Annotated in this window: 50 protein-coding genes, 1 tRNA gene, 1 other RNA gene and 2 pseudogenes (1 of these 54 cut by a window edge); 27 read left to right on the top strand and 27 right to left on the bottom strand. The window is 60.9% G+C overall.

Annotated elements, in window-relative coordinates; all coding sequences use genetic code 11:
* From P0N66_RS12300 to P0N66_RS12270, 8 genes and pseudogenes are all read left to right on the top strand, one after another.
* Positions 1-1,624 carry the 3' portion of an RHS repeat domain-containing protein gene (locus tag P0N66_RS12300; RefSeq protein ID WP_275805845.1) on the top strand. Its footprint begins 155 nt before the window's first position, so 1,624 of the gene's 1,779 nt are visible here — the last part of the coding sequence; its start codon lies beyond the left edge, outside the window; the stop codon is at positions 1,622-1,624.
* 26 nt (positions 1,625-1,650) lie between these two features.
* Positions 1,651-1,902, top strand: coding sequence for a hypothetical protein (locus tag P0N66_RS12295; protein WP_275805843.1), 252 nt, complete (start codon positions 1,651-1,653; stop codon positions 1,900-1,902).
* Between the two features lie 505 nt (positions 1,903-2,407).
* A pseudogene (locus P0N66_RS12985) lies at positions 2,408-2,707 on the top strand (RHS repeat domain-containing protein); the annotation flags it as partial.
* A 222-nt stretch (positions 2,708-2,929) separates the two neighbouring features.
* Positions 2,930-4,645, top strand: coding sequence for an IS1634 family transposase (locus tag P0N66_RS12290; RefSeq protein ID WP_431190049.1), 1,716 nt, complete (start codon positions 2,930-2,932; stop codon positions 4,643-4,645).
* 73 nt (positions 4,646-4,718) lie between these two features.
* Positions 4,719-4,799 (top strand): annotated as a pseudogene (locus P0N66_RS12285) (topoisomerase DNA-binding C4 zinc finger domain-containing protein); the annotation flags it as partial.
* 21 nt (positions 4,800-4,820) lie between these two features.
* Positions 4,821-5,066 (top strand): DNA topoisomerase family protein, encoded by a 246-nt coding sequence (locus tag P0N66_RS12280; protein ID WP_275805857.1) that lies wholly within the window; start codon positions 4,821-4,823, stop codon positions 5,064-5,066.
* 197 nt (positions 5,067-5,263) lie between these two features.
* On the top strand, positions 5,264-6,478 hold the full coding sequence (locus P0N66_RS12275; RefSeq protein WP_275805839.1) for a hypothetical protein: 1,215 nt from the start codon (positions 5,264-5,266) through the stop codon (positions 6,476-6,478).
* A 114-nt stretch (positions 6,479-6,592) separates the two neighbouring features.
* Positions 6,593-6,949: a flagellar basal body rod C-terminal domain-containing protein gene (locus tag P0N66_RS12270; RefSeq protein WP_275805837.1), complete on the top strand. Its 357-nt coding sequence runs from the start codon at positions 6,593-6,595 to the stop codon at positions 6,947-6,949.
* Here P0N66_RS12270 and P0N66_RS12265 read toward each other — a convergent pair.
* From P0N66_RS12265 to lepB, 3 genes are read right to left on the bottom strand one after another with little or no spacing between them, the layout of a single operon-like run.
* Positions 6,939-8,252, bottom strand: a complete 1,314-nt coding sequence (locus P0N66_RS12265; RefSeq protein ID WP_275805835.1) for a dihydroorotase — start codon at positions 8,250-8,252, stop codon at positions 6,939-6,941. The two genes, P0N66_RS12270 and P0N66_RS12265, sit on opposite strands and share 11 nt — an antisense overlap.
* An 8-nt stretch (positions 8,253-8,260) precedes the next feature.
* Entirely contained in the window at positions 8,261-9,193 is a 933-nt protein-coding gene (locus P0N66_RS12260) for an aspartate carbamoyltransferase catalytic subunit (RefSeq protein WP_275805833.1), read from the bottom strand.
* Between the two features lie 2 nt (positions 9,194-9,195).
* Positions 9,196-9,825 (bottom strand): signal peptidase I, encoded by a 630-nt coding sequence (lepB, locus tag P0N66_RS12255; RefSeq protein WP_275805831.1) that lies wholly within the window; start codon positions 9,823-9,825, stop codon positions 9,196-9,198.
* A gap of 338 nt (positions 9,826-10,163) precedes the next feature.
* On the opposite strand from lepB, the gene pilM reads away from it, so the two are divergent.
* Genes pilM through P0N66_RS12220 form a run of 7 tightly spaced genes read left to right on the top strand, consistent with a single transcriptional unit; the run spans position 10,164 to position 18,255 of the window.
* Entirely contained in the window at positions 10,164-11,285 is a 1,122-nt protein-coding gene (gene pilM, locus P0N66_RS12250; RefSeq protein WP_275805829.1) for a type IV pilus assembly protein PilM, read from the top strand.
* 9 nt (positions 11,286-11,294) lie between these two features.
* Positions 11,295-11,864, top strand: coding sequence for a PilN domain-containing protein (locus P0N66_RS12245; protein ID WP_275805827.1), 570 nt, complete (start codon positions 11,295-11,297; stop codon positions 11,862-11,864).
* Entirely contained in the window at positions 11,861-12,505 is a 645-nt protein-coding gene (locus tag P0N66_RS12240; protein ID WP_275805825.1) for a type IV pilus inner membrane component PilO, read from the top strand. The genes P0N66_RS12245 and P0N66_RS12240 overlap by 4 nt, the downstream gene beginning before the upstream one ends.
* Before the next feature lie 6 nt (positions 12,506-12,511).
* On the top strand, positions 12,512-13,072 hold the full coding sequence (locus P0N66_RS12235) for a hypothetical protein (protein WP_275805823.1): 561 nt from the start codon (positions 12,512-12,514) through the stop codon (positions 13,070-13,072).
* Between the two features lie 2 nt (positions 13,073-13,074).
* Positions 13,075-14,733 (top strand): tetratricopeptide repeat protein, encoded by a 1,659-nt coding sequence (locus P0N66_RS12230; RefSeq protein ID WP_431190048.1) that lies wholly within the window; start codon positions 13,075-13,077, stop codon positions 14,731-14,733.
* 14 nt (positions 14,734-14,747) lie between these two features.
* Positions 14,748-16,343 carry a type II and III secretion system protein gene (locus tag P0N66_RS12225; RefSeq protein ID WP_275805821.1) on the top strand — a complete coding sequence of 532 codons (1,596 nt, stop codon included), beginning with the start codon at positions 14,748-14,750 and terminating at the stop codon, positions 16,341-16,343.
* A 19-nt stretch (positions 16,344-16,362) separates the two neighbouring features.
* Complete coding sequence (locus P0N66_RS12220; protein ID WP_275805819.1) at positions 16,363-18,255, top strand: Ig-like domain-containing protein; 1,893 nt, start codon at positions 16,363-16,365, stop codon at positions 18,253-18,255.
* Between the two features lie 99 nt (positions 18,256-18,354).
* On the opposite strand, the gene secB is transcribed toward P0N66_RS12220, so the two are convergent.
* From secB to P0N66_RS12135, 17 genes are all read right to left on the bottom strand, one after another.
* The gene (gene secB / locus P0N66_RS12215) at positions 18,355-18,879 is read right to left on the bottom strand and encodes a protein-export chaperone SecB (protein WP_275805817.1); all 525 of its coding nucleotides are present in this window, start codon (positions 18,877-18,879) and stop codon (positions 18,355-18,357) included.
* Positions 18,880-19,346: 467 nt separating this feature from the next.
* On the bottom strand, positions 19,347-22,184 hold the full coding sequence (gene uvrA / locus P0N66_RS12210) for an excinuclease ABC subunit UvrA (protein WP_275805815.1): 2,838 nt from the start codon (positions 22,182-22,184) through the stop codon (positions 19,347-19,349).
* 35 nt (positions 22,185-22,219) lie between these two features.
* Entirely contained in the window at positions 22,220-23,833 is a 1,614-nt protein-coding gene (locus tag P0N66_RS12205) for an RsmB/NOP family class I SAM-dependent RNA methyltransferase (RefSeq protein WP_275805813.1), read from the bottom strand.
* On the bottom strand, positions 23,830-24,561 hold the full coding sequence (gene pgeF, locus P0N66_RS12200; RefSeq protein ID WP_275805811.1) for a peptidoglycan editing factor PgeF: 732 nt from the start codon (positions 24,559-24,561) through the stop codon (positions 23,830-23,832). Before pgeF ends, P0N66_RS12205 begins: the two co-directional genes overlap by 4 nt.
* A gap of 92 nt (positions 24,562-24,653) precedes the next feature.
* A complete protein-coding gene (gene dsrP / locus P0N66_RS12195) occupies positions 24,654-25,823 on the bottom strand; it encodes a sulfate reduction electron transfer complex DsrMKJOP subunit DsrP (RefSeq protein ID WP_275805809.1) in 1,170 nt (389 codons plus the stop codon).
* Positions 25,824-25,834: 11 nt separating this feature from the next.
* Positions 25,835-26,650, bottom strand: a complete 816-nt coding sequence (dsrO, locus tag P0N66_RS12190; protein WP_275805807.1) for a sulfate reduction electron transfer complex DsrMKJOP subunit DsrO — start codon at positions 26,648-26,650, stop codon at positions 25,835-25,837.
* A 1-nt stretch (position 26,651) separates the two neighbouring features.
* Entirely contained in the window at positions 26,652-27,035 is a 384-nt protein-coding gene (gene dsrJ / locus P0N66_RS12185; protein WP_275805805.1) for a sulfate reduction electron transfer complex DsrMKJOP subunit DsrJ, read from the bottom strand.
* A gap of 3 nt (positions 27,036-27,038) precedes the next feature.
* Positions 27,039-28,685, bottom strand: coding sequence for a sulfate reduction electron transfer complex DsrMKJOP subunit DsrK (dsrK, locus tag P0N66_RS12180; protein WP_275805803.1), 1,647 nt, complete (start codon positions 28,683-28,685; stop codon positions 27,039-27,041).
* 53 nt (positions 28,686-28,738) lie between these two features.
* Positions 28,739-29,806 carry a sulfate reduction electron transfer complex DsrMKJOP subunit DsrM gene (gene dsrM, locus P0N66_RS12175; RefSeq protein WP_275805801.1) on the bottom strand — a complete coding sequence of 356 codons (1,068 nt, stop codon included), beginning with the start codon at positions 29,804-29,806 and terminating at the stop codon, positions 28,739-28,741.
* Between the two features lie 6 nt (positions 29,807-29,812).
* Positions 29,813-30,391, bottom strand: a complete 579-nt coding sequence (locus P0N66_RS12170) for an RsbRD N-terminal domain-containing protein (protein WP_275805799.1) — start codon at positions 30,389-30,391, stop codon at positions 29,813-29,815.
* Positions 30,392-30,561: 170 nt separating this feature from the next.
* Positions 30,562-30,987 (bottom strand): hypothetical protein, encoded by a 426-nt coding sequence (locus P0N66_RS12165; protein ID WP_275805797.1) that lies wholly within the window; start codon positions 30,985-30,987, stop codon positions 30,562-30,564.
* Between the two features lie 134 nt (positions 30,988-31,121).
* Positions 31,122-32,048, bottom strand: coding sequence for an MBL fold metallo-hydrolase (locus P0N66_RS12160; RefSeq protein WP_275805795.1), 927 nt, complete (start codon positions 32,046-32,048; stop codon positions 31,122-31,124).
* A complete protein-coding gene (locus P0N66_RS12155) occupies positions 32,045-32,935 on the bottom strand; it encodes an HDOD domain-containing protein (protein ID WP_275805793.1) in 891 nt (296 codons plus the stop codon). The genes P0N66_RS12160 and P0N66_RS12155 overlap by 4 nt, the downstream gene beginning before the upstream one ends.
* Before the next feature lie 96 nt (positions 32,936-33,031).
* Positions 33,032-33,799: a phosphoribosylformimino-5-aminoimidazole carboxamide ribotide isomerase gene (gene hisA / locus P0N66_RS12150; RefSeq protein ID WP_275805791.1), complete on the bottom strand. Its 768-nt coding sequence runs from the start codon at positions 33,797-33,799 to the stop codon at positions 33,032-33,034.
* Positions 33,800-34,006: 207 nt separating this feature from the next.
* The gene (locus P0N66_RS12145) at positions 34,007-34,714 is read right to left on the bottom strand and encodes a hypothetical protein (protein WP_275805789.1); all 708 of its coding nucleotides are present in this window, start codon (positions 34,712-34,714) and stop codon (positions 34,007-34,009) included.
* A gap of 11 nt (positions 34,715-34,725) precedes the next feature.
* The gene (fusA, locus tag P0N66_RS12140) at positions 34,726-36,813 is read right to left on the bottom strand and encodes an elongation factor G (RefSeq protein WP_275805786.1); all 2,088 of its coding nucleotides are present in this window, start codon (positions 36,811-36,813) and stop codon (positions 34,726-34,728) included.
* Between the two features lie 220 nt (positions 36,814-37,033).
* Positions 37,034-37,109: transfer RNA gene (locus P0N66_RS12135), tRNA-Phe, on the bottom strand.
* Between the two features lie 334 nt (positions 37,110-37,443).
* Between P0N66_RS12135 and P0N66_RS12130 the strand changes: the two genes are divergently transcribed.
* The 3 genes from P0N66_RS12130 to P0N66_RS12120 are packed head-to-tail and all read left to right on the top strand — an operon-like array spanning position 37,444 to position 39,103.
* Entirely contained in the window at positions 37,444-37,848 is a 405-nt protein-coding gene (locus tag P0N66_RS12130; RefSeq protein ID WP_275805784.1) for a hypothetical protein, read from the top strand.
* On the top strand, positions 37,845-38,498 hold the full coding sequence (locus P0N66_RS12125; RefSeq protein WP_275805782.1) for a protein-L-isoaspartate(D-aspartate) O-methyltransferase: 654 nt from the start codon (positions 37,845-37,847) through the stop codon (positions 38,496-38,498). The genes P0N66_RS12130 and P0N66_RS12125 overlap by 4 nt, the downstream gene beginning before the upstream one ends.
* Positions 38,495-39,103 (top strand): YqaA family protein, encoded by a 609-nt coding sequence (locus P0N66_RS12120; protein ID WP_275805780.1) that lies wholly within the window; start codon positions 38,495-38,497, stop codon positions 39,101-39,103. The genes P0N66_RS12125 and P0N66_RS12120 overlap by 4 nt, the downstream gene beginning before the upstream one ends.
* Here the strand turns inward: P0N66_RS12120 and P0N66_RS12115 are convergent.
* The 5 genes from P0N66_RS12115 to P0N66_RS12095 form a co-directional block, all read right to left on the bottom strand.
* Positions 39,100-39,312: a ferredoxin gene (locus P0N66_RS12115; RefSeq protein ID WP_275805778.1), complete on the bottom strand. Its 213-nt coding sequence runs from the start codon at positions 39,310-39,312 to the stop codon at positions 39,100-39,102. The two genes, P0N66_RS12120 and P0N66_RS12115, sit on opposite strands and share 4 nt — an antisense overlap.
* A gap of 102 nt (positions 39,313-39,414) precedes the next feature.
* Positions 39,415-40,227, bottom strand: a complete 813-nt coding sequence (locus P0N66_RS12110) for a hypothetical protein (RefSeq protein ID WP_275805776.1) — start codon at positions 40,225-40,227, stop codon at positions 39,415-39,417.
* A gap of 193 nt (positions 40,228-40,420) precedes the next feature.
* Positions 40,421-41,239 (bottom strand): hypothetical protein, encoded by an 819-nt coding sequence (locus P0N66_RS12105; RefSeq protein WP_275805774.1) that lies wholly within the window; start codon positions 41,237-41,239, stop codon positions 40,421-40,423.
* Positions 41,229-41,978: an ABC transporter ATP-binding protein gene (locus P0N66_RS12100; RefSeq protein WP_275805772.1), complete on the bottom strand. Its 750-nt coding sequence runs from the start codon at positions 41,976-41,978 to the stop codon at positions 41,229-41,231. The genes P0N66_RS12105 and P0N66_RS12100 overlap by 11 nt, the downstream gene beginning before the upstream one ends.
* Before the next feature lie 249 nt (positions 41,979-42,227).
* Positions 42,228-42,842 carry a prepilin-type N-terminal cleavage/methylation domain-containing protein gene (locus P0N66_RS12095; protein ID WP_275805770.1) on the bottom strand — a complete coding sequence of 205 codons (615 nt, stop codon included), beginning with the start codon at positions 42,840-42,842 and terminating at the stop codon, positions 42,228-42,230.
* Positions 42,843-43,815: 973 nt separating this feature from the next.
* Here P0N66_RS12095 and P0N66_RS12090 point away from each other — a divergent pair.
* From P0N66_RS12090 to ssrA, 8 genes are all read left to right on the top strand, one after another.
* On the top strand, positions 43,816-44,370 hold the full coding sequence (locus P0N66_RS12090) for a GspH/FimT family pseudopilin (RefSeq protein WP_275805768.1): 555 nt from the start codon (positions 43,816-43,818) through the stop codon (positions 44,368-44,370).
* Between the two features lie 46 nt (positions 44,371-44,416).
* The gene (locus P0N66_RS12085; protein ID WP_275805766.1) at positions 44,417-45,121 is read left to right on the top strand and encodes a prepilin-type N-terminal cleavage/methylation domain-containing protein; all 705 of its coding nucleotides are present in this window, start codon (positions 44,417-44,419) and stop codon (positions 45,119-45,121) included.
* 2 nt (positions 45,122-45,123) lie between these two features.
* Positions 45,124-45,585 carry a type IV pilus modification PilV family protein gene (locus P0N66_RS12080; RefSeq protein ID WP_275805764.1) on the top strand — a complete coding sequence of 154 codons (462 nt, stop codon included), beginning with the start codon at positions 45,124-45,126 and terminating at the stop codon, positions 45,583-45,585.
* A gap of 11 nt (positions 45,586-45,596) precedes the next feature.
* On the top strand, positions 45,597-46,343 hold the full coding sequence (locus tag P0N66_RS12075; protein ID WP_275805762.1) for a PilX N-terminal domain-containing pilus assembly protein: 747 nt from the start codon (positions 45,597-45,599) through the stop codon (positions 46,341-46,343).
* Positions 46,344-46,430: 87 nt separating this feature from the next.
* A complete protein-coding gene (locus P0N66_RS12070) occupies positions 46,431-51,173 on the top strand; it encodes a pilus assembly protein (RefSeq protein WP_275805760.1) in 4,743 nt (1,580 codons plus the stop codon).
* 40 nt (positions 51,174-51,213) lie between these two features.
* The gene (locus P0N66_RS12065) at positions 51,214-53,016 is read left to right on the top strand and encodes a GspE/PulE family protein (RefSeq protein WP_275805758.1); all 1,803 of its coding nucleotides are present in this window, start codon (positions 51,214-51,216) and stop codon (positions 53,014-53,016) included.
* A 212-nt stretch (positions 53,017-53,228) separates the two neighbouring features.
* A complete protein-coding gene (gene smpB, locus P0N66_RS12060) occupies positions 53,229-53,696 on the top strand; it encodes an SsrA-binding protein SmpB (protein WP_275805755.1) in 468 nt (155 codons plus the stop codon).
* Between the two features lie 138 nt (positions 53,697-53,834).
* Positions 53,835-54,197, top strand: a transfer-messenger RNA (tmRNA) gene (gene ssrA / locus P0N66_RS12055).
* Positions 54,198-54,360: 163 nt separating this feature from the next.
* Here the strand turns inward: ssrA and P0N66_RS12050 are convergent.
* Positions 54,361-54,618, bottom strand: coding sequence for a ComEA family DNA-binding protein (locus P0N66_RS12050; RefSeq protein WP_275805753.1), 258 nt, complete (start codon positions 54,616-54,618; stop codon positions 54,361-54,363).
* Between the two features lie 206 nt (positions 54,619-54,824).
* The gene (locus tag P0N66_RS12045; RefSeq protein ID WP_275805751.1) at positions 54,825-55,352 is read right to left on the bottom strand and encodes a hypothetical protein; all 528 of its coding nucleotides are present in this window, start codon (positions 55,350-55,352) and stop codon (positions 54,825-54,827) included.
* 351 nt (positions 55,353-55,703) lie between these two features.
* Here P0N66_RS12045 and P0N66_RS12040 point away from each other — a divergent pair, with 351 nt between their 5' ends.
* Positions 55,704-56,873: a Fic family protein gene (locus P0N66_RS12040; RefSeq protein ID WP_275805748.1), complete on the top strand. Its 1,170-nt coding sequence runs from the start codon at positions 55,704-55,706 to the stop codon at positions 56,871-56,873.
* Positions 56,874-57,100: the final 227 nt, after the last annotated feature.

Here is a 57,100-nt window from a genome sequence, read left to right as displayed (position 1 = left end):
CAACTACGATGACGCCGGGCGGATCACCGGGGTCAGCGACTCCCGGGGCTGGAACCTGGAATACAGCTACGACGCCGCCGGTCGGCGCACCGGCGCCCTGACTCCCGACGGCCGATGGGTGGATTACGGTTACGATCCCGCCGGTCGGCTCGCCGAGATCAACGACAGCGGCCGCACCTTCAGTTTCCGCTATGACCCGGCTGGCCGGCGTGCCGCCCTGGTTTACCCCAACGGGGTCAAGGCAGACTACGATTACGATCCTGCCGGTCGCTTAACGGGCCTTGTCCACCGGTCAGGCACCGCCGTCATCGCCGCCGCCGTCTACGATCTCGACCCGGTCGGCAACCGCTTGCGTCTGACCGGAGCGGATCAGGAGATCGACTATCGCTACGATCGCACCCACCGGCTGCTGGAGGCCAACCCGGTCGCTCCCGGCGGCAGGCCGGCCACCCCCGGCCAGGAGGGACAGGGCCGGGGACAGGGCCGGGGGCTGGAGCAAGGCGGAGCACCCCAGGGCGGGCCGCAACAGCCGGAGTTCTACCAATACGATCCCGCCGGCAACCGCCAGGCCAGCCACCGCCACGACGAATACCGCCACGACCGGAACAACCGGTTGCTGAGCGCCGATCAGGCCCGGTACGATTACGACGCCAACAGCAACCTGATCAGCAAGGTGACCGCCGAGGGCGAGACCATTTATCGCTGGGATTTTGCCAACCGGTTGCGTGAGGTGGTGATGCCCGACGGCACCAAGGTGGAGTTTGCCTACGACCCCTTCGGCCGCCGGCTGGAAAAACGGCTTGCCGATCCCGAAGGGGCCGAGACCACCACCCGCTACGTTTACGACCACGAGGATATCGTGCTGGAGACCGACGCCAATGGCCAGATCGGCAACCGTTACCTCCACGGCCCCGGCATCGACGAACCCCTGGCCCTTTACCATGGCCGCGAGATCTATTACTATCACTCCGACGGCCTGGGCACGATCACCGCCCTCAGCGACCAGCGGGCCCGGTTGGTGCAGAGCTACCAGTACGACGCCTTCGGCAACCCCGCCCCCGGCGGCGGCAACCGGATCAAGCAGCCTTACCGCTACACCGGCCGCGAGTACGACCCCGACATCGGCCTGTACTTCTACCGCGCCCGCTACTACGATCCGGATATCGGCCGGTTCATCTCCCAAGACCCCATCGGCTTTGCGGGAGGTGATGTTAATCTGTATGGGTATGTCCTGAATAATCCGGTTAATTGGATTGATCCGTGGGGGCTGACCCGAACATTTTTAATCAAGCAATTTGTTGATAAAACAATTAGAAGCATTTCTCAAAGCTATATGCGAGATATTGATCCAGCAGGGAGAAGAATTATTAGTGCCGGTCTTGGCGGTGCTGCTGCTGGTGCAGTTGGCGGTGCAATCGTTGGTGTTCCCGCCTTGGGCATTGGGACTGTTCCTTCAGCGATAGTCGGGGGTGCTGCTGGATTCAGTGGAGGTCTACTAATTCAAACAGGGTTTGAGGTTGTAGGATTGGGACAGTCTATTGAGGAACTTACAAATGAAATAATTGACAATTTTTTTAACTCGATCATTGATGCACCAGGTGATAGCAGTACACCATGCAAATAGGATAAATCAGAGCAGGAAAAATAATCATGGCTGCAATATGCAAAATATGTAGTAATGAACTAGAGGTAAAATATTACAAAAAATATGGACTTATTGTTCTCATAAGTTGTTTGCCAATGTTTCCTTTGTTGATGTTTATTGCTTATGGCACAATAATTCCATTTTTATATATTTTATTTGCAGTTATTTCTGGAATTTTATTGCTTTTAAAAAAAGAAAGGTATTTTTACTATTGCAGTAAATGCAAACTAAAAAAGTCTCGTTCTGAAGTTGAGTGAAGTTTGACTATTCCCGATCTGGGAATAAAATGGTGCAAAATACTATTTATCTCACGGTCGGCAACTTGGTGGAACGTGTCGATCCCGACGGAGCCGTCCTCGGATCACCCGGGCTGCCAATCCCGAGATCAGCTACAGCTTCAACTACGATGACGCCGGGCGGATCGCCGGAGTCAGCGACTCCCGGGGCTGGACCCTGGAATACAGCTACGACGCCGCCGGTCGGCGCACCGGCGCCCTGACTCCCGACGGCCGATGGGTGGATTACGATTACGATCCCGCCGGTCGCTTAACGGGCCTTGTCCACCGGTCAGGCACCGCCGTCATCGCCGCCGCCGTCTACGATCTCGACCCGGTCGGCAACCGCTTGCGTCTGACCGGAGCGGATCAGGAGATCGACTATCGCTACGATCGCACCCACCGGCTGCTGGAGGCCAACCCGGCCTCTCCCGGCGGCAGGCCGGCCACCCCCGGCCAGGGCCAGAGCCGGGGACAGGGCCGGGGGATGGAGCAAGGCGGAGCACCCCAGGGCGGGCCGCAACAGCCGGAGTTCTACCAATACGATCCCGCCGGCAACCGCCAGGCCAGCCACCGCCACGACGATTACCGCCACGACCCGAACAACCGGTTGCTGAGTTCCGATCAGGACCGGTACGATTACGACGCCAACGGCAACCTGATCAGCAAGGTGACCGCCGAGGGCGAGACCAGTTACCGCTGGGATTTTGCCAACCGGTTGCGTGAGGTGGTGATGCCCGACGGCACCAGGGTGGAGTTTGCCTACGACCCCTTCGGCCGCCGGCTGGAAAAACGGCTTGTCGATCCCGAAGGGGTGGAGACCACCACCCGCTACGTCTACGACCACGAGGATATCGTGCTGGAAACCGACGCCAATGGCCATATCGGCAACCTCGCCCCCGGCGGCGGCAACCGGATCAAACAGCCCTACCGCTACACCGGCCGCGAGTACGACCCCGAAATCGGCCTGTACTTCTACCGCGCCCGTTACTATGACAGGAGTTTAACCATGGCGCACATACACAAGAAAATCAAAAAAGGCAGACCCTACTATTACCTGCGGGAGATCGCCCGAGTGGATGGCAAGCCCAAGGTGGTCAACCAGGTTTATCTCGGCAGCCCCGAGCGGTTGCTGGAGTTGGCCAAGGGTGCTGGTAGCCGGGAGGTCGAGCGCATCCAGGTGCAGGAGTTCGGCTCGTTGTGGCTGGCCGAGTTGCTGGATCGGGAGATTAACATTGCCGGCCTGGTTGATTCGGTGCTGTCGCCGGCGGAGCGAAAAGGCTCGCCTTCGGTGGGGGATTATTTCTTCTATGCCATCGCCAACCGGATGGTGGCCCCCAGGTCCAAACGGGCCTTGGCGGAATGGTATCGCACCACCGCCATCCAGCAGATCCGGCCGGTGGCCCTTGATGCCTTGAGTTCCCAGGCCTATTGGAAGCAGTGGGAGAAGATGGACAGTGCCAAGCTGGCAGCGGTGGCCGATCTCTTTTTCCGTAAGCTGGCGGAGCTGGAGCCCTCATCGGCGGACGCGGTGATGTTCGATACCACCAACTACTACACCTTCATGGCCGGCAACACCTCTTCGGAACTGGCCCAACGTGGTCGGAACAAAGAGGGGCGGCACTGGCTGCGGCAGGTCGGGGTGGCCTTACTGGTCGCCAGAGACAATCGGCTGCCGCTGTTTTACCGAGAGTATGAAGGCAATCGTCACGACTCCAAGGTTTTCCTCAAGCTGGCCCAGGAGCTGTTCAAGGTCGCCGGCCGTGGCGGCCAAGGCACCATGACCATCGTTTTCGACAAAGGGATCAACGCCGAGGCGAATATCGCCGCCATCGACGCCAATGACCGGCTCCATTTCGTCACCAGCTATTCGCCCCATTACGCCGAAGAGCTGATCCACGTGGATCGCAAGCATTTCCAGGTGGTCGATACCGCCAAGAACCGGCAGCTCAAGGCCAAAGGCCGCGATGACGACCTGTTGCTGGCCTGGCGGACCAGCCGGGAGTTGTGGGGCAGGGAGCGCAGTGTGGTGGTCACCTATAATCCCCGCACCGCCACCAAGCAGCGTTACGCTTTCGAGCAGAAAATGCTGCGTTTGGAGGAGGAAGTGCATCTGATGCGCCACAAGGTCAACGGCCAGGCAGCCCAGTGGCGTAACCTCGCAACGGTGCAGGAGCGTTATCTCAACCTCTGCCGGGAACTGCACCTGCCGGATGATCTTTACCGAGTGGAGCTGTTTAGAGACGGCAAGCGCTTACGGATGAACTGTCGCAAAAACCACTATCGGATCGGTCGCCATATCGACTACTTCGGCAAGAACATCTTGGTCACCGATCATCCCGACTGGAACACCGACGAGATCGTCCAGGCCGGCCTGGACCGCTACGTGGTGGAGCAGAGCTTCCGCCAGAGCAAGGATCACGAAATGGTTGCCATGCTGCCCCTGCGCCACTGGACCGACGGCAAGATCAGGTGCCATATCTTCACCTGCGTGGTTGCCCTGGCCTATCTGCGTCTGCTGGAAATCCGCCTGGCCCGTAACGGGCTCAGGATCTCCGCCGCCGAGGCCATGGAGAGCCTGCGCACCCTCCATTCCTGCCTGCTCTGGCCGACCGGTGCACGAAAGGCCCAACGCCGCCTGGAGGAACCCAACGAAAAACAGGCGGCAATTCTCCAGGCTTTGGGCTATAAAGTGATGAATGGGGCCTTACAGCCCGGGCAGTGACATTTTTTTGAATATGCGTTGTTTTGTCGCTCTGGTATGAGCTGAGTGGTTAAACTCCTGCGAGAGTTGCGATAAATGCGGCCGCCCCATGGTCTACAAACATGGCCGCTTCGGAAAATTTCTGGCCTGTTCGGGTTACCCGGACTGCAAAAACGTCCGGGCCATCAGCACCGGGGTGGGCTGCCCGGAAGAGGGCTGCGACGGGGAACTCGTGCAGAAGGTCTCCAAAAGGGGCAAGGTCTTCTACAGTTGCAACCGCTACCCCAAGTGCACCTTCGCCCTATGGGACAAACCAGTGGCCAAACCCTGCCCGCTGTGCAACTCCCCCTTCCTGGTAGAAAAAAGCAACAAGAAGGGCCGCCGCCTGGTCTGCCCGGACAAAGAGTGCCGCTACTCCGAGGAACTGCCGGAAGAAGAGTAAGCCGCCGCCCCCGGCCGGGCCGCCTTGACAAACATTCCCCAGCAGAACTATCTTCTAGTGTATGACAGTCCGTTGAAAAAAAGTCAGAGATGGCTTTTTCAACGGACTGATGAGTGGCGCGCCGTTTTGCGGCCGGGTCGGGAATCGTCCCGTTCTGGAGCGAAACGGTGGCTGGCCACGGCACGGGGAGTGGCAATATGAACGTGAACGGCATTACCGGCAACAACCCGCTACCGCTGGCTCTTCTCGGTACCCGGCCGGGGATGCCCTGGAATCCGCCGACCGCTCAAGAGACCGCCCCGGAATCCGGCACGGAGGCGGCGCCCACAACCGGCCAGGCTCCGGTCGGCGATATCGTCAACCCGACCCCCCCGGCGGTCGACATCAACTTCCAGCAACTTGAGGTGTTACGCCGGATCGCCTTCCCGTCCCCGCCGGCACCTTCGTCCCTGCCGCCGACCTTGGCCAACCTGCTTGAAGGCCGGGAATTGGAGCCTCCCGTGCAAAGGGAGCAGATCCTCAGCCAAGCCTTGCTCACCCTGGGAGCCCGGCCGGAGGCCGCGCAGCACCCGTTTCTGCTGCCGGATATCCCCACCACCCTGGAATTCATCGGCTTTGAGGGTGAACTACCCGCCGCCGCGCAAAGCGCTCTGCGGATCAGCGCCATGCTCCAGACACTGGCCCCCCCCACGCCAATGCCACCGGCAAGCCCACCGCCGCCCGCCATCACCCCGGTCGCCGCTTCTTCACCGCCGGCAGAACAGGTTGATCGAGCGGTTCCTCCCGCCGCCGTTACCGAACCGCCCGCACGGGAAGCCGTGCCGCCAACCGGACCGCCCCACGCAACAGCGGTTGCGCCTTCACCGGCGCCAACGCCGGCGGAACCGGTTACCCTGACGGCGGCCTTTCTGCCTCCGGACCTGACGCCGGCCACCCTGCCGGTAAGCCGCTTTCCGGATCGCACCCCCTATGTGCTGGTCGTGATACAACCCCATGACCCTTCAACTTTTCCATCCAAACCGGCCCCCATGGAGCGGCAAGTAACGCCGGTGCGGCCCATCGCCGCCTCCCGGCCGATTGGCGATGCCTTCAGCCGGCAGTTGCTGTCTCGGGGCAAAAGTGCACGCCAGGACAAGGTTGAATACGGCACCGCCACAACCACCCTTGCTCAGGCGGAAAAATCAATTCGCCACACCCTGGCCTTGGCCAATGAGGATATCAGCACCCAGGGATTACCCTTGCACCTGGTGTTTACCAGGAGTCCCGGCGGCCCGGGGGTGGATGTCTACGATTGCTCCGACTACCAGATCTGTCGGGTTTCGTACCATGCCCCGATCAGCCTGGAGAACCTGACCGAGACCCTGGACCACCTGCAGCACGAAACCGGAATCATCGTCAACCGACGATCTTGAGCCAACCGAGCTTTTCTGATGATTTTTCAGTAACTGGAAGGTATACTTGGAACGTGCTTCTCTTCGCGAAACAAGAGAGCCTTTCTTAACCTTAAACCCCAAAGGAGACAGGCGATGGTTTCCGGCATTCAATCGGCACTGTCCGGCCTTATGGCCCTGCAGAAAAAGACGGCGGCCACTGCCCATAACACCGCCAACGTCAATACCGACGGCTATAAAAAGGTTAAGGTAACCCTGTCTGAAGGCACCCCGGTGGGCACCATCGAGGCCCGGGCGGAAAAGATCGAGACCCCCGGCCCGGTGGTCCAGGAGCAGACCGCTGCGGGAACGGAAATGGTGGAGAAATCAAACGTCGACCTGGCGGAAGAGATGCCCAACCTGATGCTCAGCCGCCGCTACTTTCAGGCCAACCTCAAGGTTGTCCAGAGCGAGGATGAGCGGCTGGGGAGTCTGCTGAACATCAAAAGCTGATCTCCTGATGCGTAATGCGGCCATCCATGATGGTCAGCATGGCCTTACCCTGCATTTCCCAATCGATAAACGGTGAGTTACGGCTGCGCGACTTGAGTTCGTCGGCCCGGAAGGTGAATTTATAGTCCGGGTCGATGAGGGTCAGGTCTGCCGGCTCACCCACCGCCAGCCGGCCGCCCGGTACGCCCAGGATGCGGGCGGGGTTAGTGCTCAGCCGAGCCACCAGTTGCAAGGGGGTCAGCAGGCCGTCCCGGACCAGGGCCAGGCTTAAAGGCAGGGCGCTTTCCAGGCCGATGATGCCGTTGGCCGCCAGCTCAAACTCCAGATCCTTTTCCAGATCGCTGTGGGGGGCATGGTCGGTGGCAATCACCTCCAGGGTGCCGTCGGCCAGGGCCTCCCGGATCGCCGCCACATCGGCGGCGGTGCGCAGGGGCGGATTCATCTTGGCCCGTGTATCGTAAAGGCCCACCGCCTCTTCGGTGAGAGTGAAGTAATGGGGGGCGGTTTCCGCCGTCGCCTTCACCCCCCGCGCCTTGGCCCGCCGGATCAGGTCCACCGAACCGGCGGTGCTGACGTGGGCGATGTGGACGGGCCGACCGGTGTACTCGGCCAGGGCCAGTTCCCGGTGAACCATGATCTCCTCGGCCACCGCCGGAATCCCCCGCAGACCCAGACGGGTGGCGGTTGCCCCCTCGTTCATCGCCCCGTTGCGGCTTAAACTTTCCTCTTCGGCGTGGCTGATCACCAGCAGGTCGTGGTCACCGGCATATTCCAGGGCCCGCCGCATAAGCTGGCTGTTGACCACCGGGCGGCCGTCGTCGCTGACCGCCCGCACCCCGGCCCGGCGCATCTCGCCAAAAGGCGCCAGGGTTTCACCCTGCAGCCCGACACTGATGCTCCCCACCGGATAGACCCGGGCCGCCGCCCCGGCCGCCGCCGCCAGTATTTGCAACGTCACTGCGGCACAGTCATTGAACGGTCGGGTGTTGGGCATGCAGACCACGGCGGTGAAACCGCCGGCGGCGGCGGCCGCCGCCCCGCTGACCACCGTTTCCTTATGCTCGTCGCCAGGCTCCCGCAGGTGCACATGGAGGTCGATCAGGCCGGGGGTCAGCCAGCGACCGCCGGCATCCAGCCGCCGCAGTTCCGCCGGCAGCTCGACCCCCTCGGGCCGCCCCGCCGCCACCGCGGCGATTATGCCGTCCCGCACCAGCACGTAGCCCAGCGCATCCAAACCGCCAGCCGGGTCAAGCAGCCGGGCATTTTCCAGCAAAATCACGGATTCCAAATTATCAACAGACATAATTCTCCCTACTCGCCGCCCATGATCAAATACAGAAGCGCCATTCGGATCGCCACCCCGTTGGTCACCTGGTCCAGAATCACCGAACGGGGACCGTCGGCCAGGGCAGGATCGAGCTCGATGCCGCGGTTGATGGGACCGGGGTGCATGATGATGGCGTCGGATGCGGCATGTATCATGACTTCCGGCGTAATCCCGTAAAAAATGGCGTACTCCCGGAGCGAGGGCAGCAGGGGATCCTGCTGGCGCTCCTTCTGGATGCGCAGGGCCATCACCACATCGGCCCCGCTCACCGCCTGGCGCACCGACCGGCAGTGCTGTGCCCCCATGGCGGCAATCCCCGGGGGAATCAAGGTGGCGGGCCCGGCCACCCGAACTTCGGCCCCCATTTTAGCAAATCCGATGATATTGGAGTGGGCCACCCGGCTGTGGGTGATATCGCCGATGATCGCCACCTTCAGGCCTTCGATCCGGCCCTTGTGCTCCCGCACCGTCATCAGGTCAAGCAGGGCCTGGCTGGGGTGTTCGTGGGCGCCGTCGCCAGCGTTGATCACCGATGCGTCGATGTGGCGGGCCAGCAGCCCAGGGGAACCGGAGCAGGCATGGCGAATGATGATACAGTCGGGGTTCATGGCCGCCAGGTTACGGGCCGTATCCACCATGGTCTCCCCTTTGACCGTACTGCTGCCGGCCCCGGAGATATTAAAGGTGTCGGCGCTCATCCGCTTGGCGGCAATCTCAAAGGAGAGCCGGGTCCGGGTGGAGGGTTCCAGAAACAGGTTGATTACCGTCTTGCCCCGCAGGGTGGGAACCTTTTTGATCGAACGCTGGGATATTTCCTTGAAACTCTCGGCGGTTTTAAGAATGAAATCGATATCGGCGGCGGCCAAGTCACCAAGCCCCAGGATATGTCGATGCGGAAACAGGTAATCAGCGCTCATGGTTACTCAATCCTCTGCCCCAGTCGGTTCCAGCGCACCCCGGTTTCCTCCCGGTCCCAGGACCAGTAAAGAACGAAGGCCTTGCCTCTTAGCGCGGTGGTTTCCACCATGCCCCAGAACCGGCCGTCGTGGCTGTTGTCCCGATTGTCTCCCAAGGTGAACAGCTCATCGGGCCCCACCGTCACCGGGCCGAAGTTGTCCCGGGGCTGGCGGGAGGGCGGCAGGATGTCGTCATCGCGAAAGACCGCCCGGGGATCATCCAGCGGTTCACCGTCGATATACACCTTTTTGTCGCGGATCTCCACCGTCTCACCCGGCAACCCGATGATCCGCTTGATATAGTCCTGGCTGGGATTACGGGGATAACGAAAAACCACCACGTCATAGCGCGCCGGCTCCTGCAGACTGATCCAGACTTCCCCGTTGAAGGGGTTGCGCACCCCGTAGGTGAACTTGTTGACCAGCAGATGATCGCCGATCAACAGGGTCGGTTCCATGGAGCCGGAGGGAATTTTGAAGGCCTGCACCACAAAGGTGCGAATCAGCAGGGCCAGCACCAGGGCAACAATAATGGCCTCTGCATATTCACGAAAAACGGATTTCCGTGAAGAGTCCCGAGTTGTATCGGCCAAACTTTTTCCTCCAGCAAGATTTTTAAAAGACTCGGTTTATTTTACGGCCAGCCGCCCTGCGGTTACCGAACAGTACCGACAAAACCCTGCAACCATCAGGGTTTTTGGCCGCCGCCGGCGGCGGCCGGTAAACCTTGTTAGCTATACCGCAAAGCGCAAAAAAAGACAAGCAACCGCTTGATATTCAAGCTTTACCCTTGACATCGCGGCCCTTTTATGTCCTTAATGCGAACATCACGTTAGGGTGAAAAGCCCGGAAGTACCCGGAAGTATAAAGAAAGGCAACGGGAAGTTGCCCGATGACATAAAAAACGTGCAAGTCTGGTACAGGATCAGTAATGGCCCTAACCCTGCCTAAGATCAAAATAAGCCTGCCTTCCTTCGGGCGACTGACCCTGCCCGGTCGCGGCGGTCCCCCCTTGGCGCTGGGGCTGGACATCGGCTCCCACGCGGTCAAGGTCTGCGAACTGCACCGGCTTACCAGGGGCTACCGGCTGCTGACCCTGGGCAGCTCCCTGATGCCGCCCGATGCCACCGAGGACGGCGCCCTTACCGACGCCGAGGCCGTGGCCGGAGTCATCTCTCCTTTGCTGGCCAACCTGAAAAGCAAAAACCGCAAGGTGGCCATTTCCGTTTCCGGCTACTCAGTAATCGTAAAAAAAATCAACCTCCAGGTGATGAGCACCGAAGAGTTGGAAAAGCACATCGTCGAAGAGGCAGAACAGTACATCCCCTTCGATATCGATGATGTTTATCTGGACTTCCACGACCTGCAGACCAACCGGGAAGGCGACGAAAACACCGACGTCATGCTGGTGGCGGCCAAGAAAGAACTGGTGGACGGCTACCTGGATCTACTGGAAGGTCTGGGCCTGCAAACAGTGGTGGTGGACGTGGACGCCTTTGCCCTGGAAAATGCCTTTGCGGCTGGCGAACCCCGAGTGACAACGGAAAACGTTGCCCTGGTGGACATCGGTGCCGGCAAGATGAACATCAATCTGCTCAGCGGTGGCAGTTCGGCCCTGACCAGGGATGTCACCCTTGGCGGTCGGGATCTTACCATTCAACTGCAAAACGCCCTGGGGCTTTCCTTCGATGAAGCCGAGGATCTGAAGACCGGCAAAACGCCGGCACCCACGGAAGAATTGCAGCAGAAAGCGGTGGGCGTCGTACAGGACACCTGTCGGCAGTGGAGCGAGGAGATTAAACGGGCCATCGCCTTCTACATGTCCACCAACGAAGAGCACCCCATAAGCCGGATCGTAATCAGCGGCGGCAGCGCCAGAATCACCGGCCTGGCCGATTATCTCGCCCACCAGTGTGAGTTGCCCTGCTCTGTATTCAACCCCTTCGCCAGGACTGAGTACGACCCACTAAAAATCGACCCCAAGTACCTGCAGGCCGCCGCCCCGGAGATGGGCCAGGCCTTCGGTCTGGCCACCCGGTCGGTGGAGTTTTAGGGGAAGGCCATGATTAAGATCAACCTGCTGCCAATCAAAGAAATCAGGCAAAAGCTGCGCCGGCGCTACGAGTTTTTCGGGCTGTTCGGAGCCTTGGCCGCGGTACTGGTGGTTTTGGGCGGCGTCGCCATGGTCATGGCCATCCAGGCCGGGCGGCTGGAAGCGAAAATCAGTGAGCTTGAGACGGAACGGGCGTCCTATGTCGCCATCCAGCGGGAAATCGACTCCCTGAAAAGAAAGCGGGAAGAGCTGGAAGTCAAAATCGGGGCGATCAATAACTTGCGCACTGACTCCCAAATCACGGTCCGCATTCTGGACGAGCTCAGCAACCTGACCCCGAGCGCCAGAATGTGGCTCACCTCCCTGCGGCTGGCCGGCAACACCATCAATCTGGCCGGAATCGGCCTGGACAACCCCACCATCGCCCAGTACATGCAGGCCCTGGAACGCTCCCCCTATTTCGGCAGCGCCGATCTGACCAGTTCCACCCAGACCGAGGTGGGCGGCAACCGGCTCAAGTCCTTTTCCCTGGTTATCCGGGTAACCCCCCCCCCGCCGGAAACGGAGGAAGCGGAATGAACCAGAAACTCAAACCGCTGCTCAGAAAGCTGGATGTGCTGCTGGAAACCAAGACCGGCATGCTCACCGGCCTGCACAAACTGCTGATCCTGGTCGGGGTCTGCGCCCTGCCGGTGGCGATCTTCACCTTCCTGGTGTTCATCCCCAAGGCCGGCGAAATGGATCAGGCCCGCGACCGCATTCAGAATCTTGAAAGCGAGATCGCCCGGCTGGCTCGAGTGGCCCGGGAACTGGACCGGCACCGGGAAGAAACCCGGGAGGTTGAACTACGGCTGGAAGAGCTCTCCCTCCTGCTGCCGGAGGAAAAAGAGATTCCCCTGCTGCTGACCAGCATCTCCAATCTTGGTACCAACTCCGGCCTTGATTTTATGCTGTTCCGGCCCCAGAGTGAGGTGCGACAAGAGTTTTACGCCGAAATCCCGGTCAGTATCTCGGTTCGTGGGCCGTACCATAATGTCGGCGCCTTTCTCGACCGCATCAGCAAACTGCCGCGCATCGTTACCGTGCAGGATCTCAACATGACCTCACCGACCCGCACCGGCAATCGGATGTACCTGACCACCAACATCACGTTGCTGACTTACCGCTTCATCGAACCGGAAACGGCGCCGCCACCCCCGGCCCGCTCGCGGAGGCGATAGAAGACCATGCGTTACCCGGCAAGCAAAATAATTTTCCTTTCCACCCTGGCAGTGGTCATGGCTTGCAACCTTTCCTGGTCGCCGCGGGCCGTCGCGGAAGCGTTACCGGCCGGCGGCGAAATCGCGCCGGAGGCCATCCTGGAAGTCCCGGTGCCGCCGGAACTGACCGGCACACCAGGGTTGCAGCCGGGACAGGACAGCGCTTTCGTCTATCGCCTGGTGGGGCGTCCGGACCCTTTCATGCCCTTTGTGGAAACCGCTCCCGTCCCGGCACCGGGCGAGCCCGTAGAAGACGGGGAAGAAGAAGTTCTCACCGGCCTGCGCCGTTTAGAGCCCGGCCAGTTGAGCCTGACCGCCATCTTCGTGAGCGACCGGGAGACCATGGCCATGGCCGAAGATTCCACCGGGCGCGGCTATTTCCTCCGGCCCGGTGATTTGATCGGACGCAAGGGGCGGGTGGAAAGCATCACCCCCGGCCGGGTCATCATTAAAGAGTCCACGATGACCCCGGCGGGCGAAACGGAATACCGCACCATCGAAATGTTTCTAACCCAAGAGGGAGATTGACCGTGATGACACCCATCCCCCGACATATCAAGGCTATTGCGCTGGCGCTGCTGCTGGGCGGGCTGCTGGGCGGCCACCAGAATGTCGCCGCCGCCCCGGCTGCCGACTATCTGGTGGATGCCATTACCCTGGAGCAAAAAGACGATGCCATGTTGCTGCGAATCTCCGGCAGTTCGTCGCCGACCTTTACCAGCTACCTGCTGTTCGACCCGCCCCGAGTGGTGGTCGACATTGCCGACGCCGGCTGGGCCGAAGATCTTGCCACCCCGCCGGGCTTACCCCGGGGTGAGCTGCAGGAACTCCGCCGCCGCACCCTGACGCAACAGAACATCATCCGGCTGGAGGCGATCCTGACCAGCACCCTGGATTACCGCACCACGGCGGAAAACCACGACATCCTGGTGACCCTGGCCACCCCGCCGCGGGTCATGACCGCCGGCAAGGCCAAACCAGGGCCGGTCCGGGAGGAAGAGGTCAGCAAGACCATCCCCGCCCCCAAGACCAAGCAGCCGCCGGCGCCAAAGCCCGATGATCCTGCCGCCGCCATCCTGGCCGACCTGAAAAAGGCCCAGCCGCCGTTGGCAACGGCCGAGCCGGTGGTGCCCAAGATTCCGCCCCTGGAATTCCACACTCGCCCCCGCCAGGAACCGGAAACCCCGGCCTATGATCTCTCCGACGCCGCCGTAACCGAAGCGGAGCCGGAGCCACCGACCATGGTGGCCGAAGTGATCGAGGCCGAGGAAGAGAGCCCCATGCGGGTTAATGTGGAGTTTTTTAAAACCGACCTGCATAACGTCTTTCGCTTTTTTGCCATGGCCACCGGCCGCAACGTGGTGGTAGACGAAGGGGTGCGGGGGCAACTGACCCTGACCCTTAAGGATGTGCCATGGGATTTCGCCCTGAACATCATCCTCAACCTCAAGGATCTGCAAAAGGAAGAACGTCACAACACCATTGTCATCTCTCCCCGGGCCAAGGAGTTTGTCTGGCCGGAGAGGGAGGAAACCGTCGAGCAGCAGCAACTGCAGGTGCGGGCCGCCGCCCCGCAGATTGCGGTGCGCCAGCGGATGGAACTGCCGCCGGAACATGTCCGGGCCCGGGAGTTGATCCGCCAGGGGACTGAACTGGAAGAAACGGGCAACCATGCCGGAGCCCTGACCGTTTATGAAAAGGCTCTGGAGTTGTGGCCGGAAAATTCCCGGCTGGCGGAGCGAATTGCCACCATCTACCTGGTGGAACTGGGCAACAATGCTCGGGCCCTGCATTTTGGCCGGACGACGCTGCGGCATGACGAAACCAACGACCACGTCGCCCTGCTGGCCGCCATCGCCGCCGCCAATATGCAGCGGGGCGCCGAGGCCAAGGAGTTGTTCGACCAGTCGATCAGCCAGCCTCAACCCGCGGCCGAGGCCCTGATCAGCTACGCCGCTTTCGCTGAAGAACACGACAGCCCCAAAGGAGCCCTGGCTTTGCTGCAACGCTACAGCCAGCTGTTCGGCGATGACCTGGAAACCATGATCGCCAAAGCCCGACTTTTTGACCGCACCGGTGCCGTGCAACAGGCCCGAGAGCAATACCGCGCCATTCTGCATTCCGGTTACGAGCTGCCCCAGGATCTGCGGCTCTTTATCCGGAAGCGAATCGCCGAGACCGGAGAGTAGAGGAGACCAGGACCATGCGAGTACTAAACAGCCTGAAAAAATTACCGGCCTTACTGGGAATCATCGCCCTGACTTTTGGTCTGGCCGCTTGCTCCCCTGCCCCCCCCGACCCCGTGGAACGTGAAGCCCCGGCCGTTGAGCAGGAAACCGCCGCCGAATTGCCGGCGCGCTTCCAGCGCCCGGCTTATGCCCTCCGCACCCAGGATGCCCGGCGGCAGTTGGATGTGGGGGATGAACCCGAGGTCCGGGTGCCAGTGGGGGCCGACATTTCCTCCACCGTCGGGCCGGTACCGCTGCGGGAGATCCTGCGTAAACTGGCCAACCTGAAAGGGATGAACATCAGCTGGGCCAGCGATGTTGATCAGCACGTACCGGTGGATGTGGACATCCGGGCCGAGGATGATTTTTACCAGGCCATCAACAACCTCCTGCGCCAGGTTGACTATTTCCATGAGATGGAACGCAACACCATCGTGGTCAGGTACCAGGAAACCCGGGCCTTTCACGTGGCCATGCCCTTTATGCGCTCCACCTACAGCACCGGGGTGGGCGGCGATGTGCTGGGCGCCGGCGGCATTGGCGGCGGCTCCGGGGCCCTGGTGGGCAATATCCAACTGACCAGTGACGGCAACGAATTCGACATCTGGGACAACATCCGCCAAAACCTGGACCAGCTCCTGGAGATCTGGGATGAAACGGTGCAGACCAGCCCGGCCCCGGGCACCAACGGCGAGGTGACCACCACCCGGCGGCGGGATGTCAAGGGCGGCAAGGGTTATTACGCCATCGACAAGCCTATCGGCCTGATCACCGTCACCGCCCCCCGGCCACTGGTCAACAAAATTGAAGAGTATCTGGACAACCTGAAAAGCCGCCTGTTCCGCCAGATCTCCATCGAGGCCAAGATCGTCGAGGTCAACCTGGACGAACAGCACAAGAGCGGTATTGACTGGCGCGGGGTGTTAAGCGGCAAGCATCTCAACTTCGAACTGTTCGGCCCCCAGGGCATAATTTATCCCTGGGACGCCGCCGGCGGCGGGGTGACCCAGGCCACCATCGGTCCCAACCCTTTTCAGATACTGCTCGACGCCATTGAGTCACAAGGCTCCGCCGATGTTCTGGCCAACCCCAAGATCAGCGTCATGAACGGCCAACCGGCAATGATCACGGTGGGTGAAACCTTCCGCTACATCTCCCAGGTGGAAACCACCACCGACACCGGCGGCGGCGTCTCGACCAGCGTCACCACCGACACCGTGATGTCCGGCCTGGGGCTGGCGGTGCTGCCCACCATCACCGACGAAGATGAAATCGTCCTGAGCCTCACCCCGGTGACTTCGAGCCTGACCCAACCCATGCAGGAGCGGTCCTTCCAGGGCATGATCGTCCAACTGCCCCAGATCAACATCCGCGAACTCAACAGCGTGGTAAAGATCCGGAATGGCGACACCCTGATGATCGGCGGCCTGATCGACAACGTGCAGGACACCACCAGTAACCAGGTGCCGATTCTGGGCAATATTCCCATTTTAGGAAAACTGTTCAGCCACGAAACCAAGACCTCCCGCAAACGGGAGCTGGTCATTCTGCTGCAGCCCACCATTATTTGATGCCGGAGGGGGAACATCAATGCTTAAAGCAGCAAAAATAGCTGGCCACGGAGCCCTGCTGCTCCTGCTTCTGTTCATGTTCAGCGCCTGCGCGGAAAACAAGAACGGCGACGATGACGACAACGACATCGACATCGACAATGGTGAATTTGCCGATGTCGGCAGCATTACCCTGCTGGCCAGCAGCCCCCAGTTGCCTTCCGCCGACACCGAACCGGTAACCCTGGACGCCATCGTTTATGATACCGGTAACGTCCTGATGGAAGGAGTCAATGTCAGTTTTGCCATCGTTGATGGCTACAGCGGCAGTTTAGCCGTGGTCAATGCTACCACCGATGAGGCCGGCCGGGCCCAGGCCCGCCTTTCCACCCCCGGCGACAAAAGCAACCGGGAAATCCAGGTCAGGGCCAGCGCCGGGACCGTAAGCGATACGGTCAGTGTCATGGTCACCGGCACAGAGCTATCACTGCTTACTGCTCCCAGTACCGCTACCTTTGACAGCACCCTCCAACTGGAGGTGGCCCTGCGGGACTCGGCCGGGGCCGGGATTCAAGGCGTCACTCTAACCGCCGAATCGGCGGCGGAAAACAACATCGCGGAAGTGCCTCCCACCAACACCGACGGCCGGACTACCATCACCATCGAAGTAACCAGCGATGATGACGACATCATTACCATCAGTGGTGCCGGTACCGCCATCACCCACTCTTTCCAGGTTACTCCGGATATCTTTGTTTTTATTGCACCAACAGCAGACGACGGCGAAGAATGGCCGGAGCTGGATTTGGGCGAGTCCTATGAGGTAACCCTACAATGGACCGATGCCGGCAACCCGGTGACGGGGGCAGAGATCGTTTTCCACACCGCTCGCGGCACCCTTTCGTCAACCACCGCCACCACCGACGCCGAGGGTAAGGCCACCGTCACTCTCACCGCCACCGGGGCCGACGGAGCCGGTTTGGCTAAAATCATCGCCGATTATACTGAAACCGGAATGAAGGCCGAAACCGAGGTGCTGTTTGTTGCCACCATCGCCGACTCCATGACCCTCCAGGCCGATCCGGCCATTATTGCCCCCGGGGAACAGAGTGAAATCATCGCCACGGTACGTGATCCGCAGAACAACCTGGTTAAAAACAAAACCGTCAACTTCAGCCTGGCCGATAACACCAGCGGTGTGATCGACCCTGTTTCGGCGGTTACCGACCGCTATGGCCGGGCCAGAACCATTTACTATGCCGGCGATTCCTCAAGCGCTCTGGATGAAGCCGTGGAGATCACCGCCCAGGTGGCCGACACCTCGGCGATTACCAAAACCGTTACCATTACCGTTGGCGGCTCGGCGCTGTTTATTACCTTGGGCACCAGCAACGTCATTGAAGAATATAACTTGCTGACCTACGCCCTGCCCTACGGGGTACTGGTAACCGACTCGGCCGGCGGCCCGGTGGCCGGCGCCAAGGTAACCCTGAGCATCTGGCCCACCCACTATTACAAAGGTTCCTACACCTGGGGCGGGACCTACTGGACGCCAACCACCACCGCCACATGCGACAATGAAGATGTCAACCGAGACGGTATACTGGACGCCGGGGAAGATCAGAACAACAGCGGCAACCTGACCCCTGGCAACGTGGTGACCCTGTCCAATGAGGCGGGCACTTCAACCACCGTCGAAGCCATCACCGGCGATGACGGCTTTGCCCACTTCGACCTTCGTTATTTCCGGGAACTTGGTCACTGGATCCGGGTTGAACTGACCGCCAGGGCCATGGTGGGCGGCAGTGAAGGCAAAAGAACCCGCTATTTCCGCCTCCCCATGCTGGCCGATGACCTGAGCGACAGCGGCATCAACCCGCCGGGTAATCCCAGTCCTTTTGGTGAGTCCGGCAGTTGTTCTGACACGTTATAGTTATAGGCCCGTCTCTCCCGCCGGCTGAGATAAGACCAAAGGCCGTGAACCTACACCCCGGTTCACGGCCTTTTACCTTTGATTTCTGCCGATTTTTCCCTACTGCTGGGGAGCGGCGGCACCCTCCTGCTGCTGTTGCTGCTGCTTGCGGGAGTTTTCATACAGGGCCAGGAAGTTGACCGGGTCCATCAGGAAGGGCATGAAGCCGCCGTCGGCGGTGGTCTGGCTGATGATCTGGCGGGTGAAGGGGAACAGGGTGGCCGGGCATTCCACCGCCAGCACCGCTGGCATGTGCTCGGGCGGAATGTTCTGGAGCAGGAAGACCGCCCCGTGCTCCACCTCGACGATGAACATGTTTTTGCCGGTTTTGTTGTTGGTCACCGTGGCGGTGATCTTGATTGTCACCTCGTACTGATCGGCACTGTCCAGCTTGCGGTTTTCCAGCTTCAACTGCACGTCGGCCTTGGGGTCAACCCCCTGCTCGGTGAAGATCTCCGGGGCGGTGGGGCTTTCAAAGGAAAGATCCTTGAGGTACATCTTCTGCAGCCGAAATACCGGGGCCGCGGCCTGCTGCTGCCCCTGGCCCTGACCTGCCGCCGCACTACCTTTTTGTTCCTCGCTCATTGCTCATCTCCTTGCTCAGTCGGTTATTTTTTCATGATCCCCGCAGGGTTAAGTCATCATATATGACGATGTCGCAAAAAGTCCGTCCATGGACTTTTTGCTCCCCGGAAAGCGAAAACGCGGTTTCCGCTTTCCTTACAAATCAATAGCTTACCCCGCAAGCTATTGATTTGCGCGCCCATCCATGGGCGCGTTGATGACTTCTTGCGAAGTCATCATATATAGCGAATATCACCCCGAATGCCAAGCCTTACCTGTCAGCCCACCGGGCAACGTCAAAGTCATCTTGCGCTTGGACGGGTGCCGATAAAACCGGTAGCGGCGGGTTCGGCGGCGGCCGAGCGCATGGACGCGCAGGAGGCCGCCGCCGCCTCGGAGGCGGGCAGGGATGCCCGCCGAGAATGAGCCGCTACCGGTTTTATCGGCACCCACCCCCTACCCACAACCAATGACCTGGTCAACCCGGCTCAACCCAGCAGTGGCTTGAGGTACTTGCCGGTGTGGGACTCGGGGCAGGCCGCCACCTTTTCCGGGGGACCGGCGGCCACCACCCGGCCGCCGCCCTCGCCGCCTTCCGGCCCCAGGTCAATGAGGTAGTCGGCGGTCTTGATCACATCCAGGTTGTGCTCGATCACCACCACCGTGTTGCCGCCATCCACCAGGCGGTTCAAGACATGCAGCAGATGCTCGATGTCAGCGGGGTGCAGGCCGGTGGTGGGTTCATCGAGGATGTAGAGGGTACGGCCGGTCTGGCGTTTGCTCAACTCCCGGGACAGCTTGATCCGCTGGGCCTCGCCGCCGGACAGGGTCACCGAGGACTGCCCCAGGGGCAGATAACCCAAGCCCACCTCAAACAGGGTCTCCAGCTTGTTGCGGATGGCCGGCACGGCGCTGAAAAAATCCCGCCCTTCCTCCACCGTCATCGCCAGCACCTCGGCAATATTTTTATCTTTGTAACGGATATCCAGGGTCTCTTCGTTGTAGCGCTTGCCGTTACAGGCCTCGCAGGTCACATACAGGTCGGGCAGAAAGTGCATGGCGATCTTGATCACCCCGTCGCCCTCGCAAGCCTCGCAGCGCCCTCCCTTGAGGTTGAAGCTGAAGCGGCCGGGCTTGTAGCCCCGGGTGCGGGCCTCCGGCAGGCGGGCAAAGAGTTCCCGTGCCGGGGTCAGCACCCCGGTGTAGGTGGCGGGATTGGAGCGCGGGGTGCGGCCGATGGGGCTTTGATCGATATCGATGACCTTGTCGATCTGCTCCAGACCGCTGATTTTTTTATACTCCCCCGGTGTGTCCCGGGAGCCGTAAAGGTGACGGGCCGCCGCCTTGAACAGGGTCTCGATGACCAGCGAGGACTTGCCCGAGCCCGACACCCCGGTGACACAGGTAAAAAGCCCCAACGGCAGGGCCACTTCCAGATTCTGCAGGTTGTTGGCCGCCGCCCCGCTGAGCTTTATCCAGGCACTTTTTTTACCCGGCCGGCGGCGCTTGGCCGGCACCGCAATGGCCAGCCGGCCGGCAAGATAGCCACCGGTTAGCGACTGCTCCGCCGCCAGCAGCCCCGGAACATCGCCGTTATAAACCACCCGGCCGCCGTGCACCCCGGCGCCGGGGCCCATGTCCAGCACATGGTCGGCGGCGCGGATGGTATCTTCGTCGTGTTCCACCACGATCACCGTGTTGCCCAGATCCCGCAGCCGCAGCAGGGTGTTGATCAGCCGGCGGTTGTCGCGCTGGTGCAGGCCGATACTGGGCTCATCGAGGATATAAAGCACTCCGGCCAGCCGCGCCCCGATCTGGGAGGCCAGCCGAATCCGTTGGGCCTCGCCGCCGGAAAGGGTGGAAGCCCGCCGGGCCAGGGTAATGTACCCCAGGCCCACGTCGTGGAGGAAGGTCAGCCGGTCGTGAATCTCCTTGATGATCCGGGCGGCCACCGGCGCCCGGGCCGGGGCGAACTCCAGGGCCGGCAGGGCGGCCAGCAGCTCTTCGATACTTAAGGCACACAGCCGGGCGATGGAATAGCCGCCGACCATCACCGCCAGGGCCTCGGGCCGCAGGCGGGCGCCGTGGCAGGCCGGGCAGGGCTGCTCGTTCATGTACTGCTCCAGTTCTTCCCGCACCGCCGCCGATTCGGTTTCCAGATACCGGCGGGTAAGCTGCGACAGCAGGCCCTCAAAGGGCTTGCTGTGGGTGCGGCGGCGGCGGAAACGGGTGTAGCTGAAGGTAATCGCCTCATCGCCGCTGCCGTTAAAAATAAGCTCTTTGGCTGCCTGGGGCAGCCGGCCAAAGGGGCGGTCGGGATCGAAACCGTAACGTTCGGCCAGGGCCTTGATCAGGTTGCGGACATAGGAGCCGGAGCTGCGTCCGCTCCAGGGCAGCAGCGCCCCCTGGTTGAGGCTGAGCTGGGGGTCGGCCACCACCCGATCCGGGTCGAAGACCTGCTTGACGCCCAAGCCGCCACATTCGGCACAGGCACCCTTGGGGTTATTGAAGGAAAAAAGCTGGGGCGAGAGTTCCGGCAGGCTGCGGCCGCAACTGATGCAGGCGGCCAGTTCGCTGAACAGCCGTTCCTGTTCCCCTCCCGCCAGGTCGGGGAAATGGGCCAGCAACTTGCCCTCGGCCAGGCGCAGGGCGGTTCCCACCGAATCGGCCAGGCGCCGGGCCACCCCCTCCTTGATGATCAGCCGATCCACCACCGCCTCAATGGTGTGCTTTTTGGTCTTGGCCAGGTTGATCTCCTGGTCGAGACCAACTATTTCACCATCGATCCGGGCCCGAACAAAGCCGTCGCGACGGAGTTTTTGTAAGACCCCCTGGTGTTCGCCCTTTTTATCATCGATCAACGGGGCCAGCAGGATCAGCTTGCTGCCTGCGGGATAGTCCAGCAGGGTTTTGACCATGTCCTGCAAAGACTGGGGCTGGATGGCCTCGCCGCAATGGGGGCAGTGGGCCTGGCCCACCCGGGCGAAAAGCAGCCGCAGGTGATCGTATATTTCGGTGATGGTGCCCACGGTGGAGCGGGGATTGCGGCTGGTGGTGCGCTGCTCGATGGAAACAGCCGGCGACAGGCCCTCCAGCAGATCAACCTCGGGTTTGTCCATCTGGCCGAGAAACTGGCGGGCATAGGTGGAGAGAGACTCCACATAACGCCGCTGCCCTTCGGCATAAAGGGTATCAAAGGCCAGCGACGACTTGCCGGATCCCGACAGGCCGCTGAAGACCACCAGTCGGTTGCGAGGCAGGTCGACATCAATATTTTGCAGATTATGCATCCGGGCACCCCGGATGCGGAGATATTGCGGTTCCATCAAGCAGTTACCAGCAACGGGCGGTTGGCCCGATTTTAAGCATCATTTGCGACCAGGGTCAGGCGGGCGGCAAAAAAACCGTCCAGACCGGTTTCCGGCCCGCAGCGGAAGAAACCTTCCCGGTCCACCAGCGCGGCGGCGGCCGGCGGCAGCAAGGCCCGGGGATCGGTGATGGCAAGGCCCGGCACGCGGCGCATAACCGCATCAATCACCTCCCGGTTTTCCTCCGGCTCATTGCTGCAGACCACGTACACCACCATGCCGCCGGGGGCCAGCAGTTCGACGGCCTTTTGCAGCAGGGCGATCTGCTGCTGCTGATAGCGCCGCAGATCTTCGGGCCGGCGATTCCAGCGGATATCGGGATGCCGCCGCACCACCCCCAGGCCGGAACAGGGAGCATCCAGCAGTATACCCTGAAAGGGACGAGTAACGGAAGCCGAATCAAGCAGGGCGGCAAAGCTTTCCAGGGTTTGCCGGCCAAGCATTACCGGGTGCTGGTGGGCAGCCGAAGTCGGCAACCGGCGGGCCAATTCTTCCGACGCGACATGGGGCGGCAACTGAGCAAACTTAATACCCAGGCGGTGCAGGTTATCGCCCAGCAGGGCAAAACGACCGGCGTGGGGCTCCAGGGCCACCAGCCCGGCGCCAAGGGGCAGCAGCTCGGCCAGGTGGGCGGTCTTGCCGCCCAGCCCGGCGCAGGCGTCAAGGTACAACGACGTTGTATTTAGCGGCGTTGCCGACTGGTCGGCGGAGGGAGCGCCAGCCAGCAGCATGGTCACCAGTTGCGCCGCCTCGTCCTGCACCGCCAACCAGCCGTCGGCAAAGCCCGGCAGCTCCTCCACCCGGCCATGGTAAGTCGGTAAGCGTAACGCCGCCGGGGTCAGATATCCTTCTTCCACCTCGAGACCGGCGGCCCGCAGGCGGGCAGCCAGCTCCGGGGGCTGGATTTTGACAGGATTGACCCGCAGCACCAGAGGCGGTGCCTGGTTTTCCGCCTGGCTGCGGCGGCGGGCCAACTCCGGCCCAAGTTGTTGTTCCCGCCGTTGCCGCAGCCAGGGAGGAACGCTGAGCCAGTCAGCCTGCTGGGCAGCCTGGCCCAGCAAATCCTCACGCTCGCGTGCCGTATTGCGCAACAGCCCGTTGACAAAGCCGGTGAGCCAGCGGGGCTGATGGGCCGCCTTCAAGGCGCGGATGGTTTCATCAATGGCCGCCGCCGGCGGCAGGCGTTCAAAAAAGAGCAGTTGCGCCAACCCCAGGCGCAGGGCCGCCAGGGTAAGAGGTTTCATTTTGGCCAGCGGGTGTTTGGCGTAACGGGCCAGCACCTGATCGAGAAAACCGCGGCGGCGCAGCACTTCGTACACCAGGGCCCGTACCAGTTGCCGGTCACGCCGGTCGACCGGCCAACGCCCGGGCGGATATTCAGCCAGCACCTGATCGAGCGGCCGGCCCTGCTGTTCCTGTTGCACCAGCAGCTCCAGCGCCACCTGCCGGGGACTAAGACGTAAGCGATCCCGGGGCACCGCCGAAAGCGGCGATCGGGCCGGCTCACGTACGGTGGTACGCTTCGCCGTTCCGCTTGCTGCTTTCGGCGGCCCCCCGGAACCGCTTACCCTGTGATCAGTTGCTTTACCCTTGCCGGTTTGCTTCATGCCGCAATCACCGAGCCGTTACGACCACCGGCGCGATCGCGGCGATAGGAAAAAAAGTCCTCATCGCAGCGGGTGCAGATCCCGGCCGGTTCGATATTTTTCGGCGCCAGGCCGGCGCCTTGCAGTTGATCCCGGCTAATGGCCCAGAAATCAAAATAGTTCTCCCGTACCTGGTAGGCTTGAAAGCCTGGCGGCAACTCGCGGCGGTAATTAATAAACTCGGCGCAGCAGGGGCCCAGCGAAGGACTGACGGCAGCCCGCAACTGGCCGGGAGCGCAGCCAAAAGTATCAACCATCACCTTAACAGTGGCGGCGATAATGTTCAAAGCACTGCCCCGCCACCCGGCATGGATATTGGCCACCACCCGTTGCCGGGGGTCATAGAGCATTACCGCCTGGCAATCGGCCTGACAGATCAGCAACCCCACCCCGGGATGGGCACAGACCAGGGCGTCGCAAGCGGCAAGCTCCAGGTCCGTATCCGGCACCCGCTCCACCACCGCCACCCGGTCGCCATGAACCTGCTTGGCCGCAACCAGCACCGACAAGCCCAAAGCCTCCCGCACCCGCCGGCGATTCGCCGCCACCCGGGTCGGCTCATCGCCCACTCCGAACCCGACATTCAACTCGGCCAGCGCCCCGCTGCTGACCCCACCCCAGCGGCCAAAAGAACCATGCACCGGAGCCGGGCTCAGATCAGTAAAATTACGGTAGCGGATAATTTTCATCAGTACAAATCCAAAAAAAATGAAGCAGGTAGGAGCTGCTTAGCTCCTACCTGCTTCATAAGGGGGGTACGGTTTTGGTGCAAGCGTTTTTTCTACAGCTCCTTCTCCAGCTTGACGCTAATGGCCACCTTATAGAGGAGGGTCACCACCAGGAAGCCGGTGGCCCACACGGCGGCGGTAATCCCAAGCTCCTGAATGGATGGATAGTACTGGGTTACCTGCCCCATGGGGTTGGGGACAAAACCGCCCAGCACCATGCCCAGGCCCTTGTCGATCCACAGTGACAAAAAGATCAGGGCGCAGGAGATACCCAGCAGGATATCGGACTTGCGGGAACGGGCGTAGAAGATCATGGCAATACCGATGACCCCGATCACCACCGAGGCCTGCATGTAGGGCACCAGGTTGTTGAAGATATTACCGTCCTTCTCCAGCCCGAAGAAGAGGTAGTCTTTGGTGTACATCTTGCTCGGGTACTGGCTGTAGTAAGCGCTGAAGAACTCGCAGGCCAGGAAGAAGAAGTTGATGATGGCGGCATAAGAGATAATGGTCACCAGCTTGTCCTTGGCCACCTGCCCCACCCTAAACAGGGTGTTGCGCTCGATGATCAGGGCGATGATCAGCAGCAGGGCCGGCCCGGCGGCAAAGGCCGAGGCCAGAAAGCGCGGCGCCAGGATGGCGGTGAGCCAGTAATCCCGCCCGGGCAGACCGGCATAGAGAAAAGCGGTGACGGTATGGATACTGATGGCCCAGGGAATGGAGAGATAGATAAAGGGCTTGACCCAGTTGGCGTACTTCACCCCTTTGTACTCGGAATGGAGAATGGCCCAGCCGCAGACCAGGTTCAGGGCCAGGTAGCCGTTGAGCACCACCATGTCCCAGAACAGCATGGACTGCGGGGTCGGATACAGCAGCACGTTAAGCGCCCGCATCGGCTGACCAAGGTCGGCGATGATGAACATCAGGCACATGATGATGGCGGCAATGGCCATGAATTCGCCAAGGATGGTGATCCGTCCGAATTCCTTGTAATTATGCAGATAATAGGGCAACACCAGCATCAGGCCGCCGGCGGCGACCCCGACCAGGAAGGTAAACTGGGAAATGTAAAGCCCCCAGGATACGTCCCGGCTCATCCCGGTGACTCCCAAACCGTAGTTCCACTGCTGCACGTAGAACATGCCCCCGATGGCGATAACCGCCAGCAGACAAGCTATCCACGTCCAGTATCCTTTGCTCCCCTGTAACGCTTTTTCAATCATGACGGCTCACCTTAAATGATATAGAAGACGGATGGATAGGTTCCCAGGGACGGTCGCCGCTGAATGGTGAACTTCTCCCGCAGCACCCGGCTGACTTCGGAGTCGGGATCGTTAAGATCACCAAAAAACATGGCCTCGGCCGCCGCCGCTTCCTCGACACAGGCGGGAATCTTGCCCACCGCCAGCCGCTCGGTGCAAAAATTGCACTTTTCCACCACCCCCATGGTCCGGGCCGGATACTCGGGGTTGATCTCACTGATGAAGGAGCGGCCATGCTCATCCATGCCCCGCGGATCACGCCAGTTGAAGCTCCGGGCGCCGTAGGGGCAGGCCGCCATGCAAAAGCGGCAGCCGATGCAGCGATGGTAGTCCATCCCCACCACCCCGTCGTCCTTCTTGAAGGTCGCCTTGGTGGGGCAGGCCCGCACACAGGGCGGGTTATCGCAGTGGTTGCAGAGGCTCAGCACCGGCATGCCCTGCAGATGCTGGGCCTGGCGATAGTGGGTGTCCTTGACAAAGACATGTTCGAACCTGTCGGTCCACAGCCACTTGATCTCATCTTTGGGGTTGCCGAAATCCGGCACGTTGTGAATCTGATGGCAGACCCGGATGCAGCGTTGGGCCAGGTCGCGGTTATCGATGAACTTCTGGATATCGATCACCATCCCCAGGCGGGTGCCACTCTTGTCCTTCTTGGTGCCGGCCCTTTTCAGGCCGGCGGCCTCGGCCTCGCCGCGCAGCAGCGAGTGAAAGGCGGTGGATGAGCCAACCCCGGCGACCGCCGCACAGCCCGCAAGTTTAAGAAAATCTCGCCTGTCCTTCTTCATCTTAGATGGCCTCCTTGGTCGGTTCGAGATGACAAGCCCAGCAGTCGGGGACCACGGCGGTGTAATCGTGGCACTGGTCGCAGAAGTTTTTCTTATCGTAGTGACAGCTCATGCAACCCTTCTGCAGACTGCGCTCATACTGCATGCCGCTGGCGGTCACCCCGGAGCGAGGGCCGCTTTTCCGGAGAATGTCGTCGCGCCATTCGTGCAGCAGCACCATGTGGCTCTCGCGCATGAATTGGGTGTCGCGCACACATTCACTGTACTCGCTGGGCAGCACCAACTCCGGCGGCTGCTGGGCCTTGCCGGCGTTGTACCAGATGGGAAAGGTCATCAGGCCGACAAAGATGATCAATGCTGGAATGATTCGTCCGCTTCCGTACATGTTTTAACCCTCCATTCCCGGCAGGGGTTCGCCCCGCAGGTCCGTTTCCCGCTCTTTTTCTCCCTCCATGATGAGGGCGTTGCCGACCAGTTCCGAAACGCCGCAAACCTGCACTTCCGGGTTCCAGTATTGATTGAGGGCCAGCAGGGTAGCCCGGTCAATGGCGCAGACACAGGAGAGCATGTTGACCCCGTGGCGCTCGGCCACGTACTTGACCGCGTTGGCCCGGGGCAGCCCGGCGCGCATCCGCAGGTCCATGATCTCGCCGGTATTGAGGCCGGTGCCACTGCCGCAGCAGAAGGTCTTATCCCGGATGGTGTTCTCCGGCATCTCATGGAAGTTGTTGCAGACACTGTTCAAGATATAGCGCGGTTCCTCCATCAACCCCATGCCGCGGGCAGTGTTGCAGGAATCGTGGAAGGTCACGATCTGGTTGTCGTTGCGGCTCTTGTCGATTTTGAGCTTGCCGTGGTGGATCAGATCGGCGGTGAATTCGCTGATATGCACCATCTTGGTGGCGGCGGCATTATCAAACACCGTGCCGGTGATGGGGCTCTTGGGCATCTCCAGGAAATCCGCCGGGCCGTTCATGGTGTTCATGTACTGGTGAATGACCCGCCACATGTGGCCGCACTCACCGCCCAGGATCCATTTCACGCCCAAACGCTTGGCCTCGGCATACATCTTGGCGTTGAGCTTCTTCATCAGACTGTTGTGGGTAAACAGCCCGAAGTTCCCCCCCTCCGAGGCGTAGGTGCTGATGGTGTAATCCAGGCCAATATGCTCGAAAAGCATGATGTAGCCCATGAAGGTGAAGATGCCGGGGTCGGCAAAAACATCCGCCGAGGGGATGATAAAAAGCACCTCGGCCCCTTTGCGGTTGAAGTTGAGATTCTGCAACCGCACCCCGGTGGCATCCTCGATATCATCAATTAGGAACTCGGCGTTTTCCTTGAAGGTATGGGGCTGCAGGCCCAGATGGTTGCCGGTGCGGTTGGAGTTGGCCGCCGGCTCGAGAATCCAGTTGGTGTTGACCCCCACCAGATGCAGCAACTCCCGGCCCATCATGGTCACCTCAGCGGTGTCGATGCCGTAGGGGCAGAACACGGAACAGCGGCGACACTCGGTGCACTGGTAGAAATACATGAACCACTCTTTCAGCACCTTGAAGGTCATGGGCCGGGCCCCGGCGATCTCGCCCAGAATCCGGCCGGCGGTGGTGAAGTCGTTACGGTAGACCGAGCGGAAGAGTTCGGCCCGCAACACCGGCATGTTCTTGGGGTCACCGGTGCCCAGGAAGAAGTGGCACTTGTCGGCACAGGCGCCGCAGCGGACACAGCAGTCCATGAATATCTTCAACGAACGGAACTTGTCCAGCCGCTCCTTGATGCCGTTGATGATGATCTCCTTCCAGTTCTCCGGAAGCTGCCAGTCATCACTTTCAATTTCCCAGTCGCGCGGCTCGCCGAACAGGCCGGGGAGATTCTTGCCGTGATATTCAGCGATACTCTTTTTGGCCGGATAGCAGTAATTGCCCGGCTTAAAGATCGCCTCCACATCCCACCAGTCGCGGGTGGGGACGGCGCCGGTCATCAGCGACGGCTCCTTGACCACCTTAACCTTCATTTCTGCTGCTTTGGTATCTGCCATTGTCGTCGTTCCTTATCTGAAGATTTTATGCACTGTTGGCAAGGCCGACCCCGTCACGCCTTGGGCTTTTCCTCGGCGTCGGCCGGAGCGGCTTCTTCAACTTCCGGCTCGGCGGGTGCGGGTTCCGGCTCTTTCTCCACCGGCAGACCGGCATCGACCATGAACTCGCGGAACTCATCTTCGTAAGCCGCATAGGAGTGCGGCTTGATGTTGGGATCGTTCCACGGATTCTCGTGGCGTACCATGCGGCTGTTGTTGGCCATGTTGCGGGTGGGGCTCATGAAGACCCCGCCCAGGTGCATCAACTTGCTGAAGGGGAAGTAGGCCAGCAGCACACAGACCAGGAAAAGGTGAACAAAGAAGATGGCGCCGATCTGCCCCTCAATGGAGGGTGAAAAGGTCACCAGCCCCATGGTCAGCTCCTTGACGGAAACGATGTCGACCCGAAAGACGTGGCGCATCAGGATACCGCTTACGCCGATGCCGAAGATCAGCAGCAGCGGAAAGTAATCGGCGGGCAGCGAGATGTAGCGCAGGTAGGGCCGCAACACCCGGCGCAGGAAGAGGAAGGTCACCGCCGCCAGCAGAATAAAGCTGCTCTGATAGATGGTGGTGGCACCCACTTCCAGGAAGCCGTCGCCAAACTCCAACATGGGCACGAAGCCGGCGATGGGGTCGGTGAACAGTCGCATGTGGCGCAGGATAATCACCAGAAAGCTGTAATGAAAGAGGATGGCGAAGAGCCACAGCCACTTATTGGAGCCGTAAGCCAGCTTCGGACCGTCGTGGATGGAGGCCCGGGTGTTACGGAACAGGGAGCGGAACAGCAGCACCTCCAGCAGCATCCGGCCCACTACCTGGGTCTTGGTGGTGGGGCAGTCCAGCTTATTCTGCTTGATGAAGGACAGCGAACTTTCCTGCCCGCAAGTGGTGGGAATGCGAAAGGGCACCGGTGATTTGGCCCAATACATCACCCTGTAGATAAAGCCGCCCAGGAAAATGGCAAATGCCAGGTAGGGCAGCACTATCCCGAGCAGGCTTTGCCCGCCAGGCACCTGGGCCACCACCAGGGCGACCAGGACCAGTGCCACGACCGCGATAAAGGCTTTCAGAACTCTCATTGACCATTACCTCGCTTCGTTGCTTTGAGTGTGAAGAGGTTTAACATCCGCCATTAACTGCGTGGTTTTATCCGCCAGCCCGGCCGATGGACAGCCGTGCTTGGTAAGCATATGATTCATCGTTTTAATTTCGTTCAGATGGGCCTGAAAGAGGCGCTCCCGGCTGGCCATGTAGAGGTCGAAAACCACCAGGGCCAACTGGTCCAGGGTGTCGTGGAAGTTGGCCCACTCTTCCGAGCTGACTTTCAGATCACGCTGCTTGCCGACGGCCTTGCGGACCACGGCTTTCAGGTCGTAGATGAACCCCACCGCCGAGGCGGGGGTAAAGGTCTGCACCGCCCGGATTTTGATAAAGGTCTCAAGTTCGTCCTTGAGCCGCTTGAAATCCACTTCCGGCTGATCAAAAAGCAGGGAATAGATGGCGGTGAGAGTGTGGCGGGTGTTGTAACCCACCGGGTTGGCAAAACGATCCTGCTCACCCTTGAAAATGGTGGCGGCGTCTTCGGCATAGCTATCCAGAACCCGGTTGACCCAGCGATCCTGCAGCTCCCCCTTGTTTTCAGCTAGAAATTGCTCCAGCGTCATCCCCCGAGTTCCTCCCTCTCCCTCTTTTATTCCGCCCGCCATTACAGATAAAGACAAGGCGAAAGCGGTGATTCTGAATACCGATTCAGAAATTAAGAGGCATTGGTAGCACGTTCGACCGGGGATTTCAAGACAAAAAAAGAGGAAGGGAACACAAAAAAGCGGGGCTATCAAGTACGGGTGTCCACCAGCAACCCCGCCTCTTCTTCCAGGTTGCGGAGCAGCATGGGCAGCTCATCGAGGGTGATGACCAGATCGGCCGCCAGATGACACATTGTATCATCGGTGCAGTCGTAGACATCAAGGTGGAAACCATCCTCCTGCCGGCTCAACACCAGGCGCAGTAAAATACCCTGTTCCTCAAGCTTACCATTGGCGTAGCGGAGCTGCCGACGCACCTCCCGCTCCTGTTCCGCATTAAGGCTCCGGGGCCGTGGCGACTGCCGCTGCTCACCCCGGCGGCGATTCCACTCCTGCTTGAAGGCGCCGATGCGGGCCACCGGCGGCACCGGATCGACTTCCTCGACCCGGCGGCGCTTGCGGAAGGAATCCACCGGCAGTACCCGGGGAAATTTGAACTCGTCGGAGATAACCATACCGTCACCGGTGTTGCCCGGAAACATAACCGGCCCAGGGCCGGAGTTCGGCTGCCGGCCATCGCCGGTCAGCCCCTGCACTGCTTATCTTTTCGGCAATAACTCCTGGTTTGTCCAGTCTTTTTTTTAACGGTTCAGATCTCCACCTCCATACCCTCCCGGGCCATGAAAATATCCGGGCCTTCCTGGCCACCGCAGTAGTCGGCGGCCAGTTGATCCAACTGGTCGTCGGTGCGTTCGGGATCGTGATGAAAAAGGGCCAGGCGCTTTACTTCGGCCCGACGCGCCACGGCAATGGCGTGCTCGAAGCTGGAATGACCCCAGCCCAGCTTGCCGACCCGGTACTCCTTTTCGGTGTACTGGCTGTCGTGAATCAACAGATCGGCCCCGGCAAAAAAATCTTGCTGGAGCCGGTTCTGATCCGCCGCCACCTCTTCCCCCTCCCTGGCCATTTCGGCATCGTAGCCGGGGTCGGCGGGATCGGTCACAAAGAGGTTGCGGTAGGGTTCGGTATCATAAGCGGTGCACAGCACCCGGCCGCCGAACTCGATGCGGTACCCCAGACAGAGCACGGGGTGATTGAGATATCTGGTCACCAGCGTGATCCCGTCACCCAGGTCCAGTCGCCCTTCCTTCAGTTCCACATAATTGATATCGGCGGCCAGTTCCGCCTCCCGCACTGGAAAGTAGCGGTAGGTTAACTGCCCACCGACAATGCCCTGCAGGGTATCTTCCTCGTAGCTCACCGGCCCGTAAATGGTGAGCTTGTTGCCCGGCACGTAGATGGGCACGAAAAAAGGAAAGCCCATGATGTGGTCCCAGTGGGTGTGGGTGAGGAAGATGGAGGCGTCAATGGGGCCCTGCACAAAATCCTTGGCCATCATCTGGTTGCCCAGACTGCGCAGGCCGCTGCCGGCGTCGATGATCAGCAGGCGATCATCCAGTTCGGGAAAGCGGATCTCCAGGCAGGCGGTATTACCGCCGTAGCGCACGGTTTCCGCCCCCGGACAGGGCACCGACCCCCGCACCCCCCAGAATTTTAACTTGATCTTCTTATTCATAAGCTCTCCTTGCTCTGGGCCACCGTCAGAAAAACCTGCGCCTTTTCGATTTCCGCCTCCACCTCGGGCAGCAGTCCGGCCAGGGCCCGCCAGTTTATTTTTTCTTGCTGCAGCAGGGCCTTAAGATTTTCCTTGTCGGGGTAATAATTGCCTGCGGCCCCGGGCCCCCGCAGGTTGATGAAGGCATCGGCCACCGCCACCAGGGCCGCCAGGGCACGAACATCTTCCCGCACCTCGGCCGAGGCGCGATGGTGGCCAGCCAGCAGTTCCACCAGGTCGGAGTTGAGTTGCCATTTCTCGCCGATCATCCGCCCCACCCGGCCATGGTCCAGCCCCAGCACCGCCGCCTCGGCCCGGTCCAGCGGCAGACGCCGGACAGCGGCCAGCTCCTGCACCTTCCGGTACTCCTGAGGGAAACAGGCGTTGAGAGGGATTTTTCCCAGGTCGTGCAGCAACCCGGCCACAAAATATTCCTCTTGCTGCTGCCGCAGCCCCCCCCGCCGGCCGGCCAGCATCTTGGCGGTCACCCCCACTCCCAGAGAGTGAGTCCAGAACTTATCCATATCCAGGGATTGAAAAGAGTCTTCACGGCCGATCCCGCCCAGCACCGCAGTGCTCAGAGCCAGGTTCTTGATGGTGTTGACCCCCAGCAGGATGATGGCCCGGGTCAACGAACCGATCTGATTAGGCAGGGAATAATAGGCGGAGTTGATCAGTTTGAGCACCTGGCCGGTGAGCACCGGGTCCAGGGCGATCACCCGGTTGAGATCGTTGGCCGAGGTAGTGGGCTGATTGCAGACATCCAGCACCTTGGTAACGGTGGTGGAAAGGCTGGGCATACGCTCGATGAAGCGGCGAATCTTTTTTTCCTGGTCCGCGTTGCTCACTCGCCCTCCCCTCTGCAACAGGCATAAACGCTCAACCGCATCACTTCTTATCGGCGGCGGATAAACGCGGGCCCACTCCAGGCTGAGCCTCCGGGATCACTGGCCCTCTTGGTTGAAAGCCACCGCATCCCGATACATTACCCCGTTTCCACCAAAAATGTCCAGTGCGCTGCCGATGGTGGCGTCCAGGCGATCACGGCCCAGTTCCCTGATCCGGTGAAGGTCGGCCAAGGTGGCTACGCCGCCGGCGTAAGTTGTGGGCAGGGGCGTGGCGGCGGCCAGCAGTTCCAGCAGATCTTCCGCCACCCCGGCGCATTTGCCCTCCACATCCACCGCATGGATAAGAAATTCGTTGCAGAAGCGGGAAAAGTAATCAAGCGAGGCGGCGTCCACCGCCATGGAGGTAAATTTTTGCCAGCGGTCGGTGACCACCAGGTAGCGGCCATCGCGTTGGCGGCAGCTGAGGTCCAGCACCAGCCGCTCCCGCCCCACGGCCTTGACCAGGTGGCGCAAACGCTCTTCCAGCACCTGGCCGTCGCGGAAGACATAAGAGGTGACGATAACCGCCGCCGCACCCCGATCGAGCCATCGGCCGGCGTTGGCGGCGTTGATCCCGCCGCCCAGCTGCAAGCCGCCGGGCCAGGCGGCCAGGGCATCGGTCGCCGCCGCCTCGTTACCCGGCCCCAGCATGATCACATGTCCGCCGGTGAGCTTATCGCGCCGATAGAGCTCGGCATAGTAGGAGGGGGGCTGTTCGGCGACAAAATTGGTGGCCAGGGAACCCTGGTCGGAGTCGGAAAGGGTGGAGCCGACGATCTGCTTGACCTTGCCCTCATGCAAATCAATACAAGGCCGAAACTTCATAGCACCCACCCCAAAAACATAAAGGGGGCCGGACGGCAAAACCCGCCCCCACTTGCCACAGCTAATTATGATGATGTCGCAAAAAACCGCCAAGCAGGTTGGTCGGGAATGCGAAAACAAGCAGTTACCAAGCGTGCCCAGTCGACGGCGCCGCTTTTTGCGACGCCGACAATTATCGTTCAGTGGACGGCCATGCCACCCACTGAACTAACAACCTTCTTTGACCATGAAGGTGATCGGATCCAGCTGCAGCACCCTGTCCCCGGCCTTGCCGGTGGTATCCTTGAGGATGTTGAGGTCGATGCACTCGCTGCCGGCGGCCGGCTGCAGCAACACCACGGTGTCGAACAAATCGGCCACCTCGTGACATGGCGCCGGCACCCCTCCACCCTTGGCCTCTTCATCTTCCTGGTGGCTGACTGCTGAAAACCAGACCTCCAGGTCCATGGCCCTGGCCATTTCTCCAAGGTCTTGCAGGGTTTGGTGATCGACGACGGTAAAGTCATAACCGTCCACCACCATGCAGCCAGGGCGGATCAGGTTCTGGTAAACCAGGTCGTTGAGGCGTTCTTCCAGGCGGGCCCGGCTGAAGGATGACTCCTTGAAAGTCATGATCATCCGGTTACGCATGATTTCGTCGTAAATCTCGTAGGGGCTGGCCAACTTACAGCCTTCAACGATGTCCTTGAAGATGTCATCGTACCAGATGCGGGTTTTTTCCAGGCTCTGGCCGATACTGACGTGAATCACCTGCTTGCCGTTGAGCAGCGAATCCAGGGCGATCTGCACCAGCATGGCGGTTTTGCCCAGCCCCGCCCGGGCCATGACCAGCCCCATCTGCGCGCGGGCCTGGCCTTCGGACCCGGCTTTCAGGTGACGAATCGGGTTCTTGGCAATCAATTCCTGCTTAAGCATGATGGGGTCTCCTATTTTTTATCCTGTTGTTCCTTTTCTTTCTTGGCCTTGGCGACCAGCTCTTCGGCCACGCTCTTGGGCACCGGCCGGTAGGCGGCAAACTCCATGGTAAACTCCGCCTTGCCCTGGGTCAAGGAGCGCAGATCGGTGGAGTAACCGAACATCTCGGACAGCGGCACCTCGGCCTCCACCACCGTGTAATCTTCTTCCTCGGTGGTGCCGATGATCATGCCCCGGCGCTGATTGAGACTGCCCATGATCCCGCCCTGGAACTCGGTGGGGCCTTCCACCGCCACCTTCATGATGGGCTCCATGATCACCGGCTTGGCCTTGAGATAACCGTCCCGGAAGGCCCCCAGAGCCGCCTGCTGGAAGGCCACGTCGGAGGAGTCCACGGCGTGGGATGACCCATCGTTGATCACGCAGCGGATGCCGGTGATGGGAGCACCCACCAGCGAACCCTTAGCCATGGCCTTTTGGAAACCCTTGTCACAGGAGCTGATGAACTCCCTGGGGATTACGCCGCCGACAATCTTGTCGACAAACTCGTATTCGCCCTCTTCCAGGGGCTCCAGGTAACCGGCCACCCGGCCGAACTGGCCACTGCCACCGGTCTGTTTCTTGTGGGTGTAGTTGAACTCGGCCTTCTGGGTCACGGTTTCGCGGTAGGCCACCTGGGGGGCGCCCACCTCCACTTCGGCCTTGTACTCCCGTTTCATCCGCTCGATGTATACTTCCAGGTGCAGCTCACCCATGCCGGAGATGATGGTCTCGTTGGTCTCGGTATCAACAAAAGTTTTAAAGGTGGGGTCTTCTTTGGTGAAGCGGTTGAGGGCCTTGGACATGTTGCCCTGGGCCTTGTTGTCCACCGGCCGGATGGCCAGGGAGATAACCGGAGCCGGCACGTGCATGGAGCTCATGGAGTAGTTGACGCTGCCGTCGGTGAAGGTGTCACCGGAGGCACAGTCCACCCCGAACAGGGCGACAATGTCGCCGGCGCCGGTTTCCTCGATATCCTCCATCTGGTCGGCGTGCATCCGCACCAAGCGACCCACCTTGATCTTCTTACCGGTGCGAATGTTGACGATGCTGTCGCCTTTCCTCATGGTTCCCTGGTAGGTGCGCAGGTAGGTAAGCTGACCGTAACGGCCGTCCTCCAGTTTGAAGGCCAGGGCGATGAGGGGATCCTTGGGATCGTTGGTCACCCGAAACTCGGCCTCCTCGTTGTTCAGGTCCAGGGCGTAGTTGGTGACCTCCTGGGGATTGGGCAAATAATAGGTGACGGCGTCCAGCAGCGGCTGGATGCCTTTATTTTTGTAGGCCGAACCCACCAGCACCGGGGTCAGTTCCCGGGCCAGGGTGCCCTTGCGGATGGCAGCTCGGATCATCTCTTCGTTGGGCTCGCCTTCCAGAATCGCTTCCATCAGTTCGTCGGAAAACATGGAGGCGGCGTCCAGCAGGGCCTCGCGCTTAGTTGCTACTTCCTCGCTCAGGTTGTCGGGAATTTCCGCCTCGCGGATAATCTCGCCCTGGTCACCCTCAAAGTACAGGGCCTTCATGCTCACCAAGTCCACCACTCCGGCCAGGTCGCTTTCCAGGCCGATGGGTACCTGCAGGGGCACGGCGTTGAGGTTGAGCTTGTCGCGCAACTGCTGGGTCACCCGGTCGGGATTGGCGCCGGTGCGGTCGCACTTGTTGATGAAGGCCATGCGCGGCACCCGGTAACGGGTCATCTGCCGGTTGACGGTGATACTCTGGGACTGTACCCCGCCCACCGAGCAGAGCACCAGGATGGCGCCGTCCAGCACCCGCAGGGCTCGCTCCACCTCGATGGTGAAGTCGACATGGCCGGGGGTGTCGATGATGTTAATGGTATAGTCCTTCCAGTCGCAGAAGGTGGCCGCCGAAGCGATGGTAATCCCGCGCTCCCGCTCCAGTTCCATGGAGTCCATGGTGGCGCCGACCCCGTCCTTGCCGCGAACCTCGTGGATGGCATGAATCCGCTGGGTATAAAAAAGAATACGCTCGGTCAGGGTGGTCTTGCCCGAGTCGATGTGGGCGCTGATTCCAATATTACGGGCTTTGGCCAGGTCTCTCATGGTGCTTTCCTCGTTTACTTCGTGAATATTTTCGCAGTATGCCGTATTGGCATTATGCCGTCATTGAAAGATTAAGCAGTGCCCCAGGTTGCGGCAAGCGGAACGGCGCCGCGTGCACCAGCCGGGCCAATCGCCGCAAGATGCGGTGCTGCGTATCCTTCAATGCGATCAAAGAAAGCCCGCCTTCCCGTCAGGCGGAAGGGCGGGCTTGTCTGTACCTTGGTGCCGGGACCAGGATTCGAACCAGGGACACTCGGATTTTCAGTCCGATGCTCTACCGACTGAGCTATCCCGGCAGGCTCGTTTATGGAAACGAGAAGAGTCTATTTATTGAAATGCCGACGGAATGTCAAGCTTTTTCTCGCCGGCGGCGATAATATTCACTGGGATCATGACCCTGATCGCCGGACCGCTTTATCCGGTTGCCAAAGCTTGACTATCCGACTATTTTGACGGCGGCGCTGTAGCGCCCGCGGGGCACCCCACCTTGCGGCGATCAGCCCGGCTGGCGTACTGATGTGCGCGGCACCGGGCTGCTTGTCGCAATCTGGGGCACCCCGCGGGCGCTTACTCCTCGGCGGTAGCCGGGGATACCCTGGACCCAAAACCCTTGATTATAAGGAGTAGTTGATGCCTGCTGTTTACCGCCGGACCCTGATTTTGGGCCTGATTTCACTGATTCTTCTGACCGTCGCCGCTTGCGCCGGCCGCACCCACCAGGTCCGCCATCTGGCCTCCGACATCAGCATGCTGGAGCGGGGCGACCGCGAACAGGAAGTACTGGCCATGATGGGCCCGCCGGACCACCGCCGCAGCCTGGCCGACGGCGGCGCCGAATTGCTTTACCTGGAGCATCGCCAAAGCCGGATGAAGCGCAGCCTGCTCTTTAGCTGGCTGGGCAACGAGGATTTTCACCTGGCGGTGGTCACCCTCCACGACGGGCGGGTCAGCAACCTGGCCTACCGGCTCCTGAGCGCCGAGGAGTTTCGACGTTTGCGGGATGACCCCAGGCAGATCCCGGAATTGGCCCCATGAACAACGGCTACGAGAAAACCCGGCAGCGCATGGTGGAGGAGCAACTGATCCCCCGTGGGGTTAATGACCCCGCGGTATTGGAAGCCATGGCCGCCGTCCCGCGCCATCTCTTTGTCGAGGAGGCCCTGCGGCCCCAGGCCTACGGCGATTTCCCCCTGCCCATCGGCGAGGGTCAGACCATTTCCCAGCCTTACATCGTCGCCCTGATGACCCAACTGCTGGAGCTGCAACCCCACCACCGGGTACTGGAGATCGGCACCGGCTGCGGCTACCAGGCGGCGGTACTGGCCGCCATGGGGGCCCAGGTCTACACCGTGGAGCGGATCAAAAACCTGCTGGCCCGGGCCCGTCGCACCTTCGACCGGCTGCATTTTTTCCATATCTTAAGCAAGGCCGACGACGGCACCGAAGGCTGGCCGGAACACGCCCCCTTTGACCGGATCATCGTCACCGCCAGCGGCCCCCGGGTTCCCGAACCCCTGGTGGCACAACTGGCCGACCCCGGCATCTTGGTTATTCCGGTGGGCGACCGCGACCTGCAGGCCCTGACCGTGGTCCGCAAGGAAGGCGGCGAGGTCACCAGCCGGGTGGCGGAACAGGTCCGTTTTGTCAAACTGCTGGGGGCCCACGGTTGGCAACATGACTCATGAGTGAGGAGTCAAGCCGGCGCGGCCCGTTAAGGCGCCTGTACGATTACTGCCTGTACCTGATGAGCAAACCCGGCGGCGTCTGGGTGCTGTTCTGGGTGGCGGTGGTGGAGTCTTCGGTCTTTCCCATTCCGCCGGATGTTTTTCTCATGGCCCTGGCCATCGCCGTCCCCGCCAAAGCCTTCCGCTTTGCCCTGATCTGCACGGCGGGCTCGGTACTGGGCGGCATGCTGGGCTACGGCCTGGGTTATTTTTTCATGGAGCTGATCGGCCACCAGGTCATTGCCTTTTACGGCATGGCCGACCAGTACCTGCAGGTCCAGGCCCTGTACCAGCGTTACGACGCCTGGGCGGTGGGCGCCGCCGGCTTCACCCCCCTGCCCTACAAGCTCTTCACCCTGACCGCCGGGGCCTTTGAACTCAACTTCGCCACCTTCTGCCTGGCCTCGCTGATCTCCCGCGGCGCCCGCTTTTTCATGGTGGCGGCCTTCATTTATTACTTCGGCCCGGCCATCCGCAGCTTCATCGAACGCTACTTCAACCTGCTGACCATCATCTTCCTGGTCCTGCTGATCGGCGGTTTTGTGGTCTTCAAAACCATGCTCTAGCAGGTTTCCAGCTCGATGCACTGCTGGGCGCACATTTTTACCGCCTCAGCCAGCTCCGGGGTCAACGGGCGGCAGTCGGCCTTCAGCAGTTCGGCCTTCTCCCCGGTTTCATCCATGCGAAAAACCTCCGGGCAGAGCTCGGCACAACCACCGCAACCGTTGCATTCATAGGTGTCCAGCAACACCTTGACCTTACTTGCCGCAGGCATTGTCTATCCCCATCAAGGTTTCTCCCCAAAGATGCGCCACACAGATCTGCTCCCATCTTTGCCCATCTTTATCTCGGCCGCAGACATCGCTGGCTCGCCTTGTTAGCGGCGCAGCAAGCGCAGCTCCGGCGGCTCCCAGGAAAGGCGGAAAGGCGACTCGAACTCGGGCAGACCGGCCAGGTAGTCGGGCACCAGTTCGGCCAGTTCGGCCGGCGGCCGGCCATGACGGGCGCGATATGCCTCGACGGCCTCCTGCACCGCAATCGCCCGCTGGAACATGACGATACTGTGGCGGTAACGTTCCCGCCGCAATTCATCTTCCTCCCCGGCCAGCATGGCCTCCAGCAGCAGCAGGCCACCGTAAAGATCGCCGCCCTCGCCGGACAAGGTGGCGGCCAGATGGCCAAACCAGGCCGGGGCCTTGGGGCGCCGGGCGGCCTCCTGCAGATGACTGGCGGCGGCGGCATGGTCCTGCAGGTAATAAAAGCTGTTGAAGCCGGCAAAAAAGGGCAGATCGAAACGCTCGGGCAGCGCCGTCATGCCACGCCGGTGCAGATCGTTGGCCTCCCGGGCGTACTGCTCGTTGAGCATCGGCAAAGTCGCCTGGACCAGGTAATAGGAGTCGATAAATTGCGGGTGCAGGTGCACCGCGGCCCCCAGGGTGGCGGCCAGGGGCGCCGCGTACTCCAGGGGATCGCGCTCCGGGTCCACCCCGCCGTGGAAGACGGCGGCCCGGACAAACTGCATCTCGCCCCCCAGTTGCTTAAGATACCCCAGCCCGACCTCCTGCACCAGCGGCGGCAGCGGATGACTCAACTCCACCGACGCCGACGCCAGCCCCCGCTCCTGCTGACTGAAGGCCAGCAGGTACAGGGCCAGAACACCTAAAGCCAGAAGAGGCCATACCACTTTCATGATTTCACCCGTTCAAGCTTCCACCGGGGCTTGATTACCGGCAACCATTTACCCGGGCTGGCAACCTGTTGATTTAACAGGTCGTAACCGAACAGCCGTGCCGCAAATTCGGGTAAGCAGCCAGGTGCCGCGTACCCCCTGTACGCAAGCCTGGCTGATCGCCCGAAGGTGCGGTGCGGCTGTTCGGTTACCATTATTGCAGGTCCCGCCGCTGATAGACCGCGCAGGCCAACCACAGGGCCAGGACCATGTAGGCCGTGGCCAGGCCGAAGTTGAGCAGCAGCTCACCCGCCGCCGGCAGGGGGCCGGCCACGGCGATCAGGTGCTTGTAATCCAGGTGATTATAATCGGGGAACAGCGCCGCCAACCCTTTAAGCAACCCCACCAGCACCGGCAGTTCCTCGGCCTGTCGGGCCACCGCCTGCCGCACCACCGGCAGACCGGAACAGATGGCGTAATAGGCCAGGGTCAGCAGCAGCACCGGGAAACTGCCCCGCACCAGGCCGGAAAAGAGCAGAATCACCGCCAGCAGGAGCAACTGCAGGGCAAAAAGCCCAGCCCAGGCCAACAGATAGGCAGCCAGGCTAAGCTGCGGAAAATAGCTGGCCAATACCATGCCCTTGATCAAGTACAGCGTCCCCAGCCCCATCCCGCCCAGCAGCAGGTTGAGCAGCAGCAGCAGCAGGGCCAGCCCGGCAAAAACCCCCAGCACGTACTCCCCGCGGGACAGGGGGCGGGCCAACAGGCCGTAAATCACCTTTTTTTCCTCATCCAGGGCCATCACCTGCACGGCGTGGAAGAAGAGAAAGATCAGCCCGGCAAACCAGGCCATGGAAAGCACGAAATCCGCCGCCGCCCGGCCGATATCCCGGGGGATGAAGTCGATGAAAAACAGCGCCCCCAACTGGCCGGCCACCGCCAGGATCACCAGCCCGATCAGGGCGTGGCGGCGCAGGCCATCCAGCAGCACCAGGCGGGAGAGTGCCCCGATGCGGATCAGTTTAGCGGCCATGGCTCTCCCCCTCGCTGTGCACCAGGTCGAGATAGCCGGCGGTGAAATCCCCGCCGCCCCGCTGGGCTCTCAGCTCCGCCGGGGTGCCCTCAAAGAGCTTGCGCCCCTGGTGCAGCACCAGCACCCGGTCGGCCAGCCGGTCCACGTCTTCTAAAATATGGGAGCAGAACAGAATGGAGCGCCCGTGGGCCTTGAGTTCGCCGATCAGGCCGAGCATGTCGGCCCGGCCGATGGGGTCCAGGCCGCTCATGGGTTCATCCAGGATCAGCAATTCCGGCTCATGCAGCAGGGCAAGGGCGAAGTTGGCCCGCTGCTGCATCCCCTTGGAGTAATCGCGCAGGGGGCGCTTGCGGTCCTGCCAGAGCCCCAGCCGGGAGAGCCATTTCTCCGCCCCGGCGGCGATCTGCCCCCGGTTCAGGCCGCAGGTGCGGCCACTGAAACGGAGCATGTCCAGCACCGTCAGGTTGGCCGGAAAGTTGGCGGTCTCCGGCAGGTAGCCGATGTGGCGCCGCACGGCGGGATCTTTCGGGGTCGAGCCCAGCAGGGTGATCGCGCCCCGGTCGGCCCGGATGAAGTCCAGCAGCAGCTTGATGCAGGTGGATTTACCGGCCCCGTTGGCCCCCACCAGCCCCATGGTTTCTCCGGGCGCCAACGAAAAGGAGACCCCGCGCAGGGCCTGCTTGGCCCGCTGCCCCAACTCCTTGGCATAGGTTTTATCAACACCGTTAAAGACGATCATCGTTTCAGCCGGGTCCGTTACAGGTGGTTTTTGCTGGCTGTCCAGGAAGAAGCCATATTACTGGAAAAAATAACCGCAAACAAGACGATATTACGGAGTAACGGCGGCGGACCGGGCAAAACTTCATCACCGTTGCCGGCGCCCATCGGATGCCTGCCAATGTCACCCCAGCCTGCCACAAAACAAAAAAAGCACCAGTGCCGATGGCAACTGGTGCTTTTTTGTGGTTATGCGGTTAGCCGATCAGATTTATTGGGCGGCCCAAGGGTTCGGGGCCGGAATTTCTGCAAAGTCATCCTGCTGAGCGACCGGAGCGGGAAGAAAGTCAGCGATTTGCTCTCCGACGGCGCTGTCAGAACTACCTTGACCAGGATCAAGATTTTCTTGATCACGATAAATGGCGGTTGAGTCGCTGTCGGCACCGTACATGGTGTTGCCCTGCAGATGCTTGGAAATGGCGGTGTAGGAAGCGGCGTTAGCGTCGACATCGGCTTGCATCGACACACCATTTCCGATGGCCAGCGGCAATTCTTCATGACTTGCTGTGCCGGTAACGAACTGTGCAATTACCATTGCGGCACTGCTTGGTCCATCAAGCAAGGCTCCATCTTCTGCTACCGCAGCAAGTGGGCCACCTGTATTATTATAAGTAACCGCATACCGCTGCCAGTCGGCGAAGAACGCCTCCTGGGCGGTGGTCAGGTTGCGGATGTCGCTCAGGGCCGAGGAGTTGAAGCCCCGGATGCGGTACTGGGCGAACTGCGGGATGGCGACGGCCGCCAGAATACCGATGATCGCTACGACGATCATCAGCTCCACCAGGGTAAAACCCCCTTGTCCTTTTTGATGCATGCGCTGTAACATTTTCCTTACCTCCTTAATGTTCTTTTGGCGGCAACCCTGCGGCCTGGCGCCCCACCCGGGACGGGCCGATTGCCGGAATTTAAACCGGTACCGGCAATTACCCCGACCAACGGGCCAGGGTGCCGGCTTTGTCAGTTTCATAGAGCACAACTCGTGCCAGTACGGCTTATTTTTTTAATTTTTACGTTTTTACCGACAGTTAACCAGCTTTTACCGTAAATCGGCCACCGCCCCCGAAGAGCCGGTCGCCCCATTTAGTTGACACATTTTGTCAGTGTGCTGCCAATTTGTGTCAACGGGCAGCAAAAGTTGTCGGCGGCGCAAAAAACGGCGTCGCCGACTGGGCACGCTTGGTAACTGCTTGTTGGTGCGTTACCGACCAACACTCGTGGCTGGTCTTTGCAAGGTTGTCAAGGTTGTCGGCGGCGCAAAAAACGGCGTCGCCGACTGGGTGCGATTGGTAACTGCTTGTTGGTGCGTTACCGACCAACACTCGTGGCTGGTCTTTGCAAGGTTGTCAAGGTTGTCGGCGGCGCAAATAACGGCGTCGCCGACTGGGCACGCTTGGTAACTGCTTGTTGGTGCGTTACCGACCAACACTCGTGGCGGTTTTTTGCGCGGTTATCAAAGTTGCGTAACCGCCGCCCAAAGCCTGACAATTTATGTCACCCAAAGCAACCACGACCGTCAGCAACCTCCCGCCAATTCGTGTCCTTTTCAGCGCCAATCCAAAAACTCTATTACCAACCACCAGCGGCCATGGTATAATAACCCCGCGACTCCCGGAGCATTTCCCGCCTGTCCAACGGCCCGGGCGTTGATGTCGGCAGCCAGTCCGGGACCCCGGGAACGTTTTTTGCAACATACTTTGGAATGGTTACAGGCCACGAAATCCTGTCGGCATGATTTTAACCCCACGCCGGCGAACGCTACCTCACCGATGCCCGGGCAACCCGGGGCGGGAAACCAGAGCATGCTGACCAAGCTACACAAAACAAGGCCGGGCGCCGGGGGCTTCACCCTGGTGGAGTTGATGGTGGTGGTTGCCATCCTGGGGATCCTGGGGGCGGTGGCCATTCCGGTGATCAACAACAGTCTGCCCAACTACCGCCTGCGGGCCGAGGCCCGCGAGCTGGTCAGTAATTTCAAAAAGGCCCGCCTGGAGGCGGTGAAACGCAACCGCAACGTGCTGATCGAGTTCAACCTGGCCGACAACGAGTACCGCATCTTTGTCGACATAAATGACAACAATATCTACGAAGTCGGGGTCGATGTGGAGCTGGTCAACCATACCTTGCGGCCGCAGACCGAACTGGTTAACTCCACTTTCAATACCGGCGGCTTCGACCACCTCACCGGTTACAATTCCCGCGGCCTGCCGCTAGGCTCCGTCGATCGTTCCGTCACCTTGGGCACCACCGCCGGCACTCCCCGGTGGTACACCATGTCCCTTTCGGTGGCCGGCAACATCAACCTGCAGGACGGCCAGGTTGCCGACGGCGATGATGAAGGCAACGATGAAGTGTAAGCGTGAAAAATGGAAATACAATGAACGATGAGCCGACGGCAAAATCATGAACCACGGAAACCGCTGCAGACAACAAGGCTTCACCCTGGTGGAAGTACTGATCGCCCTGGCCCTCGGCGGGGTGGTGATGGCGGCGGTGATGCTCTCCTTTCGCGGCCAGCACGCCACCTATATCGCCCAGGACCATACGGTGGAGATGCAGCAGAACATCCGGGTGGCCCTGGACATGGTGAGTCGGGAAATCCGCAGCGCCGGTTTTCCCGGCGCCGGCCAGGCGCAGCAGGGGCTGGGCTTCACCATCAGCAACAGCCCCAGCCGGCTGGTTTTTTCCCGGGTGGGTGATGACGGCAACGTGGAATGCGTCATGTACGATCAGTACGACAGCGCTTCCACCCAGTCCCCCGTCCTGGGGCGCGTCCGCTCCAATGTGGCCTGGGCCGGAGGCGACTGCAACCTGGCCTCCCTGCATGCCGGCAAATCGCCGCTGGCGGAAAACATCGAAGAAGCGGAGTTTCTTTACCTGCTGGCAGACGGCACCGCCACCACCGCCCCGGACGTCAATGATCTCGACAACATCCGGGCGGTGGTGGTCTCCCTGCTGGCCCGGGCCGGGCAGCCGGACCCGCGTTTTAACTCGGGCGGCAACGCCATTGAGTATGTAAGCGCCGGCGGCACGATGTGGCTGCGCGACGACAACACCCGCCGCCGACTGCTGATCCATACCATCCACGGCCGCAATCTGGGGTTATGAACATGAGCCGCACCCTAAAACAGCAACAAGGGTTCACCCTGATCGAAGTGTTGATCGCCATCACCATGCTGGCGGTGGGCATTCTGGCCGCCGCCTCCATGCAGATTTCGGCCCTTGGGGGCAACCACCTGGCCATGCGGATCACCACCGCCTCCTCCCTGGCCGGCTCCACCATTGAAGGAATGATGCGGCTGGAATACGACGACCCGGCCCTGGTCGCCACCCTTACCGCCCCGGCTGACTACGACCCGGCGAACGCCGCCAGCCTGAACAACGCTTTAAACGACCTGGAGCATGAGGATATCGCCACCTGGCCCACAGGGGTAGATGGCTTCGAAATTTTTTACCATGTGGCGGAAGACTACCCCCTGCCGGACAACAAGACCATCCGGGTCACCGTCCGCCGCGACGACCGGGGCGTAATGCGCACCGTGGCCATGGACTACATTAAGATGCAATTCTGATGAAGGCCGCCATGCAGAAACCAAATCATTACATACCAGCGGCCGGCGCCATAATCGCCACCGGTGGAGCAAGTCGGCGGCAAGCCGCCAAGCCCGCAAGCGACCAGGGAATGTCACCGGCGGCGGCTCGCCATCGCCGGCCCCAGGAAGGCGGCTTTGTGCTGGTGGGCGCCCTGCTGATCATGCTGGTACTGGTACTGATCGGTATTTCCGCCACCACCTCCACCAACCTGGAGCTGCAGATCGCCGGGGTGGACAAATCCCACACCGAAACCTTCTTCCACACCGACGGCGGGGTGGAAATGGCCACCATGCTGCTGGAGGAGAATATCATCTGCGCCGGTTTCGCGGCCGGCACCGGCGACACCGACCGCCAGATCGGCCCGCTTCTGGTATACTTCGATACCCTTAGCTTCTGGGAACAGGACCCGCCGGAGTTCCCCGCCGATATCCTGGCCTTTGCCGATGACCCGGTGGGGCAAGCCGATTTCATCATGAATGATTTCCCCTGGCAGACCCCGGACCCCAACCGCCGCACCAGCGTCAGGATGGGCGGGCAAAGCGTGGAGGCCTTTGGCGGCGCCCAGCAGATGGCCGCCGGCTATGTCGGGGTGGGCAAGGCGGCGGGCAGCGGCTACAGTTCGTCCCTGGTCTATGACATCTACGTCCATCACCAGGGACCGCAGAACACCGAAAAGATGTTGCAGGTACGCTGGCGCGCTTACGGTATGCTGGAAAGCGGCTGCCGGGTGGATTAATTGCAAGGTAACCGTTTACGAGACAAACTGGTGGCCCTGCATCGTCGGCCGACGGACAACAAGAGAACAAGATCGAGGGGATCAGACATGACGGCAATGTACCAAAGCATCAAGACGGCACTGACCACCGGCCTGCTGGCCCTGCTGCTCCTGCTGCCGGCCCAGGCGATAGCGGGCTACTGCTACAGCGACGACCCCGACAAGGTGCCTCCCTTCCTGACCCCGGGGGTGGACCCCAACCTGCTGATGATCATCGACAACTCGGCCAGCATGTACGACCTGGCCTACGTCCATGACCCCCGCTACTGCTACGACGAAACCTACTCGGCAACCCAGCCCTACGCCGGTTATTTCGAAATCGACGGCTGGTACCGGTACGATTTTACCGCTGAGCGCTTCGTGCCGGAAGCCACGGAAACCGGCTGTACTGCGGCCAATTACCGCAAAGGGTTGGCGGGGGCCCGCGAGATCTGCCTGGACATCGCCACCACCACCGACATCGACGGCGACCCGGTGGTCACTTTGGAGAGCTTCGCCGCCCGCGGCAACTACCTCAACTGGGCGGCGGCCTCCAAGATGGATATCGAAAAGGGCATCCTTACCGGGGGCAAGCATGAAGACGGTGCCCTGGTAATGGAATCGCGGGGCTGCCTGGAAAAGCGGTTTGTCAAGCAAACCGTGATCAGCCCGGCCGGCAATGACGGCGCCGGCACCCACCGTCTGGCGGTGGCGGTGCGCCCCCCCAGCCCCATGGAGCGGTTGCTCAATCCGGACGACCATACCACCCGCATCGAAATTTTTCCGGTTACCGACAGCGCCGGCGCCTACGATCACCAGGCCTGCCAGAACGCGGTGGAGGAACTGCGCAAAGACAGCCCCAACCTGGGCGCCCTGAAGGGTTACATCGACGACTGTTTCGATTATCGTTCCGGCACCGCCGGCGACCACGAGGTTTCTTCCCAGGCCGCCCTGAACCACGCCATCCAGACCTGCTGGTTCATCGTCAAGCACAATGACCCCGATTCCATCACGGTGGGCGATATCAACCGGACCATCAACGCCTGCGAACAGATTTACGAGGGCAACGGCCCGCCCGGCATCGACCCCAAGGACATCACCACCGACCACATGGGTTATATGTGTTTCGGAGACTATGAAGCCAAGCGACTGGGACACGGCGGCGAACACCCCTTGCACGTCAGCGGTTACGTGGGCTACTGCTGGGACCACAGCACCGTAACCTGGCGCCCCAATGACAAAATCGATAATGACGGCTGGGCCCCGAACACCTATGCCGATGTTAACGCCTGTGTGGCCGACGGCCTGCTGCGCTACTGCGGAATCATCGATGTGCCGGTGGTTACCGACCCCAGCGATCAGGTAACCGGGGTTGGCGACGACACCGGCGAGTTCTGGAACCTGCCGGCGGTACTGGTGGATTCCGGGGTACTCAGCCAGATCGGCCACCCCATTGCGGTGCTCCAGGGCCGGGTGGCGCAAACGGAGGCCCCCTCCGGCCTGCTACAGGAATTTACCAACGAGCTGCGAATCGGCGCCATGACCTTCAATCGCGACGGCGCCGCCTACGAATGCACCCTGTCGGACACCCTTTACGCCTGCGACGACGGTGTCCGCGACGGCGGCCTGATCATCCAGCCCGTCGGCCAGGGCGAGACCCACACCACCAGCCTGGTGGCGGCGGTCAACGCCATTGTCGCCGACACCTGGACGCCGCTGGCGGAATCCATGTACAACGCCATCGGCTATTTCACCCAGGGGGAGCAGGGTATTATTTCAGGCGTTGAGATGCGCCTGCACGCCGACGACTTCAACATCGGGGTGGGGCACTCCCCCATCACCGACTGGTGCCAGACCAACAACATCCTGCTGATCACCGACGGGGCACCAACCGCCGACCTCGCCCCGCAGATGGTTGATTTCGCCTCGGCGCTCAATTACAACCTGGGCAGCGGCACCTGCGACGCCCTGCACGGCAGCACCTGGCTGGATGATCTGACCCGCTACGCCTACAGCGGCCTGGCCGAGGATACCACCCTGAACTTTGCCGCCCCGGACGCCGTTGCCGAGGGCTACAACCGGCCCATCACCACCCACGTGGTGGCGGTGGGTGATTTCCGCGATGATGCCGCCGACAAGTGCAGCCCCCACAACCTGCTGGCCGAAAGCGCTAAAAGCGGCGGCACCGAGTTGTACCAGGCCACCAACCTGGCCGAGCTGGAGGGCAACCTGCGGGACGCCTTCCGTAACATTCGGGCGGGGGCGGCGGCCGGTTCCGCCGCCTCGGTAATTTCCGCCACCCGCTCCGGCGAAGGCGCGGTTTACCAGGCCATCTTCTGGCCGGATAAATTTGACAACGCCGACAATGAGATCAACTGGGCCGGCCAGGTCCAGGCCCTGCTGGTGGACACCCATGGCCGGCTCTACGAGGACACCACCCAGAGCCGCCGGCTGGAACCCTGCGCCGACCCCACCGACAACAGCGGCGACTGTGACCGGCCCGTCACCGTCTTTCACCATCCCGGCGACAGCGTCTCAAAAGCCTGCCTGGGGGTATGGAACGAAGAAACCAGCTTGTGCGAGGGTGAGGTCCGGGAAATCTCCGATGTCAAGTACCTCTGGAACGCCAACGACTGGCTGGCCTCCATCAGCGGCGGCTCCATTACCACCAACCGCAGCGATTACCTGAGCAAAACCGACCGCCGGCGCCATATCTTCACCTGGCACGACAGCAACAACGACGGCGTGGTCCAGGATGTCTTAACCGGCGGCGAAGTGCTGCCCTTTGAAGCCGCCGAGATCACCAGCCTGGGTCCCGGCGTATACCAGGACCTTGGGGTAAGCGACGAAACCGAGGCGGCGGAGGTGATCAACTGGATTCGCGGCCTGGACCAGGTTGGCCTGCGCAGCCGCGAGATCCTCAATAACGACGCCGAACTCATCACCTGGCGGCTGGGCGACGTGGTCCATTCCACCCCCACCGTGGTGGCGCGGCCGGCGGAAGGCTACCACTTCCTCTACCGTGACTCCTCCTACGCCCGCTTCGTCAACCGGCACACCAAGCGCCGGCACATGATCTACTTCGGCGGCAACGACGGCATGCTGCACGCGGTCAACGGCGGCTTCTTCGATCCGGGCCAGAACCGGTTCTGCCTGACCCCGGACTGTATCGACGAAGACGGCGCCCAGGCCCTCCCCCTGGGGGCCGAGATGTGGGCCTATGTCCCCTACAACCTCTGGCCCCACCTCAAGTGCCTCACCGATCCCGACTACGGCCACAAGTACTACGTGGATCTGGTGCCGCGCATCTTCGACGTGCAGATCTTCGAGGATCAGGACCCCGATATTTACACCGACGGCTGGGGCACCATTTTGGTGGGCGGCATGCGCTTCGGCGGCGAAAAGGTGGAACTCAACGGCAAGACCTTCTCTTCGGCCTTTTTCATCCTGGATATAACCAATCCGGAAGAGCCGCCCCGGCTGCTGGCCGAGATGACCTTCAACGAAACCGACACCATGGCCATGGGCTTTACCACCGCCGTGCCCACCGTGGTGCCCATGGTCAACGATACTCAATCGGAATGGTACCTGGTGCTGGGCAGCGGCCCCACCAATGTCAAGGGTGAAAGTAACCAGCAAGCCGGCATCGGGGTGATTTCCCTGCGGGAACTGGTTCATGACACCGACCCCGTCCCCTTCCGGATCCCCAAGACCGAACCGGGCGAAATCACCGGTAAGCAGACCGGCAGCTTCATGCTTTCCGACCCCAACACCTCGATTTCGGAACTGATCACCGCCGACTTCGGTCTCAACTACCTGGCCAACGCGGTGTACTTCGGTACCGTCAGCGGCAATTTTACGGAGGGCTGGGGGGGCAAGATGTACCGGCTGGTTACCGACAGCCGCACCTTGGACGGTCATCAGGAGGCCACCAAGCCGGACCAGTGGCCCGGTTTGCTGGATACCAGCCCCAACCCGGTGGAACTGATCGACGTTGGTCAACCGGTAACCGCGGCGGCTTCCATTTCCTTCGACTACCATAATTACTGGATCTATTTCGGCACCGGCCGGCTGTTCAACAGCAACGACTACAACGACGAAGATTTTTTTCACTATTACGGCGTCAAGGAACCCCGGGACTGCGAGGTGCCCGGCACCTTTACCTGGGGCACGGTGGCCCATAAGGATTACCTGGCCGACGTGACCACCACCGACATCGGCAACCGCGGGCTGCTGCGGGTCGACCAGATCGAGGTGCAGAGCAACCACCTGGCCAGTGCCGCCGCCCTGGAATGCAGCGACGCCAGCCTTTGCCTGCCCAGCGGGGTGGAATATTTCAAGCAACTGCAAGACTACATCGCCGGCTTCGGCTGCAGCTTTCCCGCAGATGAACAGGGGCTGGACGGCTGGTACCGCCGGTTCCACCGTGAAGGCGAGCGCAACCTGGGCCAGGCCACGGTACTGGGCGGGCTGCTGACCTATTCCGCCTACCTGCCCAACGATGATGTCTGCAACCCGGAAGGCACCTCGGACCTTTACGCCCTGTACTTCCAGACCGGCACCGCCTGGCACCGTTCGATCTTCGGCAAGCAACTGGAGGAAGGGGAATGGGTCGACTACCAGGTGCTGGTGGGGCCCGGCCTGGCCACCACCCCCAGCCTGCACGTGGGGGCCGATACCGGCGCCAAGGCCTTTTTGCAGACCAGCACCGGGGCCATCATCAGCATCGACCAGCCGGAGCTGCCCTTTGAGGATCACCGCCCCGGCCGGGCCTGGTGGCGGGAGCTGTACCGCCATATCTTAACCGATTAGCAAGGCGAGGTGAGCGGTGCTGAACAGCCGGGAAACAGGCTTGCGATATTTGCAGGATGCAGCGCTGCTGGCCGATCTGCTCTACGACCGGCGCCTGCTCAACCAGCAGCAGGTGCATCTTTTCCGGGAGCAGGTCGAAAGCCGGTTGCAAAACCTGCGCAAGGCCGGCGGCGGCCGGCAACAGCGGCCGGGGCCGGGCAACGCAGGGCGGCCGGACCTGCTCGACGCCCTGCTGGCCTTCCGTTTTGAAACCGGCGACAAACCCGGCGAGTTGCTCAGCGAAGAGCAGGTGACCCGGGCGGTGGCCGAAGCCGCCGGCCTCCCCTTCAAAAAACTGGACCCGCTGGACCTGGATCTGGCGGTGGTGACCAAGACCATCCCTCGCGGTTTCGCCGTCAAGCACCTGATTCTGCCCCTGGCGGTGAAAAACGGGGTACTGGAGGTGGCGATCCACGACCCCGACCACCGCGGTGTGCTGGCCGAGATCGAGCGGGCCGTACAGATGACGGTGCGCCCCCATCTCGCCACCCGCAGCGACATTCTGCGGATGCTGCAGGAGTTTTTCAACTTTCAAAGCTCCATCTCCGCCGCCGAGGACAACCTGGCCGGCCCCGGAGTCGACCTGGGCAACCTGGAACAGTACGTCAAGGTCGCCTCCTCGGATGAGGCCGCCTCCACCGACCACCACATCACCACCGCAGTGGATCATCTCTTTAACTACGCCTTCGAGCAGCGGGCCAGCGATATCCATATTGAACCCAAACGGGAATGCAGCCAGGTGCGCCTTCGCATCGACGGCGCCCTGCACACCGTCTACCAGTTGCCCAAGGTGGTGCACGCGGCGGTGGTTTCGCGGATTAAATCGCTCTCGCGCCTCAATATCGCCGAAAAACGGCGGCCCCAGGACGGACGGATCAAGATCGACCGGAGCGGCCAGGAGGCCGAAATCCGGGTTTCCACCATCCCGGTGGCCTTCGGTGAAAAAGCGGTGCTGCGGATTCTCGACCCCGAGGTGATGTTCCAAAATCTGCAGGAAAGCGGCTTTTCCCCGCGTGACTACCGCTGCTACCAGCAGATGATCCACGCTCCCCACGGCATGATTCTGATCACCGGCCCCACCGGCAGCGGCAAATCCACCACCCTTTATTCCACCCTCAAGGAGATCGCCTCGCCGGAGATCAATATCGTGACCATCGAAGACCCGGTGGAGATGGTGCACGAGGAGTTCAACCAGATCGCCGTCCAGCCGCAGACCGGGGTTACCTTTGCCTCGGTGTTGCGCAACATTCTGCGCCAGGACCCCGACGTGATTATGGTAGGCGAGATCCGCGACCACGAGACCGCCACCAACGCCATCCAGGCCGCTCTTACCGGCCATCTGGTATTTTCCACCCTGCACACCAACGATGCCGTCTCGTCGCTGACCCGGCTGGTGGACCTGGGCATCCAGCCCTTCCTGGCCGTTTCCACCCTGCTGGGGATCATGGCCCAGCGGCTGGTACGCCGCATCTGCCCCCATTGCACCGAAAGCTATCAGATGCCGGCGGCGGAGTTGCGGGCCCTGGGGCTGCCGGTGGCCGAGGAAGAAGGAGACGAGCTGACCCTGCGGCGGGGCAAGGGTTGCCGGGCCTGCCGCAACACCGGCTACCTGGGCCGCTGCGGCATTTTTGAGGTATTTACGGTCAGCGAGGAGATCCGCCGACTGATCGCCGCCCAGGCCCCGGAAGACGAAATCCGGGCTCGGGCCCGCCAGGAAGGAATGCTGACCCTGCGGGAAGATGCCTGGAGCAAGGTGAAAAGCGGCATCACCAGCCTGGACGACGCCTTACGAGTGACCACGTAAACGGGCAGCAGCACCGCATTTTGCGACGATCGCCCCGGCTTGCGTACCCAGGGTACGCGGCACCGGGCCGCTTGCCGCAACCTGCGGCACTGCTGCCCGTTTACGTTTTTGTTTATTGCTTTGGGTTATTTGATATCAAATTGTAAGCGATCACGGGGTGCCCCGGATTGCTTACAATTGCTCCCCTGCTCGGTTCATGTTATGCTTGGGCCATGAAAAAGAAGGATTCCGGCGGCAAGGTGGTCTGCACCAACAAAAAGGCTTATCACGATTACACCATCGAGCAGGAGTTCGAGGCCGGCATGGTGCTGAACGGTCCGGAAATCAAATCGCTGCGCGCCGGCAAGGCCAACCTGAAAGACGGCTACGCCCAGGTCAGAAACAACGAACTTTTCCTGTATAACGTCCACATCTCGCCTTACCCCTACGCCAGCATGGTGCCGCCGGACCCGCTGCGGGTGCGCAAGCTGCTGCTGCACCGGCGGGAGATCAACAAGCTGATCGGCAAGCTCAAGGAGCAGGGCTACACCCTGGTGCCGCTGAAAATCTACCTCAGCCCCCAGGGCCGGGCCAAGCTTGCCCTGGGCCTGGCCAAGGGCAAGAAGCTGTACGACAAGCGGGCGTCCCTGAAGAAGAAGGAAACCGACCGCGAACTGCAGCGGATTATGCGGCGGGGATAGCCGAACGGTTACAAAAAACCGAACCTTTTCCACAAACTGGTTGTCTTATAATAACAACCGGCTATGATCGGATGAGATAAAATGCCGGGCGGCGGCTCCCACCGCTTTGCCCGGCAAACCCACAGACACAACAACAAGGGGGGCGAAACGGCTTCGACGGGGATATATAAGTACGGGCTGCATGTCGAGGACTCCATCACCCTCGTAAATCCGGTGGAACTAAATATAGTCGCAGATGACTATGCTTACGCAGCTGCCGCCTAAACAGCGAGCACTGCCGTCCTGCTGAACCGCTCTCGCGGGTTCAGAACCAGGGCGTCGACTAGCGGGATAGTCTTCGTAAAGGCCTGTGTTACGAAGGCGAAACTAAAGCAGGATAGTGTCGCGGCTGCTGCGCTCCGGCGGCAGACCGGCACGATAAACCCACTCCCGGAGCTAAGCATGTAGACGCCTGATGCGGAGTATTTCCGGACCCGGGTTCAACTCCCGGCGCCTCCACCAGTTTGCCAGGTATTTTTGCCGGCTGATGTTAATTTACGATTCCATCCAGCCGCGGTAGATTTGCCGCTGAATAAAAAAACCGCTTGCCGTGGCTGATAACCCCGGCAGGCGGTTTTTTGTTGGTGCCCGGCATTGGAGGAGGGCCGGCTTCCGGCCGTGGTGCTTAATCTTCCACGGTGACGCTGTCGCGCAAATTTTCCAAGGTGCGGGGGCCGACCCCCCGCACCTGCACCAATTCGTCGATGCTGGCGAAATCGCCGTTGTTTTCCCGGTATTCGATAATGGCCGCCGCCGTCACCGGGCCAATGCCCGTCAAGCCCTGCAACTGTTCCTGGTCGGCGGTGTTGATATTCAGGCCCGCCAGAGCGGACCCCAAGGTGAACAGCACAAAACAAAAAGTAAGTACCAGTGTTCTCAGCATAAATACCTCCGTAATCGTTATGCCCGGGCGGAAGCCCGCCCTGCCCCCTCCACATACCGAAAACGGCCCCGCATAACCAGCAGTCGCCGTCGACACCAAAACTAAAGCCTGACCGCCAGATGCGTCAATATTTTTTTTGCTCGACTACAGATTTTTTTCACATCTCAGTTTTGAGCAAATTGGAAATTGGGGTCATAAAATTGGGGTCAGACCCCAATTTTCTTCGCGGAACGGCCGGTCAGCCACAAAAACTCAATTTCATCCTCCAGCCCGTCGTACTCCTGACGCGCGATCCGGGTTAGGGCCAGGTAGCAGCGAACCTCCGGGTCGGCAGAATCCGGCCCGTAACGCAGCAGCGCCTCATCCTCCCCCCGTTGGCCCAGGCTGCGCAACCAGGCAAGTTCCAGGGTAGCGGCAAAGGACCAGTCGGGATAACGGGCCAGAAAATTGGCCAGCACCGCCGCCGGCACCTTGTCCAGCCGCTGTCGCAGCAACTCGTATTCCAGGTAGGGCACCAGGGGATAGTCAGGCAAGGCGCCGATGGCCAAGAGCAGGCCGGTCTGGTCGCCCCGGCCGGCCGCGGCCCAACCCTGCCGGAAGATCTCGCGTTGGCGCTCACGCTCGCCCAAGGGTTCGGCCCCGGCAACCCCGACCGCCGGGATGGCCACGGCGAGGGCGAGGAGCAAAATGATCAGCCAGCGATATTGCCCTCTTGCCTGCATGGATTTCAGCATTCCATCTGCCTAACATATCTGAAGTAAAAAAACCCTTCAAATCCATCCTCGCCGGCTGGCAAGGCCCGGACGGCGGCCCTCGGATTAACCTTCCCTCGACTCTCTGATCGCGTCAAGAATATCCGCTGTCGTGGTTTTTGTCGTGATTCCCGGAATATCAAAGGGTGATTGACTGGTTTTCTTGTACACCAGAGAAAAGGTTTCCCCACCCCTGCGCTTGATCTTCTTACATCGATCCGGCCCCAATTTCTCCCAATTTTTTCTTGATTTTCCCTTTATGCCCCTTTATTTTAATCTGTACGCTAAAGTTAAAATAAAGACGAATCTTATTTTAGATTCGAGGCAGGCAAGATGAAACGAGAACTCCAAGGCAGATACGTTACCATATCGTCGGTGGGTGAGAAGGCCCAGGCTTTTGTACCCGCGCCGCTGCCGCCGCGTCCGCCGATTGATTGGACGCCGGAGTTGCGCAGTAAGTTTGATCAGGCGCTGCTGGCGCTCGGGCGGCTGGACAGCGTCTCAACCCTGCTGCCGGACACTTCGCTGTTTCTCTACATGTACGTCCGCAAGGAAGCGGTGCTCTCCTCTATGATCGAGGGGACCCAGTCGTCGCTGTCCGACCTGCTACTGTTCGAGATGGACCAGGAACCCGGCGTGCCGCTGGATGATGTGCGGGAGGTCAGCAACTACGTCGCCGCCCTAGACCACGGCCTGCATTTGCTGGCGGAAGGACTGCCGCTATCGTTGCGGCTGTTCCGGGAAATTCATGGCGTTTTGCTGGCCAAGGGCCGGGGCAGCAATCAGACCCCGGGCGAGTTTCGGCGCAGCCAGAACTGGATCGGCGGCACCCGGCCGGGCAATGCGGCCTTCGTTCCGCCCCCGGCCGAAGAGGTAGCGGAGTGCATGAGTAAACTGGAGCTTTTCCTGCACGACCAGCCGGAACCGACCCCGGTGCTGCTCAAGGCGGCGCTGGCCCATGTCCAGTTCGAGACGATCCACCCGTTTCTGGACGGTAACGGCCGTCTCGGTCGTCTGCTGATCACCTTGCTCTTGTGCTCACGATCAGTGCTGCGCAAGCCGATGCTCTACCTCAGCCTCTACTTCAAGACGCACCGGCAGTACTACTACGAACTGCTCAACAACGTGCGACTAACCGGCGACTGGGAAGCCTGGCTCGATTTCTTTGCCGAGGCGGTGATCACTACCGCCACCCAGGCGGTGGAAGCGGCGCAACAGCTCCTCGAGCTGTCGAACCGGGACCGTGACCAGATCAGCGGTCTCGGCCGGGCGGCGGCCTCCACCCTGGAGGTCCACCGAGCGCTGATGGAACATCCCATCGCCACCTCGGGCTCGCTGGTGAAGAAGACCGGCATCACCCCGGCCACGGTCAACAAGGCCCTCGGCCATCTGGAGCAACTCGGCATCGTCAAGGAGCTGACCGCCCGGCAACGCAACCGCCTGTTCAGCTACGCGGGTTACATCGAGATCATGAGTCGCGGCACGGAACTGCCGGGCAGGTAAGCCAATTCGATTCCCGGGCGGAAAATCGAGGCAATTGGGGTCTGACCCCGATTTTTATTCAAGCCTGACCGCCGGATGCGTCAATCTTTTTTTTGCTCGACTACAGATTTTTTTCACATCTCAGTTTTGAGCAAATTGGAAATTGGGGTCATAAAATTGGGGTCAGACCCCAATTTTCTTCCAATTTTCCTTTTTAATGGGTGACCCCTTGCTCGGCAAAGTTCTAC

The organism is Desulfurivibrio dismutans (genome assembly GCF_029210385.1).
In the GTDB taxonomy this organism is placed as follows: Bacteria; Desulfobacterota; Desulfobulbia; order Desulfobulbales; family Desulfurivibrionaceae; genus Desulfurivibrio; species Desulfurivibrio dismutans.
Note: the sequence above shows the minus strand (reverse complement) of the source record. Positions and strands in the feature narration are given on the sequence as shown.

Excerpts from the sequence above, each read along its gene's own strand:
- P0N66_RS12295 (WP_275805843.1), top strand. The coding sequence starts at position 1,651 with ATGGCTGCAATATGCAAAATATGTAGTAATGAACTAGAGGTAAAATAT.
- P0N66_RS12290 (WP_431190049.1), top strand. The coding sequence starts at position 2,930 with ATGGCGCACATACACAAGAAAATCAAAAAAGGCAGACCCTACTATTAC.
- P0N66_RS12275 (WP_275805839.1), top strand. The coding sequence starts at position 5,264 with ATGAACGTGAACGGCATTACCGGCAACAACCCGCTACCGCTGGCTCTT.
- P0N66_RS12270 (WP_275805837.1), top strand. The coding sequence starts at position 6,593 with ATGGTTTCCGGCATTCAATCGGCACTGTCCGGCCTTATGGCCCTGCAG.
- P0N66_RS12265 (WP_275805835.1), bottom strand. The coding sequence starts at position 8,252 with ATGTCTGTTGATAATTTGGAATCCGTGATTTTGCTGGAAAATGCCCGG.
- P0N66_RS12260 (WP_275805833.1), bottom strand. The coding sequence starts at position 9,193 with ATGAGCGCTGATTACCTGTTTCCGCATCGACATATCCTGGGGCTTGGT.
- pilM (WP_275805829.1), top strand. The coding sequence starts at position 10,164 with ATGGCCCTAACCCTGCCTAAGATCAAAATAAGCCTGCCTTCCTTCGGG.
- P0N66_RS12245 (WP_275805827.1), top strand. The coding sequence starts at position 11,295 with ATGATTAAGATCAACCTGCTGCCAATCAAAGAAATCAGGCAAAAGCTG.
- P0N66_RS12240 (WP_275805825.1), top strand. The coding sequence starts at position 11,861 with ATGAACCAGAAACTCAAACCGCTGCTCAGAAAGCTGGATGTGCTGCTG.
- P0N66_RS12235 (WP_275805823.1), top strand. The coding sequence starts at position 12,512 with ATGCGTTACCCGGCAAGCAAAATAATTTTCCTTTCCACCCTGGCAGTG.
- P0N66_RS12225 (WP_275805821.1), top strand. The coding sequence starts at position 14,748 with ATGCGAGTACTAAACAGCCTGAAAAAATTACCGGCCTTACTGGGAATC.
- P0N66_RS12220 (WP_275805819.1), top strand. The coding sequence starts at position 16,363 with ATGCTTAAAGCAGCAAAAATAGCTGGCCACGGAGCCCTGCTGCTCCTG.
- secB (WP_275805817.1), bottom strand. The coding sequence starts at position 18,879 with ATGAGCGAGGAACAAAAAGGTAGTGCGGCGGCAGGTCAGGGCCAGGGG.
- uvrA (WP_275805815.1), bottom strand. The coding sequence starts at position 22,184 with ATGGAACCGCAATATCTCCGCATCCGGGGTGCCCGGATGCATAATCTG.
- P0N66_RS12205 (WP_275805813.1), bottom strand. The coding sequence starts at position 23,833 with ATGAAGCAAACCGGCAAGGGTAAAGCAACTGATCACAGGGTAAGCGGT.
- pgeF (WP_275805811.1), bottom strand. The coding sequence starts at position 24,561 with ATGAAAATTATCCGCTACCGTAATTTTACTGATCTGAGCCCGGCTCCG.
- dsrP (WP_275805809.1), bottom strand. The coding sequence starts at position 25,823 with ATGATTGAAAAAGCGTTACAGGGGAGCAAAGGATACTGGACGTGGATA.
- dsrO (WP_275805807.1), bottom strand. The coding sequence starts at position 26,650 with ATGAAGAAGGACAGGCGAGATTTTCTTAAACTTGCGGGCTGTGCGGCG.
- dsrJ (WP_275805805.1), bottom strand. The coding sequence starts at position 27,035 with ATGTACGGAAGCGGACGAATCATTCCAGCATTGATCATCTTTGTCGGC.
- dsrK (WP_275805803.1), bottom strand. The coding sequence starts at position 28,685 with ATGGCAGATACCAAAGCAGCAGAAATGAAGGTTAAGGTGGTCAAGGAG.
- dsrM (WP_275805801.1), bottom strand. The coding sequence starts at position 29,806 with ATGAGAGTTCTGAAAGCCTTTATCGCGGTCGTGGCACTGGTCCTGGTC.
- P0N66_RS12170 (WP_275805799.1), bottom strand. The coding sequence starts at position 30,391 with ATGACGCTGGAGCAATTTCTAGCTGAAAACAAGGGGGAGCTGCAGGAT.
- P0N66_RS12165 (WP_275805797.1), bottom strand. The coding sequence starts at position 30,987 with ATGGTTATCTCCGACGAGTTCAAATTTCCCCGGGTACTGCCGGTGGAT.
- P0N66_RS12160 (WP_275805795.1), bottom strand. The coding sequence starts at position 32,048 with ATGAATAAGAAGATCAAGTTAAAATTCTGGGGGGTGCGGGGGTCGGTG.
- hisA (WP_275805791.1), bottom strand. The coding sequence starts at position 33,799 with ATGAAGTTTCGGCCTTGTATTGATTTGCATGAGGGCAAGGTCAAGCAG.
- P0N66_RS12145 (WP_275805789.1), bottom strand. The coding sequence starts at position 34,714 with ATGCTTAAGCAGGAATTGATTGCCAAGAACCCGATTCGTCACCTGAAA.
- fusA (WP_275805786.1), bottom strand. The coding sequence starts at position 36,813 with ATGAGAGACCTGGCCAAAGCCCGTAATATTGGAATCAGCGCCCACATC.
- P0N66_RS12130 (WP_275805784.1), top strand. The coding sequence starts at position 37,444 with ATGCCTGCTGTTTACCGCCGGACCCTGATTTTGGGCCTGATTTCACTG.
- P0N66_RS12125 (WP_275805782.1), top strand. The coding sequence starts at position 37,845 with ATGAACAACGGCTACGAGAAAACCCGGCAGCGCATGGTGGAGGAGCAA.
- P0N66_RS12120 (WP_275805780.1), top strand. The coding sequence starts at position 38,495 with ATGAGTGAGGAGTCAAGCCGGCGCGGCCCGTTAAGGCGCCTGTACGAT.
- P0N66_RS12115 (WP_275805778.1), bottom strand. The coding sequence starts at position 39,312 with ATGCCTGCGGCAAGTAAGGTCAAGGTGTTGCTGGACACCTATGAATGC.
- P0N66_RS12110 (WP_275805776.1), bottom strand. The coding sequence starts at position 40,227 with ATGAAAGTGGTATGGCCTCTTCTGGCTTTAGGTGTTCTGGCCCTGTAC.
- P0N66_RS12105 (WP_275805774.1), bottom strand. The coding sequence starts at position 41,239 with ATGGCCGCTAAACTGATCCGCATCGGGGCACTCTCCCGCCTGGTGCTG.
- P0N66_RS12100 (WP_275805772.1), bottom strand. The coding sequence starts at position 41,978 with ATGATCGTCTTTAACGGTGTTGATAAAACCTATGCCAAGGAGTTGGGG.
- P0N66_RS12095 (WP_275805770.1), bottom strand. The coding sequence starts at position 42,842 with ATGTTACAGCGCATGCATCAAAAAGGACAAGGGGGTTTTACCCTGGTG.
- P0N66_RS12090 (WP_275805768.1), top strand. The coding sequence starts at position 43,816 with ATGCTGACCAAGCTACACAAAACAAGGCCGGGCGCCGGGGGCTTCACC.
- P0N66_RS12085 (WP_275805766.1), top strand. The coding sequence starts at position 44,417 with ATGAACCACGGAAACCGCTGCAGACAACAAGGCTTCACCCTGGTGGAA.
- P0N66_RS12080 (WP_275805764.1), top strand. The coding sequence starts at position 45,124 with ATGAGCCGCACCCTAAAACAGCAACAAGGGTTCACCCTGATCGAAGTG.
- P0N66_RS12075 (WP_275805762.1), top strand. The coding sequence starts at position 45,597 with ATGCAGAAACCAAATCATTACATACCAGCGGCCGGCGCCATAATCGCC.
- P0N66_RS12070 (WP_275805760.1), top strand. The coding sequence starts at position 46,431 with ATGACGGCAATGTACCAAAGCATCAAGACGGCACTGACCACCGGCCTG.
- smpB (WP_275805755.1), top strand. The coding sequence starts at position 53,229 with ATGAAAAAGAAGGATTCCGGCGGCAAGGTGGTCTGCACCAACAAAAAG.
- P0N66_RS12050 (WP_275805753.1), bottom strand. The coding sequence starts at position 54,618 with ATGCTGAGAACACTGGTACTTACTTTTTGTTTTGTGCTGTTCACCTTG.
- P0N66_RS12045 (WP_275805751.1), bottom strand. The coding sequence starts at position 55,352 with ATGCTGAAATCCATGCAGGCAAGAGGGCAATATCGCTGGCTGATCATT.
- P0N66_RS12040 (WP_275805748.1), top strand. The coding sequence starts at position 55,704 with ATGAAACGAGAACTCCAAGGCAGATACGTTACCATATCGTCGGTGGGT.